This window comes from Variovorax sp. Root318D1, from assembly GCF_001424835.1.
Classification (GTDB): Bacteria; Pseudomonadota; Gammaproteobacteria; order Burkholderiales; family Burkholderiaceae_C; genus Variovorax.
Genome location: NZ_LMCQ01000022.1, coordinates 168,854 through 224,720, shown reverse-complemented (window position 1 = coordinate 224,720; position 55,867 = coordinate 168,854). Strand labels below are relative to the sequence as shown.

The following is a 55,867-nucleotide window of genomic DNA, read 5'->3' as shown; positions in this document are numbered from 1 at the left end:
TCGGCTGTCGTACGCACCGGCGTGTCGGTGTAGAGCCCCTGTGGCGGCCACGGAACGGCATAGAGTGCCTGGAGGCCACGTGCCGCGAAGTGCTGGTCGATCAGCGGCCGCTGCAGCGTCCACATGCGCCTTGCGTCGGCGTAGCTGCCCACCACGAACGGAATGGCGTCGGCCCCGGCGATCGGGATCTCCTTCACCATGCTGGTCATGATGGTCTCGCCGGCCTGCACCTTGCCGTCCTGCACCGCCTGCCGTATGTCCGCCAGCTTCACCAGCGCGTTGTTCGGCTTCACTTCGATGCGCAGGCGGCCTGCGCTGGCGCGTGCCAGGTCGGCCGCCATGCGCTCGATGTTCTGCGTGTGGAACGATTCGGCGCGGTAGCCGGTGGCCAGCTGCCATTGGACGGCAGTTTGCGCCAGGCAAGGCTGTCCCGACGCGGCTGCGAATGCAGCCGCGATCCAGATGTGCTTCATGCGGATCCCCTAAAAGCGCAGCGGGTGGCGTTGCGGGTGCATCACTTCGCCGGCCCCATCACCAGGTCAGGCACGATCGTCACGATCTGCGGGAACACGGTGATCAACCCGATGCAGACCACCAGGCAAAGGAAGAACGGGATCGCGGCCCGCGCGATGCGGTTGCTGTCCTTGCCGGTCATGTTCTGCAGCACGAAGAGATTGAAGCCCACGGGCGGCGTGACTTCGGCAATCTCCACCAGCAGGATCACGAAGATGCCGAACCAGATGAGATCGAAGCCGGCCTTCTGGATCATGGGCAGCACCACGGCGGCGGTCAGCACGATCATGCTGATGCCATCCAGCGCCGTGCCGAGCACCAGGTACACCAGCACCAGGCAGGCAATCAACGCGTAGGGCGACAGGTGCATCGAATTGACCCACTCGGCCAGCTCGCGCGGGATGCCAGTGAAGGCCATGGTCTTGGTCAGGAAGGCCGCACCCGCGAGGATGAACATGATCATGCAGCTCGTGCGCGCCGATCCGAAGAGGCCTTCCTTGAAGTTGCTCCATGTGAGCGAGCGGCTCCAGGCTGCCAGGGCCAGCGCGCCGACCACGCCGTAGGCAGCGCACTCGGTGGCCGTGGCCCAGCCCGCCACCAGCGACCAGCAGATGAAAACGATCAGCAATGCGCAGGGGATCAGGTTCTTGGAAAGGCGCAGCTTTTCGCGCAGGCTGGTCGGCGGCTCTTCCGCGGGCATCAGTGCCTTGTTGCGCAGTGCCCACCAGGCGATGTAGGCGCAGAACAGGAACATCAGCACCAGGCCGGGCAGGAAGCCTGCCAGGAAGATGCGAATGATCGACGCATCGGCGGCCACCGCGTAGACCACCATGGTGATCGACGGCGGGATCAGGATGCCCAGCGTGCCTGCCGTGGCCAGCGAGCCGATGGCGATGTTCTCGTCGTAGCCGCGCTTCTTCAGCTCGGGCAGGGAGACTTTGGCAATCGTCGCGCAAGTCGCGGCGGACGAGCCAGACACCGAGCCGAAGATGCCGCAGCCCAGAATCGTGGTGTGGAACAGCCGCCCCGGGATTCGGCCAAGCCAGGGCGCCAGGCCGGTGAACATTTCCTGGCTGAGCTTGGTGCGAAACAGGATCTCGCCCATCCAGATGAACAGCGGCAGCGCCGCCAGCTCCCAGCTGGCGTTGCTTTCCCAGAAAGCCGAGAACAGGTTCAGGCCGGGCTGGCTGGTCGTGAAGAAGGCCTGGCCGACCCAGCCGCAGATCGCCAGCGTCATGGCAATCCAGACACCGCCGGACAGCATGAGCAGCATCAGCAACAGGAGAATGGCACCGACGGTGAGGATGTCCATGATCGTGGCCTTTCAGAGATCCGAAGAGAAGTCGCCCTGCGCGTGGCGTTCTTCCACCAGCCGCACATAGGTCGGAATGCCGCCGCGGGCAACGATCAGGAACTCGTCGACCAGTGCGATCAGAAACAGGACCGAGCCGATGGCAAAGCTCATCTGCGGAATCCAGATCGGTAGCGCCCAGAGCCCCTGCGCCAGCTCGTTGAACTGCCAGCTCTCGAACGTGAACCGGCAGGCCCACCAGGCGAGGTATCCCATCGCGACGCAAGCCACCGCGAGGCAGACCAGTTCGAAGCGGCGCCGGTTGGGCGCGGAGAGCTTTTCCAGCACCAGCGTGACCCGCACGAAGTCGCCGTGCTTGAAGGCATGGGCCATCGTCATGAAGGCCGCGGCGGCGCAGAGCCACGACACCACATCGGTGATGGCGCCGGTCTGAAAGCCGAACTGCCGCCCCAGGGTCTGGACCACCATCAGGATGCAGATGAGCGCGATGCAGCCCGCGCCCAATGCGCCAGCCACCAAGTAGATGCGGTCGAGCGCGCGCCGCAGCGCATGCGGCGCCGCCGTCGGGGTGGCGGCAATGCCGTCCAAGGGGGTGGCCATATCGGCGGTCAGCGACATGTGGCGCTCACTTCCGGGAGTAGGCGTCGATGACCGCCTGGCCATCGGCACCGGCCAGCTTGATCCAGTCGGCCGTCATGCGGTCACCGATGACCTTGAGCTCCTTCTTCAAGCCTTCGGCGCCGACGTCGACGGTCATGCCCCGGGCGGCAAGCTCTTTGATGTACTCCTCGTTCTTCTGCTCGCTGAGCTTCCAGCCGCGCTGCTCGGAGGCCGCGGCCTGTTGCAGCACCGCGTCCTGCGTCGCCTTGTCCAGGGCATCGAACGCCTTCTGGTTGACCACCACCGCGTTGCGCGGCAGCCAGGCTGCCACGCCGTAGAAGTACTTGATGCTCTCGTACAACTTGCTGTCCACGCCGCTCGCGCTGGACGTGAGGAAGTTGTCCACGCCGCCCGTGGCCAGTGCGGCCGGCAGCTCGGCCAGCTGGATCGTCACCGGCTGTGCACCCACGGCCGTCGCGATGTACGAGGTGGCCGGGTTGTAGGCGCGCATCTTGGTGCGGTTGAGATCCTTGAGGGTCGCCACCGGCTTGGTGGAGTACAGGCTCTGCGGTGGCCACGGCACCGTGTAGAGGAGCTTGACGCCCTGCGCGGCCAGCGTCTTCACCAGCAGCGGCCGGGAGGCTTCGTCCAGCCGTTTCGATTCTGCATAGCTCGTGGCCAGGAACGGAATCGAATCGATGCCGAACACCGGCGCTTCGTTCGAGGCGCCCGACAGGATGAGTTCGCCGGCCGGCACCTGGGCCGACTGCACGGCGCGCTTGATTTCGTTCGCCTTGAAGAGCGAGGCATTGGCATGCACCGCGATCTTGAGCTTGCCGCCAGTGGCCTTCTCGACGCCTTCGGCGAACTGCTGCAGGTTCTGCACCGGGAACGTGTTGACGCCGTAGCCGGACGGAAGATCCCATTTGACCTGGGCGGAGGCGGTGCCTGCAGCCGCGACAGCGGCCAGGATGAGCATGAGTTTTTTCATCGGGGGTTCCTAGTTCAGAAGCTGGCGAGTTGATGGTTGAAAAGATCGGTGATGAGCATCGCGCCCGGAGCGTGAGTGATGCAGAACGCGAGGCGGGCCTGCGCGATGGCTGCCTGGGGCGTGACGCCGCAGGCCCAGAACACGGGCAGCTCGCCGGGCATGACCTCCACTGCGTCGCCGTAGTCGGGATCGGCGAGCGAGCGGATGCCGATCAGCGCCGGATCGCCGATGTGCACCGGCGCCCCGTGCACGGCCGGAAAGCGTGAGGTGATCTGCACTGCGCGAATCGCATCGGCCGCGCGCAGCGGGCGCATCGAGACCACCATCGGCCCATGGAAAGGACCAGCGGGCGTGGTGGCCACCGAGGTGCGGTACATCGCCACGTTGCGGCCTTGCTCGACGTGGCGCAGCGCGATGCCCTCGACCATCAGCGCATGCTCGAAAGTGAAGGAGCAGCCGATGACGAAGCTCACCAGGTCGTCGCTCCAGAGCGCGCGAACGTCGGTCGGCTCGTCCACCAGCATGCCGTCACGCCACACGCGGTAGCGCGGCAGGTCGGTGCGAATGTCGATGTCTTCGCCAAGCGCCGGCAGCGCCGGGTCACCGGCCTCCGACACGCCGAGCAGCGGGCACGGCTTGGGGTTGGCTTGGCAAAAGCGCAAAAAGTCGGCGGCGTGCGCCCGCGGCAGGATCACGAGATTGCCCTGCACGTGGGCACTCGCGAGCCCGCTGGTGTGGGTGCGGAGCGCACCGCTGCGGCAGGCTTGGCGCACGGCCTGCGCACTGCTGCCGGGGCCAGGCTGTTCTTCGAGCGACGGAGAGTTCGACATTTGGCGTTCTTGATGCCCGATGCATCGCTTTGATGTGATGCGCCGGATTGTGGGAATCCGCGCTCACGAACGCCAACGCAAAGTTTCTTGCTTAGTTCATCGATTTTTTCGATGACCCCGGCCGGTGCGAGGCATGCACCACGGCAGAGCCCAGCGCGGCCTCCGGCAACGGGGACGAGGGATCGTCGCGGTAGCTCGCGTAGATGGGCAAGGGCTCCAGCGTGTCGTCGCAGGGCAGCACGCGCAGCGGCAGGCGCCGTGCCAGCGGCTCGACCACGGCGCGCGGCAGCGTGGCCACGCCGAAGCCCGCCTCCACCAGCTGCGCCATCGCCGAAATCGATGAGATCGCGTGCACGCGCGGCGGCGGGCTGCCGGCTTCGCGAAACAGTTCGAGCAGCGCCACGTGCGGCTGCGAGCCGCGCTGAAAGGTCAGCAGGTCGAGCGAGAGCAGGTCCGGCAGGCGGTAGCGCCGCTTCAGGTGCAGTTCGCGGTGGCCGACGAAGCACATGGGCATCGGCGGCACGGCGCGCGTGCGCACGCCGTCGCCGGCGGCCGGCAGCGCGGCAAACACCAGATCCTGCTTGCCTCGCTGCAGCTGGTCGACCAGCACGGGCGTGGTTTCGACGGTGAGCTCCAGCTCGAAGTCCGGATACGTCGCCTGCATGTGCTTGAGCCAGCCGGTGAGCCAGCTGTGCACCACCGATTCGATGGCCCCCACGCGCAGCACGGCCTCCCGCACCGCACCCGAACCCATCTCGGCCTTGATGTGCATCTGCATTTCGAGCAGCTTCTGCGCAAAGGCGTGAAAGCGCTGCCCCGCCACGGTGAGGCGGAATTGCTTGTCGCGCCGGTCGAGCAGCAGCACGCCCAGCTCGCGCTCGAGCGCTGCAATGCGGCTGGAGAGCGCCGACTGCGTGATGTGCAGCTTCTCGGCGGCACGAGTGACGCTCTTGAGCGCCACGGCCCAGTGAAAGGCTTCAACGAATCGCAGGTTCATCGTTTTCCGGTCGCCCGGTTCCTTGAGTGCGCGAGCCGCGAGTGTCGCCTGAGCGGGGCGTCGTGCTGCGCTATCCTCGTTGCAGAAGGAGACAAGACACATGCAGATCGTCATCACTGGCGGCGCCGGCTTTGTGGGGGCTCGCCTTGCCCGAACGCTGCTGAAGCAGGGGCAGCTTTCGCTCGCGGGCGCACCGGCCCGGACCATTTCGCGCATCACGCTGGTCGACCGCGCCTTGCCGCCGGCCGATCTTGCGGCCGACGCGCGCATTGCCAGCGCGCTCGGCGACCTGAACGAACAACTCGCATCGCCCGATGCAGCGCTCTGGCGCGAAGCCTACGCCATCTTCCATCTGGCCGCCGCGGTCAGCGGCGAATGCGAGGCCGACTTCGACCTGGGCATGCGCAGCAACTTTGCCGCCACGCATGCCCTGCTCGAGAAGGCGCGCGCCGTGGGCACACGGCCGATGGTGGTGTTTGCCAGCTCGCTGGCCGTGTTCGGCGATTCGCCCGAGCAGCCCTTGCCGCCGGTGATCGAAGACCACACGCTGCCAACGCCACAGACGAGCTATGGCATTCAGAAATTCATCGGCGAGCAACTGGTGGCCGACTACACACGCAAGGGCTTCATCCGCGGCCGCAGCGTGCGGCTGATGACGGTGAGCGTGCGTCCCGGCCGCCCCAACGGCGCGGCATCGGGCTTTTTCAGCGGCATGATCCGCGAACCGCTCGCGGGCATTCGCGCCGCCTGCCCGGTGCCCGACGAAACGCCCGTGGCCATCGCGTCGCCCGCGCGCACCGTCGAAGGCATCCTCCGCGCGGCGGAAGCCGGAGACGCCGAATGGGGCCCGCGCACTGCGCTCAACCTGCCCTCGCTTTCCACCACGGTGGGAGAGATGGCCGCTGCGCTCGAACGCGTGGCCGGCAAGGCCGCCACCGACCTGCTCGACCGCACGCCCGATCCGGCCATCCAGCGCATCGTGAAAACCTGGCCCGGACGCTTCCAAACCGCGCGCGCCAGGCGCCTCGGGCTTTCGGCGGATGCCAATTTCGAGGCGGTGATTCGCGACTACGTCCGTGAAAATCCCGACGCAGTCGAATTGGTTATTGCGGCATAGTCATCGGCTGCGCGCGAAGCCGACGCCTCGCGACACCCCCGTTCCATCTCAGGAGACAGAAGAATGAAATTGACCCGACTGGCCGCCGGCCTGGTTTTGGGCATGGGCATGGCCTGCACCGCCTTTGCGCAGACCACCATGAAGATCAGCATTTCGACCGCGCAGAACTCGCACCAGGGCGTCGCGATCGACGTCTTTGCCAAGGAAGTCGAGAAGCGCACCGGGGGCCGCTACAAGGTCCAGACCTTCTACAGCGGCGCGCTGGGCGGCGAACGCGAGTCGATCGAGGCCGTACAGCTCGGCACCCAGGAACTGGCGCTCTCCTCGACCGGCCCGGTGCCGAACTTCGTGCCGGAGACCAAGATCCTCGACGTGCCGTTCCTGTTCCGCGACAAGGCCCATGCACGCGCCGTGCTCGACGGCCCGATCGGCCAGGACCTGCTGACCAAGTTCGACGCCAAGGGCTTCAAGGCGCTGGCCTGGGCGGAGAACGGCTTCCGCCACATGACCAACAGCAAGCGCGACGTGAAGGCACCCGAAGACCTCAAGGGCCTGAAGATGCGCACCATGGAAAACCCGGTGCACATCGCGGCCTACAAGACCTTCGGCATCGTCACCACGCCGATGGCCTTCCCCGAAGTCTTCACCGCCTTGCAGCAAGGCACGGTCGACGGCCAGGAGAACCCGCTGTCGGTCATCATCGCGGCCAAGTTCGACCAAGTGCAAAAGCACCTGTCGCTCACCGGCCACGTCTACTCGCCCTGCATCTTCCTGATGAACAAGGCCTCGTTCGACAAGCTCAGCGCCGCCGACAAGCAGGCCTTCCTCGAGGCCGCGAAAGAAGGCACCAAGGCCAACCGTGCGCGCGTGGACGAAGACGATGCCAAGGGCGTGGCCGACCTGCGCGCCAAGGGCATGACGGTGATCGACAACGTCGACAAGACCAAGTTCGTTGCGGCCCTGGCGCCGGTGAATGCGCAGTTCGAAAAGGACTTCGGCAAAGCCAATCTCGACAAGATCCGCAACTACAAGTAAACCGGCGGCCGTCGCCCCGACGGCACGCCCCCGCCCGCCCGGATCGGTCCGGCGGGCTTTTTTTGTTTTGAAGACAGGTGCAGATGAAAGAAAAATTTCTCGGCATCGAGCGCTGGACCACCGGCTTCTCGATGATCGCCGCCTGCGTGATGCTGGTTATCGCCTCCGGGTTGGGCGTGTTCCAGATCGTCACGCGTTTCGTGCTCGAACAACCCGCTGAGTGGAGCGAAATCCTGATCCGCATGAGCCTGATCTGGATGGTGTTCCTCGGCATTCCGATGGCCTTTCGCCAAGGCGCGATGGTGAGCGTGGACGTGCTCTACCGCTGGAGTCCGCCACGCGTCAAGCGCGTGCTCGACGCCGTGGTCAGCATCGCCGCCTTGGCACTGATGCTGGTCATTCTCTGGTGGGGTTGGGACTACGCGATGCGCGGCCGCGTGCAGTCGATGGCCGGGCTCGAAAGCCTGTCGATGATGTGGTCGTACCTGGCGCTGCCGGTCGGTTCCCTTTTCTGCCTTTTTGGCATCGTTGGTAATTTTCTCGATCCCAAGCGGCTCGAACTGGAGACCGCGCAATGACGCCCGTGATGGTTGCAACGATGGTGCTGTGTTTTGCACTGTCGGTTTCGGTGGCGGTGTCCATCGGGCTCGCGTCGATCCTGGGCATTCAGGTGGCCAACGTCAACATGCTGATCTCCGTGAAGGAGATGTTCAACTCGATCAACAAGTTTCCGCTGGCGGCCATTCCGTTCTTCATCCTGGCCGGCAACCTGATGGAAACCGGCGGCATCTCGCGCCGGCTGGTCGAATTTGCCAAGAGCATCGTGGGCGGCGTGCAAGGCGGCCTGCCCATGACCTGCGTGCTCACCTGCATGATCTTCGCGGCGGTGTCGGGCTCGTCGGTCGCCACCACCTTTGCCATTGGCGCCATTTTGATTCCGGCGCTCATCAAGCACGGCTATCCCACCGCCTACGCGGCGGCGCTGCAGGCCACGAGCGCTGAGCTGGGCGTGATCATTCCGCCCTCGATCCCGATGATTCTCTACGGCGTGAGCGCCGAAGTGTCGATCGGCGAGCTCTTCATTGCGGGCTTCGGTCCCGGCATTCTCATCAGCCTGGCGCTGATGCTGTTCGTCTGGATCTACTGCAAGTGGCGCGGCTGGGGCAAGAACGACGGCGACGGCCGCATGCCTTTTGGCAAGGCAACGTGGCAGGCCGGCTGGGCGCTGCTGATGCCCGTGATCATTCTGGGCGGCATCTACGGCGGCATCTTCACGCCCACCGAAGCCTCGGCGGTGGCGGTGTTCTATGCGCTGGTGGTGGGCGTGGTGATCTACCGCGAGATCAAGCCGAAAGACCTGTACCTCATCCTGCGCAAGTCGGTGCTGTCGTCGGCGGTGATCATGTTCATCATCGCCAACGCGGGGCTCTTCGCGTTCCTGATCACGCGCGCGGGCGTGCCCGACGCCATCGGCCACTGGCTGCAAGAAGTGCTGAAATCGCCCGCGATGTTCCTTTTGGGCGTGAACGCGGCGCTGTTCATCATCGGCATGTTCATCGAGACCAGCGCGGCCATCATCGTGCTCGCGCCCATCCTCGCGCCGGTTGCCGTGCACTTCGGGATCGACCCGGTGCACTTCGGGCTCATCATGGTGGTGAACCTCGCGCTCGGCATGATCACCCCGCCCTTTGGCGTGAACCTGTTCGCGGCCTGTACGGTGGCGCGCATCTCGCTCGACCGGATCGTGACGTACCTGGTGCCGTTCGTGCTCGTGATCCTGGCGTGCCTGATGGTGATTACCTACGTGCCGTGGATATCGCTGGCGCTGCGCGACCTGGTTTACGCCAAGTAGCCGGCGCGGCATCGACAAGACGGGCAGCCTTCACCGGGCTGCCCTTTTTTTTGTTTACGGACCTGTAGTGCAAAGGTTTCACAAAGATGTCACGGGCTGCAACGATGCTTCAGGCCTCGATTTCCGAAAAGCTGTTGCGCCATGTTTCCCACCAAGACCGACAAGGCACGCGACGAACTGCAAAGCGGCCAGCGCACGCTCAGCCAGCGCGAACGCGCATTGCTGCTGATGGCCGACGGCCGGCGTTCGCTGACCGACTTCAGCCCGATGTTCGCAAACCGCGGTGAAGCCGAGCAGGCATTGCACGCATTGATGAGCCGCGGCTACCTGCACTATCCACAAGCGGCGGTGCCCTCTGCCACCGCGGCGCCCAACGACCGCGTTGCCGAACCGCCTCAGGCCGCCACCTCCGCCGACCATTTCGACGGCAAGCGCTCGCTGGCCACCACCCGGATGTTCCTGTTCGACATCTGCGAACGCATGTTCGTGCGGCGCGACCCCAGGTTTGCGATGCAGATGCGCGACGCACTGCGCGAAGCCCGCGACCGCGACGCCATGCTGACGATCGCCGCACTGATGCTCACCGAGGTCGAGAAAAGCGCCGGTACGGAACGAGCCGAATCGCTGCGCGAGCGTATCGAGAGGTTACTTCCGCTCGCCTCCGAAACCGTCCACTGAGCCCGCAAAACTCGTCGGCAGGGGACCCGGGCGCCGCGATCCACTACACTCCCCATGGTCAGGAGAGAGCTTCGCCATGCGAGGCCGCCGAAGGCGCAGGGGTTTCCCGAACGCTCAGGCAAAAGGACTGACAAGGCGCTGGCGGATGCCGGCGTTTCCTTGCTGGAGAGAGGCTGTCGCCCGCATCAACGCGATGCGGCAGCCCACCGAAGGAGCAAACCCCGATCGTGGGGCGAATCTCTCAGGTAAAGCGGACAGCAGGGGTGGCCCATGGCTTGCGCCATGGAATTCGACTGCCCCTTTGGAGTGCCCCGTGGCCGCTTCCACTTCATCCGACGCCCAATTGCTCAAGACGCCCCTGCACGACCTGCACGTGGAACTCGGCGCCCGCATGGTGCCATTTGCCGGCTATTCGATGCCGGTGCAGTACCCCGCCGGCCTCATGGCCGAGCACAAGCACACGCGCGATGCCGCCGGGCTGTTCGACATTTCGCACATGGGCCAGCTGCGCCTGGTGGGCCCTGACGCCGCGGCCGCCTTCGAAACCCTGATGCCCGTCGACGTGACCGACCTCGCGCCCGGCAAGCAGCGCTACGGCCTGTTGCTGAACGACGACGGCGGCATCCTGGACGACCTGATGTTCTTCAACGAAGGGCACGGCTCGATCTTCGTGATCGTCAACGGCGCCTGCAAGGTGACCGACCTCGCCCACATCCAGCAGAAGATCGGCGCGCGCTGCGATGTGCAGCCCATGCCCGACCACGCGCTGCTCGCGCTGCAGGGGCCGCAGGCGGCCACGGTGCTGGCTAGGCTGTCGCCCGGCATCGAGCGCTTCGTCTTCATGACCGGCGGCGCGGTGCAGATCGGCGGCATCCCCGCCTTTGCCACCCGCAGCGGCTACACCGGCGAAGACGGCTTCGAGATCTCGGTGGCCGGCAAGGATGCCGACGCGCTCGCCCGCCTGCTGCTGGCCCAGCCCGAGGTCAAGCCCGTCGGCCTGGGTGCGCGCAATTCGCTGCGGCTGGAAGCCGGGCTCTGCCTCTACGGCAACGACATCGACACCACCACCACGCCCGTCGAGGCCTCGCTCAACTGGGCCATCCAGAAGGTGCGCCGCACGGGTGGCGCGCGCGAAGGCGGCTTTCCGGGCGCGGCCAAGGTCCTGGCCCAGCTCGTCGCCGCCACGGCCGGCGCTGCGGGCCGCACCGACCACCACACCCTGAAGCGTCGGCGCGTCGGCCTCGTGGCACTGGAGCGCATTCCGGTGCGCGACGGCACGGTGCTGCAGTCGTTCGAAGGCCACGACATCGGCTTTGTCACGAGCGGCCTGCTCGGCCCCACGGCCGACCGCCCTATCGCCATGGGCTACGTGGCCACCGCATTTTCAGAACCTGGCACCCGCGTGCAGGCCATCGTGCGCGGCAAGCCAGTTCCGATGGAAGTCTCGACCCTGCCCTTCGTGCCCACCCGCTACTACCGCGGCTAGGCTCGGCATCCCCGATCATTTTTTCCACGAGGAGTTTTTTCATGAGCATCAAGTACACCAAGGACCACGAATGGGTCTCGGCCGAAGGCGGCGCAGCCACTGTCGGCATCACCGTGCACGCACAGGACGCACTGGGCGACGTGGTGTTTGTCGACCTGCCCGAAGTCGGCAAGACCTTTGCCCAGGGTGAAGTGGCAGGTGTCGTCGAATCGGTCAAGGCCGCGGCCGATGTGTTCATGCCCGTGTCGGGCGAGATCACCGAAGTGAACGAAGCCCTGCGCGCCGATCCCTCGCTCGCCAACACCGACCCGCTGGCCGCCGGCTGGTTCTTCAAGGTCAAGCTCAGCGAACCCGCGCAGCTCGATGCATTGCTGGACGCCGCAAGCTACGACAAGTTCGCCGCCGAGTCCTGATCCGCCGAGTTCGCAAGCCGCCTTTCTTCATTCCCGATCCTTCACCGCCATGCCGATTTCCGCCTTTCCCTCCTTGCAACAACTGGAGAACGCCGAAGAATTCCTTGCCCGCCACATCGGCATCGATGCGGCGGACGAGGCGCGCATGCTGCCGGTGATCGGTTCGGAAACGCGCGCGGAGCTCATCGACGGCATCGTGCCCGCGGCCATTCGCCGCGCCAAGCCGATGCGGCTGCCGGCAGCCATTACCGAGGCCGATGCGCTGGCCGAGCTGAAGGCCATCGCGGCCAAGAACAAGGTCTTCAAGAGCTTCATCGGCCAGGGCTACTACGGAACGCACACCCCCGGCGTCATCTTGCGCAACGTGCTCGAGAACCCCGCCTGGTACACCGCCTACACGCCCTACCAGGCCGAGATTTCGCAGGGCCGAATGGAAGCTCTACTCAATTTCCAGACCATGGTGTGCGACCTCACGGGCATGGCCATTGCCAACGCCTCGATGCTCGACGAAGCCACGGCCGCGGCCGAGGCCATGACGCTCGCCAAGCGCAGCGTGAAAAGCAAGAGCAACGTATTCCTCGTGTCAGGCGACTGCCATCCGCAGACCATCGAAGTCATCAAGACGCGCGCCGCGCCCCTGGGCATCGAGGTCAAGGTCAGCACCGTCTCCGAGACCCTGCCGCACCTGATGGCAAGCTGCGAATTCTTCGGCGTGCTCGCGCAGTACCCCGCCACCACCGGCCACGTGCACGACCTGCGCCCGCTCGCGGGGCATGCGCACCAGTGCGACGCCGCCTTCTGCGTGGCCGCCGACCTGCTGGCGCTGACGCTGCTCGCGCCGCCCGGCGAATGGGACGCCGACATCGTCTGCGGCACCACGCAGCGCTTCGGCATGCCGCTGTGCAACGGCGGACCGCACGCCGCGTATCTCGCCTGCCGCGATGAGTTCAAGCGTTCGCTGCCGGGCCGGCTGGTCGGCGTGAGCGTCGACACCCACGGCCAGCCCGCCTACCGCCTTGCGCTGCAGACGCGCGAGCAGCACATCCGCCGCGAGAAGGCCACCTCCAACATCTGTACCGCGCAAGTGCTGCCGGCCGTCGTTGCCAGCATGTACGCCGTGTACCACGGCCCCGACGGCCTCACGCGCATTGCGCAACGCGTGGCTGCGCTCACGGCCATCCTGGCGCAGGGCCTGGCACAAATGGGCCGCGAGCCGGTCAACGGCACGGCCTTCGATTCGCTGACCATCCGCACCGGCGAAGACACACCAAAGATCATCGAGCGAGCGCAGGCCGCGGGCGTCAACCTGCGCCAGCGGCTGCAGCAGCACCTGGGAATTTCGCTCGACGAAACCACCACGCGCGCCGACATCGAGACGCTGTGGGCGCTGTTCGTACCCTCCGGCACGCCAATGCCTCGCTTCGACGACCTGGCCAACACCGCGCCGCGCCTGCCCGAAGACCTGCGCCGCACCAGCGCCTTTCTCACGCACCCGGTGTTCAACACGCACAAGAGCGAGACGGCCATGCTGCGCTACATCCGCAGCCTGTCGGACAAGGACCTGGCGCTCGACCGCAGCATGATCCCGCTCGGCAGCTGCACGATGAAACTCAACGCGACCAGCGAGATGATCCCGATCACCTGGCCAGAGTTCGCGAATATCCACCCGTTTGCGCCCGCCGAGCAGCTGGTGGGCTACGCGCAGCTCGATGCGCAGCTGCGCGCCTGGCTCTGCGAAGCCACGGGCTACGCGGGCATCAGCCTGCAGCCCAACGCGGGTTCGCAGGGCGAATACGCGGGCCTGCTGGCCATCAAATCCTTCCACGAAGCCAACGGCCAGGGCCATCGCAACATCTGCCTCATTCCTTCATCGGCGCACGGCACCAACCCGGCCAGTGCGCAGATGGTGGGCCTGCAGGTGGTGGTGACGGCCTGCGATGCACAGGGCAACGTCGACATGGACGACCTGAAGTTCGCCTGCGAGAAGCACAGCGACAAGCTCGCCGCCGTGATGATCACCTACCCGAGCACGCATGGCGTTTTCGAAACCCGCGTGAAGGAACTCTGCGAACTGGTGCATGAGCATGGCGGCCGCGTGTACGTCGATGGCGCCAACATGAATGCGCTGGTCGGCGTGGCCGCGCCGGGCGAGTTCGGTGGGGACGTGAGCCACCTGAACCTGCACAAAACCTTCTGCATTCCGCACGGCGGCGGCGGACCGGGCGTGGGCCCGGTGTGCGTGGTGGAAGACCTCGTGCCCTACCTGCCCGGCCATGCAACGGGCGGGATTGCATCGAACGGCGTGGGCGCCGTCTCGGCCGCGCCGCTGGGCAATGCGGCCGTGCTGCCGATCAGCTGGATGTACTGCCGCATGATGGGCGCCAAGGGCCTGCAGGCCGCGACCGAGATCGCGATTCTGAGCGCCAACTACATCAGCGCGCGCCTGAAGGACCACTACCCCACGCTGTACGCGAGCCCCAACGGCCATGTCGCGCACGAGTGCATTCTCGACCTGCGCCCGCTCAAGGACACGAGCGGCGTCACCGCCGAAGACGTGGCCAAGCGCCTGATCGACTACGGCTTTCACGCGCCGACGCTGAGCTTCCCCGTGCCCGGCACGCTGATGGTCGAGCCGACCGAGAGCGAGCCGCTGGCCGAGCTCGATCGCTTCATCGACGCAATGATCGCCATCCGCGGAGAGATCCGCCGCGTGGAAGAAGGCGTCTGGCCGAAGGACGACAACCCGCTGAAGCATGCGCCGCACACGGCGGCCAGCCTGCTCGGAACGGAATGGGCGCACGCCTATTCACGCGAGCTGGGTGCCTTCCCGCTGGCCGAGCTCAAGCAAACCAAGTACTGGCCACCGATCGGCCGGGTCGACAACGTGTATGGCGACCGCAACCTGTTCTGCAGTTGCGTGCCCGTGGGCGACTACACAGAAACCGAAGAGGCCTGAAGTCCCGCAGCGATCGGCGGCTGCTGCGCGGCCGCCCGGCTACGCACCGTTTGTGGCTCAGGTTTCGCGGCGATACATCGACCACTTCGTGGTCAGGATGTCCGCGGCAATCTTGGCGGCGTTGGCTCCGGCGTAGTTTTCCGACGGGTCGAACTCGAAGCCCTCGCGGTATTTGACGACCTGCGCGTAGTCCTGATCGAAGGTCATCGGCCCCATGAGTTCGGTGGGATCGGTGCCCGTTGGAAGCGCCAGGAATTTCGTTGGATCAGTGGCACTCTGGTAGAGATCGACGCTCATCAGGTTCATACGGGTGTCCTCGATGTCTTTGGGGGATCGCTCTATCGGGTCGGCAGATCATCCACGCCATCGGCGCCGCACGCAATCGGCCCGCGCCTACAAGGCGCTAGGGGGCGATGGGTCAGCGCTGCTGCTGCTTCTTCTTCAGCATCTCGCCGGTGGCGATCTGCTCGCGGAAGCCGCGCAAGCTGGCCTTCATCCTGCGCTCGTTCTCCAGCCCCATGCGCACCATGACCTTCTGGCCGGACGAGAGCGCTTCAAGCTGCGGATCGGCGTATTCGTAACGCACCCAAGGCCGCTGCGGCGACACCTTGCCCTTCACCTCGACGAGGCGAACCTGCACCGGACCGGTGGGTTCGGGCGCCTCCAGCAGATGGTCGATCACGGCGATGAGCCGGTCGTTGAAATAGCGCCCCGGAAAGCCGAGCTCCTCATACGATTTTTGAAACAGCGGATACAGCTGTGCGTAGGTCTTGGCCGCCTTGGCCGGATTGATCGATTCGGCAAGCTGCACGATGGGGGTGTAGCGCGCGGCATTGGCGGGCGCGATGGTCTGCGCCTCGCCCTTGCCTGCGGTAGTGAAGCGCTGCCGGGTGGGCTGCACGGGCCATGTGCTCGCGGGTGACTGCTCCCGCGGCATGTTGTCGACGGTGGCAACCGTGCGGCGCACGATGCCTTCGAACTGCAGGAAGTCGGCCACGTTCTTGCTGCCCATCAGGTCGACCAGCGCCTTCATCACGCGCGTATCGGAATCCGCGACCGTGGGCAGCCCCGAAGCGGGCAGCGCGATCGCATCGATCGGGTTCTGCGGCTCCAGCGATTCGGGCAATGGTGGGGGCGCCGGTGCGGGCGCAGGCCCGTCGTTGGGCGCGGTGGTGGCAACGGGTGGTATCGGTTCCACGTGCAGTCGTTGCTGCTGCTGGTACCAGCGCCAGCCGAGGAATGCGGCGGCAAGCGCCAGCAGCACGATGACGACGAGGGTTCCCGTCGACGATTCGCGGCGCGGCCTGTTGTACGTGGGTGCGTCGCGCAGCTCGGGCACTTCGCGGATTTCGGGCGTGTCTCTGTCGGACATGGGGGCAGTTTCCTTTTGGGAGGATTGCAGTGGGAGGCGAGCAGATATGGTGCATCAACAGTGCCCGCACCACGGCTGCGTCCTCGTAACGCCCTGTGACGCGCCAACCACGAGAAAAGTTCAGCCCCTAGGGTGCGCCGGCTGTAAGCGATTGCAGCCAGGCCAGCGAGCCCTGCAGCTCGGCCGGCCGGATCTCGTGTCCACCCGGAAAATCTCCGCCCGAGAGCGCCAGCGGCAGGCCGCGTGCCAGCTCGCGGGTGGCCTCTGCGGCGCTCGGTGGAATCACGTTGTCCGCGCTGCCGTGGCTCACCCACAGCGCCTTGCCCTCGAAGGCCTCTGGCGGTGCGATGTGCGGCACCACCTGCGGCAGCAGCCGGCTGTGCCACACCATTGCGGCGCGCACCTTGGCGGGCTGGGTGAGCAACAGCGACAGCGCCATGATGCCGCCCTGGCTGAAACCGCCAACCACCACGCGTTCAGGCGGCACGCCCAGCTGCTGCGCGGCCGAGGCGATCATTTCGCCGACCAGGAAGCGGCTTTCGCGCTCCTGCTCCTCGTTGATGCGCCGCTCGCCATCGGCCAGCACCTGGAATTCGAACCACGCATAGGCATCGGGCGAAAGCACATACGGCGCACGCAGGCTCAGCACATGAAACTGCGGCGGCATGAGCCGAGCGAGACCGAACAGGTCCTGCTCGTTGCTCCCCACGCCATGCATGAGCACCAGCAGCCACGGCTCGCGGACGTCGGCCTTTGCGCCGTGCGCCAGGAACTTGAAGGGCAAATGAAGTGGGGTCATGGGTGATTCACAGGGATGCGTGAAAGCCTTGGGCCAGCGCCAGGGTCACCTCCGCCGAAGACACCTCGCGGCAGCCCGTCGCGTTCTGGCCCGACCACAGCGGAGAAAAGTCCCCGCTGCCCTGTGCCTCGGCCTTGGCGCGCAGCGGCGCGATGGCCGAAGTGGCGAGCGGAAATTCAGGCGCCGCAGAACCGATCGGCCCCAGCTCGCGCATCACGCGGTTCACGATGCCGCGCGCCGGCCGGCCTGTGAACAGGTTGGTGAGCGCTGTGTGGCGCGCAGCTTCGCTCTTGAGCGCCGCACGGTGGATCGCGGTCGTGGTGGCTTCCGGCGTCAGCATGTAGGCGGTGCCAACCTGCACGCCCGCGGCCCCCAGCGCCATCGCCCCGGCGACGCCGCTCGCATCCGCGATGCCGCCCGCTGCGATTACCGGTACCTTCACGGCGCGCACCACTTGCGGCAACAGCGCGAAAGTGCCGAGCTGCGTCGTCAGGTCGTGCGAAAGAAAATGGCCTCGATGGCCGCCCGCTTCCAGGCCTTGGGCAATGACCGCATCGGCACCGTGCGCTTCGAGCCACAGCGCTTCATCCACCGTGGTGGCCGACGCGAGCACCTTCGAACCCCAGCTGTGTACCAGCGCCAGCAGCGGTTCGGACGGCAGTCCGAAATGAAAGCTCACCACTGGCGGCTTGAACTCGGCCAGCAAATTGGCCACCTCGGCGCTGAAGGGATTGCGGCCCGGGCCGGTGGGAATGCCGGCCGCATCGATGCCGAATTCGGCGTAGTACGGTGCCAGCGCGGCACGCCACGTCGCCTCTCGTTCGGCACTCGGCTCCGGCGGGGTGTGGCAAAAGAAATTGACGTTGTAGGGTTTGTCGGTTCCGGCGCGAATCGCCGCCAATTCGCTGCGCATGGCATCGGGGCTCAGCATGGCGCAGGGCAGCGAACCAAGCCCGCCCGCATTGCTGACCGCGATGGCCATCGCGCTGCCCTGAATGCCGGCCATCGGCGCCTGGATGAGGGGGAGTTCGGTGCCGAGAATTTGCTTAAGCGTCGTCATGCGAAAGGTCTCTGGATGTGTCGATGCCGGCCATTGTCTCGCCAAGCCGGCGGTCACTCCGGTGACGGGGTCATGGCCGAGGCGCACCGCGGTGCGGACACTTCGCGCAGCCGCTGATGCGCAGCATCACCCCACGCCACGGGCTGCTGGTTCTTCGCGCGCAGATAGTGGTGCGTGAACACCACCAGATAGGCATACAGCGTCTGTTCCGCGACATGCTCGCCTGCCAGGTTCATGCACATCGCAGCCACCTCGCTGGTGCAGAAGTGGTCGTCGCGGCCGGAGTTGCGCAGCTCGTACTGCGTGATCCTCTCCGGCTGCAGACTCAACACCGGCAGCCGGTCGAGGTAAGGGCTTCTGCGAAACATCTTGCGTGCCTCGGCCCATGTCGCGTCGAACAAGATGAAGAGTGGGCGTTTCGCGGTGCCACTGCCGGCCGGTTCAGGCGCGGCAACGGTCAGGACCACGCGCTCGGGCGCCGCATATTGCCCCGGGAACACCACGTATGGCTGCCACTGCGGATCGTTCAACAGCGCCAGCAGCGCGGGATCGGTTTCGGTGCGGGCCCAGCCGAAGGCGAAGGTATCGGCCACCACGTCGGCGACCAGCCATCCCGTGTTGGTGGGCTTGAGCGGCTCGATGTCGGCCATGAGCAGACACACCCCCGCGCGCGTTGTCACCGAAGGGCGCACAGTGCACATGCAGTGGCTGGGCACCAGGCGGCAGCCCGCGCAGCGCTCGCGCTTGAAGCCACCGCGGGCCAGAAAGGGTTTGGCGCTTCGCGCCAGGCGCGCGGCGCGAAGAAGGGAGACGGCGTGAGGCATGCGCCGATTCTCGACGGTCCCGGAGGCCGGTGCGCCGGAATGCTCCGGGCAGCTAAACCAGCTGCAGATCCTTCGGCGCTACCCCGTCGAACACCCGCGCGAGCTGTGCCGGCGAGAGGCCGTACATCCGCTTGAACAGCCCGCCGAACACCGCGCGGTATTCGTTGAGCACCGGGTAGTCGCGGTTCTGGAACAGCGTGGCCTGCGTCACCTCCTGCTGCTCGCCCACGACGCGCCCGCCGGCCTCTGCCGAGAGTCCGCCGCCGAGCACCCAGTACACGGTGCCGTGCCCGTGGTCGGTGCCACGGTTGCCGTTCTCGCGGAAGGTGCGGCCGAACTCGCTGATGACGACCACCACGGTCTGGCGCCACGCGTCGTCGCCCATCTCCTGTGCGAAGCCGGCCACGCCGCGGCCCAATTCCTCGAACCGATTGGCGAGGTAGCCGGTGGCGCCGCCCTGCCCCACGTGCGTGTCCCAGCCGCCGACGTCGACGAAGCCGAGGTCGAAGCGGTCTCGCATCAGCAGGGCCATGCGGCGCGCCACCAGCTCGAAGCCTTTGGCGGTCATGGCGTTTCGGCTGGCGGCGTCCATCTCGGCCTGCACCGCGCGCGTCACCTCGTCGCGCAGCTCGAAGCCTTCGGCCACCGGCTTGGCCAGCGGGGTATTGCGGTACATGGCCGCGATGACCTGGCTCTGCCGCGCATCGATGCCCGCACGCGCATTGCCCGCGAGCGCCATGTTGGCGGCCTTGGCGCTGCCGCGCAGCGAAAGGGGCAGCTGCTCGGTGAAGGCGATGGGGGACACGTCGGTGACGGGCCCCGCGCCGAGCACGCCGGCCAGGCGATTGAGAAAACCCGAGCGGTAGTCGCGGCGCTTGTCGAGCGCCTGGCCGAGTTCGATGGAGTCCTGTGTTTGGAAGTGGCTGCGGGTGAGGTCATCGGTGCCGGCAAAGGCGATGAAGGAGGCCTGCTTCTGCTGGAACATCGGCATCACGCTTTGTGCCAGCGCGGGATGCAAGCCCCAGTTGCCGTCGAGCGGCAGCGCGCCGTCGGGCGTGCCGGGGCGGGCGATGGCGATGTTGGGGCGCGAGGCGTAGTAGAAGTCGCTGCTCGTGGGGACGAGCAGGTTGCTGCAGTCGTACGCGCCGCGCAGGAACACGACCAGCAGCTTGACGCCTTCGGCTGCGGGCGCGGCCATCAACCGGCCAGCGGCGCCCGCGAACGGAACGGCGGCCACGAGCTTGAGCAGTTCTCGACGTTGCATGACAGTGTGTCCTTCCTCGATCAACGGCGCATCAGTTCCGGCGACGCCAGCAGGAAGGTGTTCCACTCCTGCGGGTTCTTCGCCTGCGCCAGCGCCTCGCGCGTGTCCGCGCCCAGGCCCGCCTGCATCGCGCGCACCGCGCGCGAATCGGCCAGTGGCGGGAATGCGGGTTTCTCGAGCGGAGCCTTGTCGTCCGCGCGGAACAGCACGGCGCCGTTCGCACCGATGGCGCGCGCGATCTCGAAGCGCGTGTTCATCTGTCCCGCGCTGGCCCAGGCCGCTTCGTTGAGCGGATAGCCGTTGGGCGTCTCGTGGCCGTACAGCTGTTCGCCCATGCGGTTGATCCAGCCGAGCATCGGATTCACGTTGGACACCACGCGGTCGTCGTACGCGAGCCGCACGCCAGCGATCACGTAGTGCACCGGGTCGCGGAACTTGCGGCCGAGCGAGGCGGCGAACTCGGGCGACTCGAACATCGCCTTGAGCGTGACGGCGATGTCGCCGTCGCTGCGCGTGAAGGCCACAGCCATGCGTTCGACCAACGCCTGCGGCGGATCGTCGGAGACGAAGTACACGGCGAGCTTGCGCGCGATGAAGCGCGCGGTGGCCGGCGCGCGCGCCAGGCGGTCGAGCGCCTCGTCGGCCTCGGCCAGTCCACGGCTCTGGATGGGCTGGCCCAGCAGCGTCTTCGACCCGTAGTCGTGCCGGTTGGGGTTGAACTCGAACAGGCCTTTGCGCACGTAGTCGGCGCGCAGGGCCGGCCGCACGTTCGGCGGCGGCGCGTCGAGCGGCTGGTAGCTCACGCCCACGCCGGTGAGCACGCGCGCCAGCTCCTGCACGTCGGCTTGCGAATAGCCGCCGTCCACGCCGAGCGTGTGAAGCTCCATCAGCTCGCGCGCATAGTTCTCGTTGATGCGGTTGGCGGCGTTCTGCGCGTTGTCGAGGTAGCGCAGCATCGCGGGGTGGTGCAGCGTGGCACCGAGCAGGTCGCGAAACCTGCCGAGCGCGTGCGGTCGGATCGCGTTCTCTTCGTAGTCGCCCACCATCGCGCGGATGTTGTCCTTGCGCAGGTTGACGTTGAAGTGGTTCATCCAGAACCATGTCATCTGCTCCTGCAACTGGTTGGGCGAATAGAGCGCGCGCAGCACGAAGCGCTGTTGCGCCTCGCGTACCAGCCCGCTGAGCCGCTGCTGGTAGGCCTGGCGCGCGGCCTTCTTCTCGTCGTCGCCGGGCAACGCATCGGCCGCCTTGCGCTGCGCGTCGAGTTCGGTGACGAGCTGGTCGAGCGGTGTGCGCGAAATGGCCATGGCATCGACCTGCGCCTGCGCGGCCGGCGGCAGCGGCGCGGGCCGCGGATTGAGCTGGTCGCGCATCCACAGCGACAGGCCTCGCTGCGCCAGTTGCGCTTCGCTGCTCGCATTGGCACCCCAGCCCACGCGGTCGAGCCAGCGCAGTCGCGCGGCTTCGTTCACCGATGCGGAGGAAGGCAACGACACCGAAACCAGCGGCCGACGGTCCCCCGGCGCGCTCGCGCAGGCCGTGAGCAGCGCCACTGCGCATGCAACCAGCGCCATCGGCACGCGACGCATGAAGCACAACAGCGAAGCGGCGGCCGGCACCGCGCTCACTCCCTGCGCATATCGTGGCGGCGCACGTCACCGATGGCGTGCTGCGCGGTGTCGAGTGCAGCGTCGACGTGCGCCAGGCCGCGCTGCTGGAACGGCCGCGAGCGCGGGTCGTCTTCTTCGCGCGCCACGTCGGAGCGCACCTTGCGCAGCAGGTCGACAGCCGCATGCAGACGGCCTTGGCGCGGCAGCCACGCATCGGTGGGCTCGCGCCATTCGACGGGCTTGCCGTCCAGCCATGCCGCATGCTGCAGGTCAGCGATGGCGGCATGGATCTCGTCGACCACCACCTGCTCGTCGCGCGAGACCTGCCCGTCTTCGGGGAGGCGGTGCTCCACCTTCCAGGCGGCCGTGCGCAGGTCGGACAAGGCGTGGAGGTAGAACGGATGTCTGCCGGATTCGTCGGCCAATGCGGGCAGCGACGCCGCTGCCATGAGAACCAATGCGGCGATGAGGCTTTTCTTATTCATCTTCGGAGCTCCTGTGAGTGACGACGGTTCGAGGATGCCTCCTCAACCGCCGTGCCCCGCTCCGCGTTGACGCACTTTACCTTCGCAGCGCCGCGCAATTCAGCGCCTAAGCGCCGGCTAAGTCAGGCTACCGACAGGCTGGAAGGCGCAGCGCCGGCGATCTGCCGCAGCGCTCGCTCGAACACCTCGACCGGCTGGCCGCCCGAGATCAGGTGGTGGTCGTTGATGATGATTGCGGGCACCGAGTGGATGCCCGCGTCCGTGTACATGCGTTCGCGCTCGCGGGTTTCATCGGCAAATTCATCGCTGGCCAGGATCTCGCGAGCCCGCGCCGCGTCCAGCCCGGCCTCGGTGGCCGCGCGCACCAGCACCTCAGGATCCGAGGGGTTTTGCCTGTCGGTGAAATAGGTCTTCAGCAGCAGCTTCTTGAGCGCCGCCTGCTTGGCCGGGCTTTCGAGTTCGGCCCAGTGCAGCAAGCGGTGCGCGTTGAAGGTGTTGTAGACGCGTGGGCGTCCCTCAGGGCTGAACTCGAAGCCCACCTCGGCCCCGCGCTGGCGGATCATCTCGCGCGATTGCGCCTGCTGTTCACGCGTGGAGCCGTATTTCTGGCTCAGGTGCTCGAAGGTGTCCTGGCCTTCGGGAGGCATCTGCGGATTCAGCTCAAAGGGCTGGAAATGCAGCTCCGCCGTGACGCCGGGGGCCACACGCTGGAGCGCCGCTTCGAGCGAAGCAAGGCCAACGGCGCACCAGGGGCAAGAGACATCGGAAACGAAATCGATCTTGAGATGGGAAGTCATGGGCGCCATTCTTCATGGCGCCAACGCCCTTGGTGCGCGCAAGGTCTTCAGGCCGCAGCCTTGGCCATGCGGGCTGTTTCAAGCGTCTGCTCGCGCATCAGGTCGTACTCGACCTTGTCGACCGGAACCGCATCGGGCTTGCCCAGGTCGTTCATGTGCACGCGGTAGGTCTCGCGTGCGGTCATGGCCGAGACCGCGGCAATGGCGCAGATCGCCAGCGTGATGGCACCGACGATCAACGGGATGTTGGCAGCGCCGGGGGGCGCAACCGCCACGAACAGCGCCGGCAGCAGCGCAGTGATCGCGGTGCCGATGTTCTGCGAGATCGCCATGCCCGAGACGCGAGTGCGCGTGGGGAACATCTCCGGATAGAAGCTCGGGAACACGGCGTTGTAGCCCTGATAGACCACGCCCCACATCAGGAGCGACATCACGATGGCCAACGGCACGTTGTGGATGCTGATGGCGTACAGGTAGCCGAACGACAGCAGGCCCGAACCGATGGCGCCGACCATGATCGGCAGGCGGCGGCCGACCTTGTCCGACAGGTTGCCGACGAACGGGATCACGATCACGGCCAGGATGTTACCCATCACCGGAATCCAGAGGTAGATGTCTTTCTCGAAGTTGATGCCGTAGCCCGGCTGCACTGCGTAGGCGGCGCCGAAGATGGTCGCGACCACCGGGATCACGTTCATCAGGGAGCACAGCAAAACGCGCACCATGTCCCGCCAGCTCTCGGTCACGGCCTGGATCACCGGTGCCTTCGGCACCTTGCCGCTGTTGTCGACTTCCGTGAAGGCGGGGGTCTCGTCCACTTCCTTGCGGATGATGTAGCCGGCCACGATGACGATGAAGCTCAGCAGGAACGGAATGCGCCAGCCCCAGGAATTGAAGGCATCCTTGTCCATGTAGTGCGCGAGCGGCAGGAACACGGCGGCCGCCATGATCTGGCCGGCCTGCACGCCCTGCAGCGTGAAGCTCGCGAAGAAGCCGCGGCGCCCGAACGGCGCGTGCTCCAGGATCATCGAACTCGCCCCGGAAATCTCGCCGGCCACCGCGAAGCCCTGGATCAGGCGCAGCACCACCAGCATCGCGGGTGCCCACAGGCCGACTTGGTCGTACGTCGGCAGCAGGCCGACGGCGATGGTGGAAAAGCCCATCAGGAACATGCAGAGAATCAGCACGGTCTTGCGGCCGTGCGTGTCGCCCCAGTGGCCCAGCAGCAGTGCGCCGATCGGCCGTGCGACGTAGCCCACGCCGTACGTCGCGAGCGACGCGATGATCGCGATCTGCGGGTCGCCCTTCGGAAAGAAGATCTGCGGAAAGATCAGCGCCGCGGCGGTGGCGTAGATGAAAAAGTCGTAGTACTCCAGCGCCGAGCCGATCCAGCCGCTTGCGGTGGCCTTCTTGGACTGGTGCTTGCCTTTCGGCTCGTGGGCCGTGATGGATGCCATGGTTTGTCTCCAGGGTTGACGAAAAAGATCTATGCCTGCGCCTGCGACGCCATGCGGGCCGGTGCGTTGAGGGCGCCATACGCGTCGTAGCCCGCGGTGCGCTGTGCCAGTTCGAAGAAGAGCCCGCCTTCGATGTTCTCGGTGTAGATGTGCAGGTAGTCGCCCGCTGCGGGTGAACGATCGAACAGCACACCCGCCTCGCGCAGCCGCGCGAGCAGCGCCGGGTCGATGTCGATGCGCGTGGCCAGGTCGTCGTAGTAGTTGTCCGAAATGGGCACGAATCGCGTGCCGGCGGCGCGCAGCCGCGCCACGCTTTCGAAGATGTCGTCGCATCGCATTGCGATGTGATGCACCGCGCCACCGCCGGTCACGCTCAGCGTGCGCGCGGTGCGGGTGCGCTGGCTCAGCGACACGTTGAGCACCAGCCGCACGCTGCGATCGACATTGGCCACGCCCCGGCTGCGAATCAGCCCGAAAGGATCGGCCAGCTCCAGGCTCTCGCCCGGCTCCAGCCCCAGCACCGCGCGCGTGAACAGCACCCAGGTGTCGAGCTGGTCCACTGCCAAGCCCAGCGCCACGTGGTCGATCTGCGTCAGGCCGGCGTCTGCGGCGAGGGCCGATGCATCTTCCTCGAGGATGAAGTCGGCCTCATACAGCCCGTTGGCGCCCAAGGACTCGGCAACGAAATGGATGAGGTTGCCGCCCGGCGCCACGATGGCGGGCACGCTCAACTCGTCAGGGCCGACGGGGCTGTCATGGCGCTGCGAACGCATGGCCGTGGCGCGGTCGACGGCCGCCTGCGGATCGGCGCAGCGCACGCCCAGCGCGCACACCGAGGTGCCGTGCGCTTCGAAACGGCTGCGCGCGAACGAATCGGGTTGCGCATTGACGATCAGGTTGATCTCCCCCTGGCGGTACAGCACCACGGCCTTGGAGCGGTGGCGGCCGATGCGCCGGAAGCCGAGCTGCCCGAACAGCGTGCCGAGCACAAGGGCCGAAGCCTCGTCCGCCGCGAATTCGATGAACGAGAGGCCCGAAAGCGCCGGCACGGCGGGCGGGCCGAACAGCTCGACGCGCTGCGCGTGCGCAGGCTCATCGACAGCCGGCGCCAGCCGCCGCTTCGCTTCGCTTTCGAGGTACAGCAGCGAGCGCATCGCGTCCACGGCGGTGCGGCGGTTGGGCGTTTCGCGGAACACGTCGTTGAAGATCTCCAGCGACAGCGGCCCGGTGTAGCCCGCGCGCAGCACCTGCTCGAAGAACCCGATCACGTCGAGGTCGCCCTGCCCTGGAAACGATCGGTGGTGGCGGGCCCACTGCAGCACGTCCATCGAAAGCAGCGGCGCGTCGGCCATCTGCAGGAAGAAGATCTTGTCGCCCGGAATGGCCGCGATGCCGGTGGGATCGTCCTTCAGCGACAGCGTGTGAAAGCTGTCGAGAATCAGGCCCAGGTTCGGATGATCGGCCTCGCGCACGATGTTCCAGGCTTGGCCATAGAGCGAGGTGAAGCGGCCCCAGGCCAGGGCCTCGAAGCCCACGCGAAGATTGCGGCGGGCGGCGCGCTCCGCGAGTTCATGCAGCTGGGCCGCGGCAAGTTTCGGTTCGTCGATGGCCAGCGGCGAGGTGTTGGAGCAGCACAGCATCAACGGCGCGCCCATCGCCTCCATCAGGTCGAACTTGCGCTCGGCGCGCTCCAGGCTGCGGCGGAACTGCGCTTCGGGCATGGCCTCGAAATCGCGGAACGGCTGGTACAGGTCGATCGAGAGACCAAGGTCCGCGGCGATGCGGCCCAGCTCGTCGGCGCTGCCCTTGAAGTTGACGAAGTCGGCCTCGAACAGCTCGATGCCGTCGAACCCCGCGGCCGAAACGGCTTCGAGCTTCTGGCGAAGCGTGCCGCTGAGAGAGACGGTGGCAATGGAGCGATGCATGGGATGACTGTAGAAACACCCGCCACCCGCCACAACGCTTTGCACTCAGGTCGCGTTCGATAATCGAACGACTGCGTTCATTGTTCGCACGAAACAGGGGTTACACCTAGGCCAGCCGCCCCCGCGGCAAACGGCTTTTTTCAAAGGCTGCGCCAGTAATCGATCAGCAGTTGCGCAAACTCGACCGGCCGCTCCACCGCGCTGAGATGCGCTGCATCAATGGTGACCAGGCGCGCACGGGGGATGGCGGCCACCATGGCTTCGGACATTGCGGGCGGCGTCGCCTCGTCCTGCAAGCCGGCAATCACCAGCGTCGGCACGGCGATGCGGTGGTTGCTCTCGCGAAAATCGATGGCGGCCACGGCATTGCAGCTCTCGATGTAGCCCTGTGGGTCGGTGCGCACCAGCACGTCGTTGAGCGCCTGGGCCGCGGCCTTGCCCTCCCCGGTGGTGACGAAGCCGTGCGTGAGCCAGCGCGCCACCGCGCCCGGCGCAATGGCTGCCACGCCCTTGGCAGCCACCGTTTCGGCGCGGGCGCGCCACGGCGACTGGTCGGGATAGTGGGCGGATGAATTCGCGATCACCACGCTGCGCAGCAGTTCGGGATGCCGCACCGCCAGCGCCTGCGCGGTCATGCCGCCCATCGACAGGCCGACGAAGTGCACCGGCTCTCCGCCCGCCTCGCGTTGGATGAGTTCGGCCACGTCCTGCGCCAGCGTTTCGACGCGCAGCGCGCCCGGCACCACCTCCGAGCCGCCATGGTTGCGGTGGTCGTAGCGGATCACGGTGTGGGCGCGCGCAAGCTGCTCGGCCACGCCGTCCCACATGTGCAGGTCGCAGCCGAGCGCGTGGCTCAGCACGACGAAGGGGCCGCTGCCTTCGCGGACGACATTCAAACGGGTCATGGTGATTCCTTTTTGATCGGATGTTGAAGACGCGGCAGCCACAGGAATGCGATGGCCAGCAGCACGCAACCCGCGAGCAGCATCGGCACGACCATCGGCCAGGCGCCGTTCGAAAAACCGGTGTCGACGAACTGTGCCGCAAGTTGGCCCACACAGAATGCCACCATCATCATGCCGAAGCCTGACCAGGACACGGCCCGGCCCGCCAGGTGCGGCAGGTCGCCCACCGCCCCGGCCTGCCCGCAGGGCTGGTGGATGCCATGGCCCAGGCAGTAGACCGCATGGCCGGCGAGCAGCGGCAAGGCGCTGTGCGGCGCGAGCCAGCAGCCCAGCGCCTGAATCGCGGCGCCCGCAATGCTCAAGGTGGCACCGAGCTGAACGGTGTGCACGGGCCCGTGTTTGCGCAGCAGGCGCCGGCACGGCGTGGTGCTGAAGATGTAGACCAGCGAGCCGCCTGCCGGAATCCAGCCGTACATGGCGGGCGACCAGCCCAGATAGCCGATGTAGACCATCGGAGACAGCAGCAGAAAGCAGAACAGGCCGCCGTAGGTGGTGGCAGCCAGCGAAGCCCAGGCGCGAAAACTTCGGCTGGCGAACACGGCGCGCGCACTGCCGCGCGGCGCGGAAATGTCGCCCGCCAGCGGCCGCCGCGTCTCGCCGAACGAATGCCAGCAGAGCGCAAGGAGCACCAGTGCATAGAGCGCCATCGACGCCATCACCCAGCGCCAGCCGGCGCCTTGCACCAGCCATGCACCCAGCAATGGCGCCAGCAAGCCCACCACGCCCAGCCCGGTGAGCCCGCGCGCCATGACGTGCGGGCCTTCGTGCGCGGGATAGAGGTCGCGCACCGCGGCACGCGCGCAAACCAGGATGGCCGCCATTGAAAAGCCCTGCAGCGTGCGCCAGCCCGCAAGCACCGGCACGCTGCCGGCGAACGCACCGCCAAGCGCGGCAGCCACATAGCAGCCAAGCCCCGCCAGCAACACCGGCCGTCGGCCGAAGCGATCGGCCAGCGGACCGCAAAGCAGTTGCGCAAAGCCGAAGGCCAGCACAAACAGCGTGAGGCTGGTGCTGGCCGAGCCCAGCTCTTTGGCGATGGCGGGCAGCGCGGGCAGGTAGCTGTCGGTGGCCACGGGCTGTGCCGCCAGCAGCAGCGGCAACAGCAGGCCGAAGCCGACCTCGAACCGGCGGCGCTCGCCAAGCGCGGGCCGCGTCACTGCGCAGGCGCGGCCAGCAAGCCCTTTTCGCGCAGGATGCCGGTTGCAATGCCGAAGGCATGGTTGGCCACCGGCACGCCGCAATAGATGGCCGCCATCATGATGACTTCCTTGATGTCCTCGGGCGTCAGGCGCGACTCGGGCGGCCCGTCGAGCGCGGCGCGCACATGCATCGCGAATTCTTCATAGGCGTGGATGCCCAGCATCATCGACAGCACCATGTAGCGGCGCGTCTTGTCGCCCAGCGCCGGGCGGCCCCAGATGTCGTTCCACGCATGGCGCGTGATGAGCTCCTGGAACTCGGCGTTGAACTCGTTGCGGTTGGCCAGCGACTTGTCGACCCAGGCATCGCCCAGCACGCGGCGGCGGTTGACGAGCCCGGCTTCGTAGTCGTTCGCGGGAGGAGTGCTTGCCTGGTCGGTCATCGGGATGTGTCTTTCACAGTCAGTTGGGCGCGCAAGGCCGCCACTTGCCGCAGCGCCGTTTCGCCAGCGGGCCCGGCCAGCGCAGGATCGAACCATTCATCCGCGGCTTCGCGCGGCAGCTCCGCGCGCAGGGTGTCGATGTTGGCACGCATGCGCGCCGCGTCGATCTGCAGGCCCGGCAGCGCACCGGCCAGCGCACGCGCGCTGCCATGCGCAGACATGAGCAGTTGCGGCCACTCGGCCAGTTCGGCCTGCCAGCCGCCGAGCGCGCGCTCATGCTCCTGCGGCATGGCGGCCAGCAGCGCGGCCACGCGCTGCGGCGCACGCTGGGCCGCGGCCAGCGCCACCATCGCGGCCACGGGGTTGCGCTTGTGCGGCATCGCCGAGGAGCCCCCGCGGCCCGGCTCGGTGGGTTCGGCCGCTTCGCCGACCTCGTACTGGCCCATGAGCGAGATGTCGCGCGCGATCTTGCCGAGGCTGCCCGTGAGCAGCCCGAGTTCGCAGCCGAGCGCGATCCATTCGTCGCGCTGCGTGTGCCACGTGGCACCGGCGTTGCCGAGGCCGAGTTCGTCGGCCACGCGCTGCACGACGGCTGGGCCCTGCCCCTTCATCTGCGCGAGCGTGCCGACGGCGCCGCCAAGCTGCACGTTGAGCGCATGGCGCGCGGCCGCTTGCAGCCGCGTACGGCTGCGCACCAGGGGCGCGGCCCAGCCGGCGCACTTGAGGCCGAAGCTCGTGACCGACGCGGGCTGCATCAGCGTGCGCGCAAGAATCGGCGTGGCCGCGTGTTGTGTGGCGTGCTGCAGCAGCGCTTCGATCGCGCGGTCCAGATCGGCTTCGATCAGCGCGATGCCTTCGCGCGTGACCAGCGCCATGGCGGTGTCGATCACGTCCTGGCTGGTGCTGCCGAAATGCACGAAGGGCACGGCGGCGGGATTGAAAAGGCCCACGGCCTCCTTCAATGCCTTGACCAGCGGAATCGCGACGCTGCCGGCGCGGCCGCTGTCGCGCACGATCTTGGCCACGTCGAACAGCTCGACCTTGCAGCTGCCGACGATCGAATGCGCGGCCGCTTCCGGCACCAGCCCGAGCGCTGCCTGCGCGCGGGTCAATGCCGCCTCGAAGCGCAGCATGGCATCGACGAAGTTGTGGTCGCTGAAGGCGGAGAGCGTCTCGGACGTGGAGAGAAAGCCTTCGAAAATACTCATGGTGAACGCCTCAGTAGCTGATCTTCGCCGTGGCGCGCAACGCGTCGGCCGTGGCGGTGCCGAAGCCGAAGAACTCCAGGTACGCGGGAATCATCTCGAACAGCATGTCGGTGCCCACCTGCACGGCGCAGCCCTTGTCCAATGCGGCGCGCAGGAGCGGCGTGTATTCGGACTTCATCACCACCTCGCCGACGAAGGTCGACGGTGCGATGCGGTCCACGTCGAAAGGCAGCGGATCGCCTTCCTTCATGCCCATTGGCGTGGCATTGACGACCACGTCGAAGCCGGCCGGATCGTTCGAGCCCGTGGACACAACCAGCGCCGGATAGTGCGTGCGCAGGCGCCCGGCCAGCGCATCGGCCGAGGCCGTGTTGGCGTCGTAAAGCGCAATCTCGGCCACGCCTGCCGCCGCGAGCGACGCCGCAATCGCCGAGCCGACGCCGCCGCTTCCGGCCACCAGCACGCGCGCGCCCTCGAGCGCGCGGCCCTTGCGCAGCACGCCGCGCACAAAGCCCGCGCCGTCGAACTGGTCGCCCACCAGCGTGCCGTCGGCGCGCTTGAGCACCGCGTTGCAGGCACCGGCGATCTTTGCCGTGGGCGTCACCTCGTCGACCAGGCCCATGGTCGTGATCTTGTGCGGCATGGTCACCAGCGCACCCCGGATGTTCGTGAGCCGGAACAGCGCAGCAAAAGTCGCGGGATAGTCCTCGGGTTTCACGCCCATCGGCACCACGACCGCGTCGATGCCCTGCTTCTCGAACCAGGGGTTGTAGATCATCGGCGCCTTGAAGCTTTCGGTGGGAAAGCCCAGGTGCGCAACGAGGGTGGTCTTACCGCTGATCATGCTGTCCTTTGCTTGCCTGTTGAAATTATTTGCGAACCTTGGCGATCTCGGCGTACAGCTCTTTCACAGTCGCTTCGCCCACCGTGGCCGTGTACTTGTCGATGACCGGCTTGACCTTGTCGCGCAGCTTGGCCATCTCGGCGGGCGGGAGTTCGGTCACGGTCATGCCGGCCTTCTTGAGCGTGTCGAGCGCGGTGTCGGCCGCGGCACGGGACGCCTCGCGCTGGAACTTGGTGGCTTCGGCAGCAGCATCGCTGATGATCTTCTTCTCCTCGGCGCTCATGCCGTCCCAGGCCTTCTTGCTGATGATCAGCGCCTGCGGGTTGTAGATGTGGCGCGTCTGAGTGATGTGCTTTTGCACCTCGGCAAACTTCGACGATGCGATCACGGTGTTGGGGTTCTCCTGGCCATCGACCGCCTTCTGGTCCAGCGCCGAGTACAGCTCCGGGAAGGGCATCGGCGTGGCATTGGCGCCCAGCGTGTTGAACAGGTCGATGTAGATCGGCGACTGGATCACGCGGATCTTGAGGCCGGCAATGTCGTCCGCCTTGGCGATCGCGCGCCTGCTGTTGGTCAGGTTTCGGAAGCCCAGGTCCCAATAGCCGAGGCCATGCAGGCTCTTCTCGTCCAGCCTGGCGAGCAGCTTCTGGCCGAAGGGTCCGTCGGTCACGGCGTCGGCTTCTTGCGCGTTGTTGAACAGGAAGGGGAAGTCGTAGGCGGCAAACTCCTTGACCTGCGCGGTCAGGATGCCGGCATTGAGGACCGTGATCTCGACGGTGCCGCCCTGCAGCGCCGAGACTGTCTGCAGGTCGCCGCCGAGCGTGCCGCCCGGGAACAGCTTGACGGTGATCTTCTTGCCCGACTTCTCGGCTACGAGGTCTGCGAACTTCTGCGCGCCCTGCGCCTGCGGATGGCCCGTCTGGTTCTGGAACGCGAACTTGAGCGTGCGTTCCTTTACCTGGGCGGCAGCGCCGCCCATGGCAGCGACCGCGACCACGGCCACCAGCGTCTTGCGGAAAAAGTTGTTCATGGTGAAAGTCTCCTTGGGTTGAAATTGGGAAGCGCGAAAGGGTGAGTTGTCAGCCGCTGAGCAGCCGGGCCGGCCAGATGACGAGTTGGGGGAACATGACCATCAGGAACATCATTGCGAACTCCGCGAGGGCAAAGGGCCACACGCCGCGCGTGAGCTCATCCATCTTCATGCGCCCGACGCCGGCCACCACGTTGAGGACGGTGCCCACCGGCGGCGTGATGAGGCCGATCGAGTTGTTGATGATGAACAGCACGCCGAAGTAGACCGGATCGATTCCCGCCGCCTTGATGACCGGCATCAGCACCGGCGTGAGGATCAGGATGGTGGGCGTCATGTCCATCGCGGTGCCGACCGCCATCACCAGCACCATGATCACGATCATCAGCAGCATCGGGTTCGCGATCAGCGGTTCGAGCAGCGCGACCAGCTTGGCCGGCAGGTCGGCCACCGTGATGAGCCAGGCCGAGACCATGGCCGCCGCAACCAGGAACATCACGATCGCGCTGGTCTTGGCGGCCGAAACGAACATGGCGTAGAACTGCGAGGGCTTGAGCTCGCGGTAGACGACGGTGGCCACGAAGATCGCGTAGACCGCGGCGACCACGGCCGCTTCTGTGGGCGTGAAGATGCCGAAGCGCAAGCCCACCAGGATGATGAGCGGCAGCAGCAGCGCCCAGGTCGCTTCGCGCAGTGCGGTGAGCATCTCGCCCTTGGACTTGCGCGGCGGCGGCAGTACTTTTTCCTTGCGCACCAGCCACCACCACGTGAACCAGAGCGAGGCACCGATCAGAATGCCCGGGAAGATGCCCGCGAGAAACAGCTTGGAGATCGACACGTTGGCAGCGACGCCGAAGATCACGAATCCGATCGAGGGCGGGATGATCGGGCCGATCACGCCGGACGCCGCAATCAGGCCGCCCGAGCGTGCCTTGTCGTGCCCAGCGGCCACCATCATCGGGATCAGCAGCGCAGACAGCGCGGCTGCATCGGCTACCGCGGAGCCCGAGAGCGCCGACAGGATGCAGGCCGCCACGATCGCCACGTAGCCGAGCCCGCCGCGCACGTGCCCCACCACCGCCAGCGCGAGGTTCACGATGCGCCGCGACAGGCCGCCCTGGTTCATGGCCTCGCCGGCCAGCATGAAGAAGGGCACGGCCAGGAGCGGAAAGCTGTCGGCGCCGTTGATCACGTTCTGCGCCAGGATCTGCGCATCGAACAGGTCCAGGTGCCACATCAGGGCGACGCCGCACAGCAGCAGCGAATAGGCGATCGGCACGCCGATGGCCATGGCACCCAGCAGGGCACCGAGGAAGATGGCGATCGTCATGTCAGTTGCCTCGTGCGTTGTTGCTGCCGCGCTGTCGTGCGATGGCCTCTTCGGCATCGCGGCGCGCGAGTTCGGCGTTGATGCGGTCGATGTCGCCCTGCTCTTCCGACTCGTGCACCATCACCAGGTCGGCGTCGCTGAGCTTTCCGCTCAGTGCAAGCCAGACGTCGTACAGCAGGAACACGATGGCCGAGACGCCAAACACCACGCCGACAAAATAGAAGATGCCGACGGAGGCGCCGGTTGTGGGTGCGCTCACGTCCCAATTGATCAGCGTCTGCTGCCAACTGCCCGTGAGCAGCAGGTACGAGGCGAACAGCATCAAACCGTGCGACAGGTAAAGGCACAGCTTCTTGCCCCAGGTAGGCAGCTTGGAGATCAGCATGTCGGTGCCCAGGTGGCCGTGCTCGCGCACCGCGACGATGGCACCGAGAAAGGTCATCCAGACGAAGAGCCAGCGCGACACTTCCTCCGAGACGGTGATGCCCGAATTGAAGCCATAGCGCAGCACGACGTTGCCGAACACCATGACCACCATGATGGCCAGCATCAGCGCCATGAGCCCTTCGAGCCCCCGGCAGTACCACGAGAAGATTCTTGTCATTGTTTGCCTCCTGTTGAAATTTTTTCTGCTCGGTCGTGTTGCGCAGGCATTTCAGGCGACGTTGTCCGAGTGATAGCGCAAGGGGGTGGCAATCTCCGCGTGCATGGCCGGCGGATAGACGATCTCGCGCAGAAAATCGGCGTCGTCGCGCACGCCCTGCGCCGCGTCGGCGTGGCCGAAGTACCCGAGGTAGTGAGGCATCTGCTGGATCAGCATCTCGAAGCCGGCCTGCGCGTTGAGGCCGCGCGCACGCGCCGCGCGAACCAGCGGCGTCGGCTGGTTGCGCAGCAAGATGTCGAACAGCGCGGCATGGCGGTCCATGCGGGTGACGTCGACGGGCAGCGGGTCGTTCTCGTCCAGTCCTTGCGGCGTGGCGTTGATCACCAGGTCGTAGCCTTCGGGCGCGTTGCTGTTGACCACCACCACGTCGGCATCGAAGAATGCGTCGAGCTTGGCCGCGACGCCGGCGGCCTTGCCGGCCGAGGTGTCGTAGAAGGCAATGTGCTCGGCGCCATCGACCGTGCCACCTTCGGCCAGCGCCACACCAATGGCTGCCGCGCTTACGCCGGCGCCGAGAATCAGCACCCGCTTGCCGCGGAACGGAATATTGAAGTGGTCCAGCGCCCCCACGAGGCCTTCGCCGTCGAACAGGTCGCCCTCCAGTTCGTTGTTCTCGGTGCGGCGCACCACGTTGACCGAGCCTGCAACGCGGCCGAACAGGCCGCAGCCGTCGAGCAGGTCGACCACCAGCGGCTTGTGCGGCGGTGCGATCACCATGCCGCGCACGTTGCGCGCCAGGAAGGCCGACTTGAAGAACACCGCGAAGTCGCGCAGCGGCACCTGCATGGGCAGCAGCACCGCGTCGATGCCGAAGCGCTCGAAGACGGCGTTGAACAACCTCGGCAGGCGCACGTTGCGCACGGGGTCGCCGGGGATCAGGTACGCCAGGGTGCTGCCAGTGATGGAGGTGGTCATGTCTACTTGCCTCTTTTGTGCGGCAATCGCTCCAAGGGCATTGCCAAGCCGAACTCTATCCATCTCGCAACGCCAGTCACCCCCGGGCGAGGCCTAATCTGGCCGACAATCGTGCCGATGCGTTCGTTTATCGTACAAAAGCCGGGTTTATCCCGATCGAGGCCGTCAGCGGCAGTGCCCGCCGCGCCTGCACACTCCCCGTCATGAGCTCCGATACCGCTGATCTTTCTTCCGCGCCGGCCGGCCTCGACAAGCGCGACTGGATCGCCGGCCTGGAACGCGGCGTGAGCATCATCGAAGCTTTCGACGACGCCCATCCGCGCCTCACCGCCAGCCAGGCCGGCGAGCGCACCGGCATGACGCGCACGGCCGCGCGTCGCTACCTGCTGACCCTGCAGCACATGGGTTACGTGGCAAGCGACGGCAAGCTCTTCTGGCTCACCCCGCGCGTGCTGCGGCTGGGTCAGTCGTATCTCGACTCGGCGCGGCTGCCGCGCATCGTCCAGCCGTTCTTGCAGCGCGTGGCGGCCGGCACGCACGAGATTGCCTACCTGAGCGTGATGGACGGCGACGAGGTGGTCTACATCGCCCGCAACGGCCCCAACCGAAGCATGAGCACCGGCTACGTGCTGGGCGCGCGCGTGCCGGCGCAGGTCACGGCGGCCGGCATGCTGATGCTTGCGCTGCGCGGCGAGGCGGAGCTGGCTGAATGGCTGGCCACGCGGCAGCTGCAGGTGTTCACCTCCTACACCATTGGGAGCATGGAGCGCATGAAGCTCGAACTGGCGCGCATCCGCGCGCAGGGCTGGGCACTGTCGGAGCAGCAGCTCGACCTGAATTCGCGCGGCATCGCGGTGCCGCTGCGCGACCGGCATGGCACGCTGGTCGGCGCGCTCAACATCACCATGCCGATGGGTCACGAAAGCTCCGAAGACGCGGTTGCGCGCGTGCTGCCGGTGCTGCGCGAAACAGCGCAGGCGATGCGCAACCTGATCTGACTGACAGCTTTCCGACAGCCTCCGTCGGGCAGGATGCGGCTTTCTTTCAAACAAGCGATGGAGACAAGCACCATGTCCGACAACTTTCTGAACGACCCGCAGCCCACGCGCCGCCAGTGGCTGCAGGGCAGCAGCGCGCTGGCTCTGGGTGGCCTGCTGCCATCGATGGCCTCGGCGCAGGCCGGCTGGCCCAGCAAATCGGTGCGCTTCGTCGTGCCCTTCGCGCCGGGCGGCAGTTCCGAAATCGTGGCGCGCTCCACGGCCGCCGAACTCTCGCGCACGCTGGGCCAGAGCGTCTTCGTCGACAACAAGCCGGGCGCAGCGGGCAACATTGCCATGAGCGAAGTGGCGCGCAGCACCGACCAGCACACGCTGATCCTGGGCCACATCGGCACGCTGGCGGTCAATCCGTACATCTTTGCCAAGCTGCCCTACGACGCCAACAAGGACTTCAAGCCCGTGAGCCTGCTGGCCAAGGTGCCGAGCCTTTACGTGGTGCACCCCGACGTGCCGGCAAAGAACCTGAAGGAGTTCATTGCCTACGCCAAATCCAAGCCGGGCCAGCTGAGCTATGGCTCCGCGGGCAACGGCAGCGCGGGCCACCTGGCCTTCGAATACCTGAAGATGACCGCCAACGTCTTCATGCTGCACGTGCCCTACCGCGGCACGGGCCCCATGGTGACCGACCTGCTCTCGGGCCGGCTCGATGCTTCGGCCATCGGCGCCGCGGCGATCCTTCCCTTCATCAAGACCGGCAAGGTGCGCTGCATTGCCACCGGCTCGGCCAAACGCCTCGCACAGTTGCCCGACGTGCCGACCGTCGCGGAGCAAGGCTTCCCCGGCTTCGAGATGACGCAGTGGTACGGCATGCTCGCGCCGGCCAACATCGAGCCCGCGCAACTGGCAAAGCTTTCGGCCGAAACGATGAAGGCGGTGAAGTCGCCCGACTCGATGCAGCGGCTGACCGCCGACGCGGCGGAGGCCATCGGCAGCACGCCCGAGCAATTCGCGCAGTTCATCGCGGCCGAGCAGACACGCTGGCAGAAGGTGATCGCAAGGGCAAACATCAAGCCGGACTGAGCCTCGCAGGCCCTAGCATCGCGCCATGCGCATCCTGCTGGCCGAAGACGAACACACCCTGGGCACCTGGCTCTGCAAGGCGCTGGAACATGCGGGCATCCAGGTCGAATGGGTGGACGACGGCCGGCTTGCCGACCGCGCGCTGCAGCAGCGCGACCACGATGCGCTGGTGCTCGACCTGGGCCTGCCCGGCATGGACGGCCACACTGTGCTGCAGCGCCTGCGCGAACGGGACCAGCGGCTGCCAGCGCTGATCCTCACGGCGCGCGATTCGCTGAGCGAGCGCGTGGCCTCTCTCAATGAGGGCGCCGACGACTTCCTCGCCAAGCCCTTCGCGCTGGCCGAGCTCGAAGCGCGCTTGCATGCGCTGGTACGCCGCGCACGCGGCGTCGAGCATCCGCGCCTGGCCTGCGGCCCGCTGGTGTACGACGGCGCACGCCGGCAGTTCGTGCTGAACGGCGAAGCGCTGGCGCTCTCGCCACGCGAGCATGCGGTGTTGCGCGTGCTGGTACAGCGCAGCGGCGAACCGTTGTCCAAGCAGCAGATTCTCGAACGGGTGTTTTCCGACGACGAAGAGGTGCACCCCGAGGCGGTCGAGGTGCTCGTCTACCGGCTGCGCAAACGGCTCGACGGCACCGGCGTTCGCATCGTCACGCTGCGCGGGCTCGGCTATGTGCTGGAAGCGGACTGAGTGCGCGTGACATGCGCATGACGCTGGGCATCGCCAACCGCTTGCGGCGCGCGAGCCTGTGGCAGCGGCTTGCGCTGCTGCTGTTCCCTGCCCTGCTGGTGGTCACGGGCCTTGAGTTGTGGATGACGCGGCACGACGCGCTCGCCGCCGCCAACGCGGCCTACGACCGCTCGCTGCTGGGCGCCTTGAAGTCCATCGACGCCAATATCTCCACCGCTTCGGGCGGCCTCTCGGTCGAACTGCCCTACACGATGTTCGAGTTCTTCGAGCTGACGGCCAGCGGCCAGGTGTTCTTTCGCGTGGCGACTTCCGACGGGCTGGTCGAGCTCGGCAGCGCCGACCTGCCCGCGCCGCCCACCGAACTGACGATGGGCGTGCCGGCCTTCTACGACGCGACCTACTTCGGCGAGGCCGTGCGGCTCGCCGCCTACCGGCGCAACCTCGACCGCGCGCCCGCCGGCAGCACCGGCCGCAGCGTGCTGATCCAGGTGGGCGAGAGCACGCGTTCGCGGCAGGAGTTCAGCACGCGCTTCGTGCGCAGCGCCGCGTTGCGCGATGGGCTGGTGCTGGTAATGCTGCTGTGCGGCACCGCCCTTGCACTCGCGGCGGCACTGCGGCCGCTCTCGCGGCTCGCGCGCGAGGTGCAGGCCCGCACGCCCGACGACCTGACGCGCATCGCCGAAACCGACCTGCCCGCCGAAGTGCGCCCGCTGGTGCAGGCGGTCAACCAGCAGATGTCGCGCACGCAGGAGCTCGTGACGCAGCAGCGCCAGTTTCTCGACGATGCCTCGCACCAGTTGCGCACGCACCTGACCACGCTGCAGATGCAAGCCGACTACGCCAGGCGCGAAGAAGACCCGGCGCAGGTGCGGGCCGCGCTCGATGCGCTCGGCACCGAGATCGGCCGCGCGACGCGCAGTGCGCAGCAACTGCTTGCGCTCGGCCGCAGCGACACAGTGGCGGTGGAACCCGCCGAGTTCGACCTTGCGGCGCTGTTGCGCGAAGTGGCCGTCGACCTGCTGCCACTGGCACGCGCCAAGCGCATCGACCTGGGCATTCATGCGCCGTCGCCGGAGTTCTTTGCGGTCGCGGACCGGGGCCTGTTGCGCGAGGCCTTGAGCAACCTCGTGGCGAACGCCATCACCTACACGCCAACCGAAGGAACCATCACCCTCTTCGCAGCGGGCGATGCCGCAGGCTGGAGTCTCAACGTCGAAGACGACGGCCCCGGCCTGGGCGACGAGGAGCGTGCCGCGCTGGGCCAGCGCTTTCGCCGCGGCGCGCGTGCGGGCAAGGGCGGCTTCGGCCTCGGGCTGGCCATTGCACGTTCGATCGCGCAGCGCCACCGCGGCGAGCTGCGGCTCGAGGCACGCGAGGCCGGCACGGGGCTGCATGCGATCATCTGGTGGCCGCGGCCGGCGGCCAGCTAGCGGCCCACACTCCCATGCAGATGCCCTTCTCCAACCGCCGCCATGCGCTGCGCGCGTTGTCCGCGCTGCTGATCCCCGGCATCGCCCGTCGGGCCGCTGCGCAATCCGGCGATCCGTCATTGGCCGCGGCCGACTGCGTGATCCCCGCCAAGGCCGGCGGCGGCTTCGAACTTACCTGCACCCTCGCGCGCGATGCGCTGCAGGCGGTGCGCCCCTCGCATCCGCCACTGGCCCAGCGCTACCTGCCGGGCGGCATCGGAGCGGTCGCCTTCGACCGCATTGCCACCGGCCAGCTCGGCGGGCCGGGCACGCTGGTCGCGTTCTCCAGCGGCTCGCTGCTCAACCTTGCACAGGGCCGCTTCGGCCCGCATCCCCCTTCGGCCGTGCGCTGGATCGCCACGCTGGGCACCGACTACGGCGTGATCGCCGTGCACCGCGATTCACCCTACAAGCGCCTGGAAGACCTGGTCACCGCTCTGCGGCAAGACCCCTCGCGCATGGCCTTCGGCGCGGGCGGCACGGTCGGCAGCCAGGACTGGGTCAAGGCGGCGCTGCTGGTGCGCGCCGCGGGCCGCGACCACAAGGCCATGCGCTTCGTCTCCTTCGAAGGCGGCGGCGATGCGCTGGGCGCGCTGCAGGGCAAGCACGTCGACGTGTTCCCGGGCGATGCGGCCGAGGCGCTGCAGGCCATCGCGGGCGGCGCGGCAGTGCGCCTGCTGGCCGTGCTGTCGGAGACGCGGCTCGGCGGTGCGCTCACCGGCGTGCCGACCGCCCGCGAGCAAGGCGTGGACATCGTCTGGCCGACCGTGCGCGGCCTGTACCTCAGCGCGAACGTGCCCGACGCTGCCGTGCGCGCATGGACCGCCGCGTTCGCGGAGGCCACTGCCACACCGGGCTACGCCGCGCTGCGCGAACGGCACGGGCTTTATCCTTTCGCGCTCACCGGCGCCGCCCTCGACGCCTACGTGCAGGCCCGCATCAAGACCTACCAAGCACTCGCGGACGAGCTCGGCCTGCGCCGCTGGAAGCCCTGACCGCGCTCACGCCGATGGGCGTGACAGCGTTGCCAATTTCTTCTTCGCGCTTTGCAAGAGGCTGACCTTCTCAATGGGAGGTTGGGCCTTCGTATCCCCGAGCGCAATGATCTCGAGCGCACAGGTCGCCGCCAGCTTCGACGCGAGTGGGTCGCGCGGCGTCAAGCTGTTGAACCTGGCGTGCGAGATGACGTGCATCTTCAGATGACGGTGGATGTTCTTCGACAGCTTCTGGCAAGCGGCCGTCATGGCAGCTTCATCGGGCGTGAGCTGCCCGTGCACGACGAGGAGTTCCACGGTGCCCTCCTTGTCCTCTCCCAGAACGAAGGCGCGCAAGACCGAATCCTTGAACTTGGTGCGAAGCATCGAGCGAACCGGCTCGGCGGCGGCGAAGGACTTCAGCGCGATGTTGCGCAGCTCGTCATGGAAGAGGAACGAGCGATCGATCGAGACGGTATCGGCATCGGCTTGGTCTGCCTTCGGCTTTTGCTTCTTCAGGATGCCGCTGCTGACAAGGTGCTCCAGGGTGCGCGCGGCATCGGCGGGGTCCAGCTTCGAACGCCGGGCCAGCTCGCTGCAAGAAAACTGTTGGTCCGGCGCCGCGTAGGCGACCATCAGGAGTTTTTGTACCTCAGGTGCGAAAAGAAAATCTGCAGAGCTCATTGTTTCCGGTTCTCGACAAGTGGATCGCATTATCGAGAGACCGGGGTCTGCGCCTGCCGATGTCGTTTTATCCGCGGCGCTTTCGAGCCGATTTCCGTAGGAGCGCATGGTGCAGGCCTACAGCTGTGTTCATTGCCAGCCATCAAGAATGGCCGAACACGAACAAGGAGCATCAGCCATGCGCCCGGAAGCCAACAAGCTCAAGCAAGCGGACGCCGCGAGCGGCAGGTACTGGGCCCCCTGTTTGGCCATCGCACTGCTCGCGGTGTTTCTCTTCTATGTGGCATTGAAAGGCCTGGTGAACGAGAGCGCGGCGCGCGCGCCAACCTTGCCCCCCGCGGTCATGCCAGCCAACGTCGAGCCCCCCGTGCCGGTCACTGCGACGCGCTCGTCCGAGGAACCGCCCTCGCCCCCACCCCATCGCGCGCCGCTGGCGAACGCGACGCCCGAAGCCCCGGTAATCGCCCCGGTGATCGCCCCCGCGGTTGCCGCCGTGGAGCCGACCGCCAAGGCCACGCCCGCCTTCGTCGAGGTACACAAGTGCGTGATGCCAGAGGGCGATGCCGGCTACACCGATCGGCCATGCCCCGAGGGCACCCACGCGAGCACGCTGCGATTCCCGCGCACCCTGCACGCAGCGGCGACGCCGTAAGCGACTCAGGCCGCCTTCAGGAACACGTCGTGGTCGGGCGCAAAGTTGGCGTGCAGCGGCAGCATCGCACCGCCCAGCGCGCAGGCCTGCGCACCTGCCCTTCCCCCATGCAGGCGCGGCTGCCAGATGCCTTCCCAGTTGCACCGGCCCAGAGCCGCGCGCGTCTGCTCCAGCAGCGCCTCCAGCAGCGAACGAGACATGGACCCGTCCATCACCACGTCGCCCAGGTCGAGCACCGCAGTGCCGCTTGCAATGGCGTAGGCCAGCGCAACCGAAGCCGATGCAAGCCACGCCTGCGTGGCGGCGGCATAAGGCGCCTGCAACGCGCGGTCGTCGTAGGCGGCGGTCGCATCGAGGCCTTCGCTGCGCAGGCGCTGCTCCAGCTCCCAGAGCGAGGCTTCGGCAATCAGCTGTTGTGCTGGCGCTCCGACTCCTGCTGCGGACTGCATGGGCAGCGAGGCCAATGCGCCCGCGTTGCCGTGCGCGCCGGTATGCAGGTGCGAGTCGATCACGAGCCCGCCGCCCACAAAGGTGTCGACGAACACATAGAGAAAACTCTTGAGATCGTGGCCGCGGCCCGTGACCAGTTCGGCCACGCAGGCTGCCACGGTGTCGCGCGCATAACCCACCGGCACGTCGGTGCGCGCCCGCACCTCGGCAGGCAGATCCATCTGGTTCCACACGTCGGACTGCGCCTTCGACAGCCCCAGCGTGCGGTGCCAACCGCCCAGCTGGAACGGCGCTGCCAACCCCGCGCCCACGGTGCGCACCGCGAGCGGACCCAGCCCGTCGCGCAGCCGGTGGATGTGCTGTGCAATGGCCGGCAGCAGCTGCTCCGCATCAGGAAACTCGTAGCTGATGGCATGGCGCTCGCGTACGCGTGCGGCAAAGTCGATGAGCAGCCATTCGGCACCCCGACGCCCGACCTTGATGCCGATGGCAAAGGCCCCGTCGGGGTTGAGCGCCAGCGGTACCGAAGGCTGCCCGATGCGGCCGCGCACGCGGCCCTGCTTCACGATGAGCTGGTCTTCCTCCAGCCGCGCGGTGATGAGCCCGATGGTCTGCGCGCTCAGCCCGGTGAGCCGCGCGAGCTCGGCCTTGGGCAGGCTGGTGTGAACGCGCAGGGCCTGCAGCACCACGCGTTCGTTGAACTGGCGCATGCCAACCTGGTTGGAGCCGCGCGGGCGCAACAGGTCGGGTGGGCGCGCAGCAACAGCTTCTGCATCAGGCATGGGCCTCCGCGGGCAGCTTGTCGGCAGTCATGGCGCCGGTCATCACGGCCACCGTGTCGCTCATGCTGATCTTCTTCGGGTTGAGCACGGCCGCGCGCTTGCCGAGCCGCGCCACGTGAATGCGGTCGGCCACCTCGAACACATGCGGCATGTTGTGGCTGATGAGCACCACCGGCAGGCCACGATCGCGCACGCGGCGGATCAGCTCGAGCACCATGTTGCCTTCCTTCACGCCGAGTGCGGCGGTCGGCTCGTCCATGATGACAACGTGCCGCGCGAAGGCCGCGCTGCGCGCCACGGCCACGCACTGGCGCTGGCCGCCGGAGAGCGTTTCCACCGCCTGCGTCATCGACTGGATGCCGACCTTCAAGTCCGCCATGCGCGCGCTGCTCTCCTGCAGCATCTTCTTCTTGTCGAGCATGCGCAGCACGTTGCCCATGAAGCCCGGGCGGCGCAGCTCGCGGCCGAGAAAGAGGTTCTCGTAGATGGTCATGGCCGGCGCCACGGCCAGGTCTTGATAAACCGTCTCGATGCCGGCGCGGCGCGCGTCGAGTGGATTGCGAAAGTGCACGGGTGCCCCGTCGAGCAGGATCTCGCCCTCGTCGGGCACGACCGCGCCCGACAGCGCCTTGATGAGCGACGACTTGCCCGCGCCGTTGTCGCCGATCACCGCGAGGATTTCTCCTTCGCGCAGTTCGAAGTCGACCCCGTCTAGCGCCGTGACGTGGCCATAGCGCTTCACCAGGCCCTTGGCCTGCATGATGATTTTCGGATTTGCCACGGTGTTCATCAGCGGGCTCCCCGACGCGAGAGTTGATCGGCCGCCACAGCAAGAATCACCAGCACGCCCGTCACCAAAACTTGATAGATCGACGACACGCCCATCAGCGTGAGCCCGTTGCGGAACACGCCGACGATCAGCACGCCGATGAGCGAACCCAGCACCACGCCACGTCCGCCGAACAGACTGGTGCCGCCAAGCACCACGGCCGTGATGGCATCGAGGTTCTCGGTCTGCCCCGCGTTCGGATCGCCCACGCCGGTGCGCGCCACTGACAGCAGCGAGGCAATGCCGTAGAGCACGCCCGCGGCCACATACGCGCCCAGAAGCACGCGCTGGGTGGGAATGCCGACCAGGCGCGTGGCCTCGGCGTTGTTGCCCACGGCGTAGATATGCCGGCCCGCGGCCGTCTCGCGCAGCACGAACCAGGCGAGCAGATAGAGCACCAGCATCAGCACCGCGCCCCAGGTCACTTCGGCGCTGCCGATGGAGAAGGTGGTGCCCAGCCCCGTGAGGCCGGCGGGCAGGTCGGTGATGGTCTGCGAGGACGAATACAGCTGCGTGATCGCGAACGCGATGTTCAGCGTGCCCAGCGTCACGATGAACGGCGGCAGCTTGATGCGCGTGACCAGCAAACCGTTGAGCAGGCCGAACAGCGTCGTCACACCGATGCCGCACAAAATGGCCACCGGTACCGGCAGCCCGAGCTCGGTGGCGAACTTGGTCATGATGATGCTGCCCAGCGCCATCACCATCCCGCACGACAGGTCGATGCCCGCCGTGAGAATGATCAGCGTCTGGCCGATGGCGATGACGCCAACCACCATCACCTGCTGCATGATCAGCGAGAGGTTGCCGCCCGTCAGGAAGCGGTCGGACTGCGTCGCAAAGAAGATGCACGCGCCAAGCAAAGCCAGCCACGGCCCCAGGGCGCCCCACGGGATGTGGTGCGTTGGAGATTTCGCCATCAGGGTGCTCCGGGCCTTGATTACTTCTTGCCCCAGCACAGCTCGGCTCCCGTCTTGGTGTCCTTGCTGTCAACGCCCGCCACGCTCTTGCCGGCGATGAGCGTCACGCCCGTGTCGACGTAACCCGAGGCCTTCTTGCCCGTCTTGGCATATTCCACGCCCGCCGCCACGCCCATGGCCGCCATCTTGAGCGGGTACTGCTGCGAGGTGGCCGCAATCACGCCTGCGTTGGTGTCCTTGATGCCCTGGCAGCCGCCGTCCACGGAGACGATCATCACGCCCTTCTCCTTGCCCGCGCGCTTGAGCGCGTTGTAGGCACCGGCCGCTGCGGGCTCGTTGATGGTGTAGACCAGGTTCACGTCGGGCGCCTTCTGCAGGCAGTTTTCCATCGCCGTCTGCGCCTTGGCCTGATCGCCGAAGCTGTCGGCCATGCAGACGATTTCAGGCGACTTCGACAGCTCGTTCGACTTGGCGTCATTGGCTGCCAAGCCAAAGCCCTTCATGAAGCCGTTGTGCCGCTGCGCGCCCACCGGGTGGCCCGGCAGCAGGTCGAGCGCGACGATCTTGGCCGGCTTGCCCGCCATCGCGGCCTTGGCGTATTCGCCGATCAGCACGCCGGCCGTGTAGTTGTTGGTGGCAAAGAGCGCGTCGGTCGCGTCCGGCGGATCGGCCGGGCTGTCGAGCGCGATCACCATCACGCCCTTGTCGCGCGCCTTCTTGATCGCCGGCACGATGGCCTTGGCGTCGCTTGGCGTAATCAGGATGGTCTTGGCACCCGCGGCAATCATGTTTTCCATGGCCGTGATCTGGCCCGCGTTGTCGCCGTCGGCCTTGCCCGAGCCCGAAAGCAGCTTGGCGCCGAGCTTCTTGGCTTCTTCCTGCGCGCCCTCCTTCATCTTCACGAAGAAGGGGTTGGTTTCAGTTTTGGTGACGAGGCCGATGACGGGCTGGTCCGCGGCAAAGGCGGCGGACGATGCGACGAGGGACATGGCCGCCAGGGCCAGGATGGAACGGGAGCTGAGCATGTGTGTGTCTCCGTGGGCAGACGGCGTGCGCCTGCGGTCTTGGGATCCGGTAGCGGGTCCGACGAGGGACGCGGCATCCGGGCGCAGGGTGACTATCGGACAGGAGAGGGACTAAATCAAGTGGATTTAGTTATCGGAAACCCGGAGTTCGGGCGGAAGAGTCATCCGGTCCGGCTCGCCTTGGCCTGCTGGCTCTTCAGAGACCCGGCTCTAATTCTGCGCGAACTCCTTTATGGTCCTTCAAATTCTGTCCAAGGTGGATTTTCGCCATCTATAAACATCCACTGATAGAGTGATTTCGACCCTTGACCCGAAACAGCTGAGTTTTATTGTCCAATTTCACCGCATTTTCAACCAACAACCCCGGAGGGAGTATCTATGGCATCGAACAGAGCGGAGGCATCAAGATTTGCAATCTCCCATCAAAGAATTTGCGGCCACAAACAACTTAATGTCGTACTCCAGTTCTTGCACTTCAAACAGCGCGTCGGGATGAATTTTCAAGATTACCAAGTCTTTGGTTCCTTGACCGCCATAAAAACTTTCCAGAAATTTCTTCGATTCACGAATTTTTACTTGCAGAACAAAAGGCCATTCGAACTGAACAAGAAACTCGTTTCCAAATCTTTTCGTAAATTCTTCAAAGCAGACAAAAATTACTTCAAAAGAATCAGCGATCGGAAAGAACCGCGTGGGTTTTGATTCATTTTTGCTATTCTCTTTTATCACATCTCGATGCCAAGTCAGCTCGTAGTCATTATACCTAGCAAGAACTCCCGATTCGAGTCCCTCGATTTTCTTCAAAAGATTATCGCCCCTGCGTTGAACAATCTTTTCCCTGATCTTAGTCACACCCGTAGTCGACATGATGGTCTCCGGTTCAGGATCATCGATTTTCTGATACCGAAATCGCATGCGGAAAATTTTTCATGACACATGTCACGAGCTCTTTAATTGCAGGTTCGCTCTTGAATTTTTCTAGGGCACGATAAAAAGAAACTTCCTCCTTCATGATCCGGGCGCCGTGGGTACTGATTTCTCTTTCAATTTTCCCCGAGGGATGTTCGTAGTCCGTTGAAATTCCTGTTAAATGAAATTTTTTCTTGCCGGTTGGGCCTTTTTATTTTCCAAATCTCAAATCGAGAAATTTATTAACAATCAACGAGCCAAAATCAAGAGAATCATCCAGCAGAAGCTCTATTGAATGAATCAGCATTGACCTTTCGTGCTTCTTACAAAACTTGGAGAGCTCTGTGCATATTCTGCCGCCGGTAACATCGACGCCATTCGAAATAAATTTACCATTGCAGAAGTAATTTTTGATATCACATACGAATTTGAATGCGTTAGCTTGTAGCTTTTCTCGTATAGACAATAAAAACTATCCCCCGTCATCTCGTATGAGTTTCTTGCCAGCTCGGCGGCGGAAAAATTGCGTAGACCAAGAAATCCAGGGCTTGATATGTATTCTTCTGTTAAAAAAATATGCAGCAATTCACCTATGGAGGCATGCAACATTGGCTGAATAACGACAGGCCTTTTCATCCGACAGAAGCTCCCCGATTTGCAGGATGGCGAATTTTTAATTCCTTTGCTTTTCTGGCTGGCGATTGCAATAAGGTCAATCGGATAACTTATTAAATTCTTTATTGAAAATAATGCGCACCATCGCCTCCTCTACACTTGCCCCTATTTTGCAGAAATAATCATCAAACCCCCCGTAGAATCCGCCACGATTTCCGATTAAGTATGTCAAATGTCCGGAGTATCCTTGCCCAACCGGAACCAATATCTCCTTTGCAAGCCTCTCATAATCTTCAACGACCCAAGCTCGATCCAAGCGACGTGTAGCCGCAGAAGGGTCAAAACAGCTTTCATCAGAAGCCCCACCGCTGTAGGCGGGATGCAGCAATGTGATTCCCCCAAAGGATTCCGCAAATTCCAAGGCTTGACGAAAGATCTGGTAGCCGTCTTTTTTCCAATCTGAAGCATAGTGGCTAGTTTTTACTTTTCGCTTTGGATGCCATCCGCAGCGCTCCAAAGCAGAAGTCAATTTCTCATCAAATTGATAACTCATACCTACCTTTTCCCTGTGAAAACCTTGAAATTCTTGAAGGTCACAGAACAATTACGACAGCATGGCATTGACTCTCCAGACTTCGTATAGACGGTCGCCACATCGAGATCGACAATCGACGAGCCGTCTTTCAGAGCTTTATTTCCTGCGTCAATTTCTGCACAATTGTTGGTATCCCAGCCTTCCAATGAAGAGGTGGGCATGCTCGCCCCTAATTTCCCGCTGATGTTCGTGGGTTTAGTTCCGCTGGTGCCGGTGTAGACTTTTCCGGTTCTGCGATTCACCATCGCGCACGTAGCTGTGGGTAGTTTCCCGCCTGCAGCCCTGAGTCTTTCTGCCTCTTGCTTCGCCTCTTCGAGTGCGTCGGGACATCCCTTTGATCTTTGGAGCCCCAACGAATCGAGCCATTGAACGGGATTGGGCGCGTATTCATAAAGATTAAAACCTCCGGCCAGCTTGATCGGATCGCTGGACGCGAATCGTCCAGCGTGCGGATCGAAGTACCGATGCCGGTTGTAGTGCAGCCCTGTTTCCTCGTCAAAGTACTGCCCCTGGAACCGAATCGGATTCCTGAACCCCGCCCTTCTCCCCGCCTCGCTGATGGCCTCTCGCGCCTCTCCCCACGCCTTGTACTGCGCCGACCACGCAATGCTCCCCTCATGGTCCGTCAACTCCTGCGGCGTGCCCAGGTGGTCGCACTGGTAGAACGCCATCTCCTTCCTGTCGAACGCACGCGGCACGCTGCGCTGTTCGCCATTCCACAGCGGATCCTGCTCGATGTCATAGACGCCCCCATTGAACTCCATCAGCGCCTTCACATCCGTCGTCTCGCTCAGCGCCATCGCGCGCGGCTGCCTGATCTGCACCAGCGGCACGAACGAATCGCGCTCGTGGATGTAGTGCACGCTCCATCCCTGCCCTTGCTGCTCGTTCAACGCGGCAGTGCTTTGCGTGCTCTCGAACGCGAGCACGTCGCCGTCCCATCCGAACAAGGTGGTCGCGTCGCCTGAACGCTTGGCGATGCGGCGGCCCAATGGGTCGTAGCTGAACGTGGTCGTGATGCCATCGTGGTCGGTCGCCGCAGTCATGCGGTTGAAGCCATCCCACGTGAAGACGGTCTTGCGCCCGTTCCTTACACGTTTGGCCGCCCGCAAAGCTGATGTCGTCCGATTAGCACTGCGTGAAGGTGCTGGTGCCAACGGAAGAACTACTCGCGCACGTCAACGCCTTGCGGTCCCGCGCTCTTGACCAACTCCACATGCGGGCCGAAGTCTCTGTGCTGCGGCTCGTGGTCAGAAAGCTTTTTGTACAGGGCGCACAAGTAGGCAGGCTTGTCCTCAACTTCATCGAGGTCCACTGCTTGCGGCACTACCCAACCCCAGAGCTTCTCGATCTGACCAGACGACCAGATGTACTCCAGGGCTTCCAGAACTCTTTGCTTGCTCACTGGCCCGAAGCTATCGAAGTCCGCCTTCATTGCATCGAACAGCTTGGCGCGACAAGGCTCTTCATTAATGTGGAACTCATCGAGCTCGTCATCGCTCATGGCGAGCAGGTAGTAGTACATCTTGTGGATGTAGCGAGGAAATATTTGTGTCGTCATGGATCGAGATCCGGGTATGCAGTGATGATCCCTTTGGGACCTCTAACTACAGTTGCATGAGTGGTGGTTTCTGGACAGCCTCCGCCGCCTTTCCTGTAACCCTCACCAATGTCGCGCCCCATATTGATCGTAGCTTCGTTGGTTCCCGTGCGATCCATTGCCGTCTTCCCGCGTTGAATCGCATCGAGCTGATCAATGTTGCTCAGGAAGCGCGTTGAATTGGGGCCGCTTGACTTGGGCTTTTTGCAGGGTTGATCTGGTGGCACCCCCGTCTTGGCACGATGCTGCTGCTGTGGCAGCGTGGTGTGTGCCCCGTGCCGCGAGTACGCATGGCCGCCTGAAGCAGCGTCTTGCTGCTGAAGAATTTGACCGGCCCTGCGGTTGGCCCGATTGCCTGCCAATCCGAGCGGGTCAGTCCAGTCGAGAGGATTCGGCGCGTACTGGTGCAGATTGTTGCCCCCAGCCAGCTTGATTGGATCACTGGATATAAACCTCCCCGCCAGCGGGTCATAGTACCGATACCGGTTGTAATGCAGCCCCGTTTCCTCATCAAAGTACTGACCCTGGAACCGAATCGGATTCCTGAACCCCGCCCTTCTCCCCGCCTCGCTGATGGCCTCCCGCGCCTCGCCCCACGCCTTGTACTGCGCCGACCACGCAATGCTCCCCTCATGGTCCGTCAGCTCCTGCGGCGTGCCCAAGTGGTCGCACTGGTAGAACGCCATCTCCTCCCTGCCGAACGCACGGGGCACGCTCCGCTGCTCTCCGTTCCACAGCGGATCCTGCTCGATGTCATAGACGCCACCGTTCGCCTCCATCAGTGCCTTCACATCCGTCGTCTCGCTCAGTGCCATCGCGCGCGGCTGCCGGATCTGCACCAGCGGCACGAACGAATCGCGCTCGTGGATGTAGTGCACGCTCCATCCCTGCCCTTGCTGCTCGTTCAACGCGGCAGTGCTTTGAGTGCTCTCGAACGCGAGCACGTCGCCGTCCCATCCGAACAAGGTGGTCGCGTCGCCTGAACGCTTGGCGATGCGGCGGCCCAATGGGTCGTAGCTGAAGGCGGTGGTGATGCCGTCGTGGTCGGTCGCCGCCGTCATGCGATTGAAGCCGTCCCACGCGAAGACGGTCCTGCGCCCGTTCTTCACGCGCTCGACGAGATTGCCGCGCTCGTCGTAGCGGTAGCTGGTGCCTGCGTATTCCTTCAGCAGGTTGTCGAGCAGCTTGTTCGCGGTGCGCTGCACGGGGCCTTCAGCCTGGGTGGGGTCGACGATGTTGCCCGCGGGGTCGAAGGCGAAGACTTCGCGGCCCAGGCGGCAGTGGGCTTCGAGCAGGCGGCCGACCGGGTCGTAGCGGTAGTCCAGCCGGCCGCGGCGGCTGTCGCCGATGGCGGTGAGTTGGCCGGCCTTGTCGTAGGTGTAGCGGCGGCTGAGCTCCAGCGCATCGACAGGGCCGCGCCCGGTTTGCGAGATGCGCTGCTCCAGCAGGCGACCGGCGGGGTCGTACGTCTGGCGCTGGCTCAGGCCGTTGCCCTGCTCCCTGGCCACTTCGCGGTGCAGGTCGTCGCGCTCGAAGCCGAGAATGTCCTGCCCGTCGATGAGCAGGCCGTGCACATGGCCCGAGCCATAGGTCAGCCACTGGGTCACGTGGCCGTCGGGGCGGATGGTGGCGACGCGTTCGTTGAGCTCGTCGTAACGATGCTGCCAGACCGCCGTGCGCGCGTTCGCAAGGTAGTTCTGATGCTCGCGCGTGAGATTGCCCGCGGGGTCGTAGAACCACTGCAGCCGCGCGTCGCGATTGGCGGCCTCCAGCAACCTGCCGTTGCGGTCGTAGGCAAAGCGCTCGGACTGGCCTTCGCCGGCGTTGCGCTCGACAAGGCGGCCCAGCGCATCGAACTGCAGTTGCGTCGTGCGGCCGGCCTCGATCACTTCGGCGAGCTTGCCGGTGGTTGCCTCGTGTCGGTATTCGGTGGTCTTGCGGTCGAAGCCGGTTTCTTCGATCAGGCGACCCACTGGGTCGTAGCGAAAGTTGTAGTGGCTGCCGTTTTCGTTCTGCAGCTCGGTGAGGCGGCCCAGCAGGTCCCAGTGGTACTTGAGCGAGCGGCCGGCGGCATCGGTGCGCCCCGCGATGAGACCCGCACGCGTGTAGCTGTAGCGCGTGCGGCGGCCGAGCGCGTCGGCGTGCGCGAGCAAACGCCCTTCGGCGTCGTGCGTGAAATGCTCGCTCGTTTCGTCGGGCAGCACGATTTCCTCGAGTTGCCCGGCGGCGTAGCGGTAGCTGGTGGTGTTGCCGGCGGCATCGATGGCTTTGGCGACGCGGCCACGTTCGTCGTACTCCCACCGGCTGGTCTTGGCGGAACAATCGGTGTAGCTGGCAAGCTGGCCCGACGGTGTGTAGGCGAGTACCTTGACGCCGCCCTTCGCATCGGTGATGCGCACGGGCCGCCCGGCCTTGTCGTAGGCGTACTCGGTCTTGTGGCCCAGCGGATCGATCTCTTCGGTGAGGTGGCCTTGCGCGTCGTAGTCGCGCTTCCACACGCCACCCTCGGCATCGCGCAGGCCCGTGAGGCGGTGCAGCTTGTCGTACTCGAAATGCACGCGGCTGCCGTCGGCGCGCGTATGCGTCTGCAGGTTGCCGTCTTCGTCGTAGGCGTAGTCGTCGGTGCTGCCGTCGGTGTGCACATGGCGCGTGACGTTCTTCGCGTCGTCGCGAAAGAACCACTCCTCCAGCTTGTCCGGATGGATGATGCGGTAGGTGTAGCCCTGGATGTCGTAGTAGTACCAGGTCTCGCCGCCCAGCGCATCGGTCACGTAGGTCAGGCGGATGTTTGAGTCCCACTCGAGCGTGGTCGCAAAGCTGCCGTCGTCGGACCATTCGCGCACGGCCTTGGCATCGGCGCCGGTGCCGGTGCCGGTGCCGCTGTATTCCAGGTTCATGCCGCGGCCGGTGCGGTCGGTGTAGCGCGTGATCAGGTGGTGGCTGTAGGCGTAGCTCCAGCTCGCGCCGTTCTCGTCCTGTGCCGCGACCAGGTCGCGCTCCCCGTCGTGCGTGTAGGCGGCCAGCTGGCGCACGACCTGGCCGTCCTTCAGCTCCCAGAGCGATTGGATGAGGCCTGTCCGTGCATCGGGCTGCGTGCCGACATGCGCCATGACGACATCGCCCTGCTTGCTGACGATGTCGCTCAGCACCTGCTCGCCGGTGGAGGCGATCACATGGTCGTAACGCAGGCCGATGGCGGCACCATCCTTGGCTTGCAAGCTCACGAGCCGGAAATGCCGCTGCCCGCGCAGCTCGACCAGTTCATAGATTTCGCGCCATTCGGCCTGCTCGCCGAGGGGCAACGGTTTCCCGAAGTCCAGCGTCAACAAGGTTTCGCTGAGCCGCGTGAGCGTTATTTCTTCGATCGCATCGCGGTGTGCCTGGCCCGGGGCCAGCAGCGGGTAGGCGTGGCTGCGGCCATCGTCGCCGCGGTAGACGAGGCTGGGCTTCCCCTGGCGCCGGCCCTTGGCCGGCGTGGCAAGGTCCACGCGCGTGCTGTAGCGCGTGAGCCATCGCGCCCCCAGGCTTCCCTGGTCGTAAGCGTCGAGGTCGCTGCGATAGGTGCGCGCCCATTCGATGGGCAGCGGCGCCGCAAGCACGAAATCGGTGTGCGTGAAGCTCTCGCTGCCCGTGACGAAGCTGATGGAATTTGGAGTGCTTGAAACTCCGGGGCAGTTCTTGCAAGCCTTGGGATCGTTCTGTCCTGCGGCCTGCTTGTTGATATGCCCCAGTTGGTTCCCCGGCCTGTCCTGCTCCGAAACCGCGCCTGACCGCGGCGGCACAATGGCCGCGCGCTGCCCCTTCTTTCGCTTGATGGCCTCCAGCAACTTGTGCAGCAGCCACATGATGCTGGCTTCAGCTTGCTGGTCTGCCAGCCTTTCGAGCTGTGCCCGGAAGCTGGTCTTGAAATCCTGCAGGCTCCGGATCACATCATTGACCTGTTGCGCCACGCTCTCAGGCAGGTAGTCGGTAGCCTTCTTTGCCACGTAGTTGGCTGACTGCTTTGAGTAACGCACCGCGCTGCCCCACATGCGGCTCCAGGTGCTCTCGGTGTTTGGGTCGTACACCTTGGATTCGGCCACCGGCGGCGTGCCGACGCTGAACAGGTCCTTCTTTCCGAGCACGCGGTTCAGAATGTCGACCAGGTTGTCCACGATGTCGTCGGCCAGGTTCGCGCAGCCTTTCAGCATCTCGCCAAGCAGGCCGATGGCCTTGTCGATGAAGGTCTCCAGTTCGCCGACGATGGTGGCGTTCAGGTGTCCCACCAGCGTGGTGACGATCGCTTCGCCAAGATTGGAAGTGGCGGTTTTCAGCTGCTGGCGCACCAGGTGCAGCGTGGGCCGCAGGCTCATGCGGGCCGCCGCCATGGTCGGCGGCGCCGGAATCAGCCCGATCAGGTTGATGCCCAGGCTGACCCAGTTCAGGAACGCGCCAACGCTGTCCTTGGCCTTCTTCTCGACGATGTTGATGAGGTCCAGGAACACGTCCACCAACGCCATGATGTTGCCGACGATGGGCAGGCTGCCCAGCACCATGGTCAGGCGCTCGAGCGTCACATAGCCGCCCGTGAACGAACGCAGCCAATCGTCTACCGCTTTGCTCGCCGCCGCGACGTCTTCGTCGACGATGGTGTTCAGCGGCGCCACTGCCGTCTGCGGTTCGCGCTGCGCCGGCGCCTTGCTTTCGTCCGTCCCTGCCATCTTTTTTTACTTCCTTCTCAATTGATGTTCGCGCCCTGGAACTCCAGCTGCTCGAAGGTGCTGTTCGTGAAGTCCACGCTGCGCCCTTGCAGCCCTTGTGCGTGCACCACGGTGCCGCTGCAGTTCAGCACGCCGACGTCGTTCCACTGCCCACGCGCAAAGCTGATGTCGTCCCACCGGCACTGCGTGAAGGTGCTGGCGCTGATGCTGCCTCCATCGAAGTTCGCGCCCGTGAAGCTGCAATTGACGAAGGTGCATCCGGTGATCGAGATGCGGCCGAAATCGCATTGCGTGAAACTGCAGCCGGTGAACTGGCAGGCGCTCCAGCCCGCCTGCTTGAAGCTGGTGGCGGTGAAGCTGGTGCCCGCGAAAGTAGAGCCGGCGAACTGCGCCAGGCCCAGGTCGAGTCCCGCGTAGACGAAGCTGTCGGCCTGCCCCACGAGTCCCGCCGGTGCGCCGCCCGCGCCCTTGCGCCACATGTCGTGGGCCAGGATGATCAGTTGGGAGCTCACGTCAGCGGGCTCCACCCGGATACGACCTTCTCCGTCTCTATCTGCTTCAGCAGCCAGCCGGCTTCATCGTTGCCGTTTTTCTGGGCCTCCGCCGCCCAGTACGCAGCCTTTTCGAGGTCCGTGCCATCCATGTACAGGTCGTAGGCGAGACTGTGCTGCGCCATGCCATGGCCGCCCTTGGCCGCCATCGACAGCCAGTGCATGGACTGTTCGGCGTCGGAGAAGGTGAAGGTGTAGTACAGCGAGAGGCGGAAGGCAGACTCGGGGTTGCCGGCCTCGGCCTTCGCGATCAGCGCAAGGCGCTGCTCGTCAGTGAGCGCAAAGCTCTGAGCGCCTGAGATGGGAGAGAGAGACGAGATCGAAGCGGGGGCATCGTTGTCCATGAAACTGTTCTCCGTTGTGTAAGGCGCTCAGCGGCTTGCTGCTTCGCGCAGGATCTCGCCAGTGGTCTTCGACGCGATGTAGAGAACCGAGCGGCCGAGACGGTTTGCATTGCCCAAGCCCTTTTTCCCCGGCTCCAGCTTTGCCACGAAAGCGATTCCGATGGTGTTCTCGCCGTTCTCGTCCTCGCCGTTCTCGCGCGTCCGCTCGCTGATCTGGATCTCGAAGTTCTTCAGGTCCTGCCCCGTTTGCGCAAAGCGCTCGCAGGCGCGGCTCAGCGCGATGGCGAGGGGTGGGTTGAGTTCCGGGTCCAAGATCGGCACGTCCCGGCTCACTCGATGTCCTGATAGATGCTCCACCCCGTACGCGACCCGATCAAATTCAAACTCATGGCCGAGGCTTGTGCCCCGCCGCAGATCGGGCCGCCTCGATTTCCTTGAGCAGATCGCCCGCATTCGAGTTGCCGTTCTTCAGCGATTCCGAGGCCCAGTGCGCGGCGCCTTCAAGATCCTGGTCCTTCATGTACAGCTGGTAGGCCAGGTTGTGTTGTGCCACGGCATGGCCGCCCTTGGCTGCGATGGACAGCCAGTGCCGCTGCTGTGCGTAGTCCTGATGCAGGAAGCCGTAGTACTGCGAAAGTCGGAAGGCTGATTCGGTGTCGCCGGCCTCCGCCTTTGCAGCGAACGCGGTGCGCTGCTCATCGGTGAGCGCAAAGCTCTGCGCGCCCGAGATGGGCGACGGCGAAGATGGGGATGCAGGGGTGTCGTTGTCCATGAATTTGTTCTCCGCGGCGTGTGAGATCGAAAGCGCGAGTGCCAGCAGGGCCGGCACTGCGCGTGTGAGGTGAGGCTTCGTCATGGCTTGGGATTGAAGGTGTGCCATCGTCCGATGTCGCCCGTATCCATCGTCTTGTCCGCCTTCATGCCCGCTGGTTGAACCTTGCCGTTGGGCCAGATCCAGAGGAACTTGTCGGGCCCGCTGACCGGTGCGCCGAGTTCGTTGGCCACCTTCTGCGCGTAAGGGTCGGAACCGTTGCCGGTGTTGCAGGACATGAGCACGACGTGCTGGCCCTGGGTATACGAAGGGTGAG

General features: G+C 65.4%; 55 protein-coding genes and 2 riboswitches (2 of these 57 cut by a window edge). Of the genes, 14 read left to right on the top strand and 41 right to left on the bottom strand.

The annotated features are described in order from the left end of the window. From ASC78_RS20845 to ASC78_RS20820, 6 genes are all read right to left on the bottom strand, one after another. On the bottom strand, positions 1–473 hold the start of the coding sequence (locus tag ASC78_RS20845) for a TRAP transporter substrate-binding protein (protein ID WP_055805604.1). Its footprint begins 511 nt before the window's first position; the window shows 473 of its 984 coding nt (coding positions 1–473); it begins with the start codon at positions 471–473; its stop codon lies off the left edge, out of view. A gap of 41 nt (positions 474–514) precedes the next feature. Next, positions 515–1,825 (bottom strand): TRAP transporter large permease, encoded by a 1,311-nt coding sequence (locus ASC78_RS20840; protein WP_055805603.1) that lies wholly within the window; start codon positions 1,823–1,825, stop codon positions 515–517. 12 nt (positions 1,826–1,837) lie between these two features. Continuing rightward, entirely contained in the window at positions 1,838–2,371 is a 534-nt protein-coding gene (locus ASC78_RS20835; protein ID WP_443082741.1) for a TRAP transporter small permease, read from the bottom strand. A gap of 79 nt (positions 2,372–2,450) precedes the next feature. Then, positions 2,451–3,416, bottom strand: coding sequence for a TRAP transporter substrate-binding protein (locus ASC78_RS20830; protein ID WP_055805599.1), 966 nt, complete (start codon positions 3,414–3,416; stop codon positions 2,451–2,453). 14 nt (positions 3,417–3,430) lie between these two features. Continuing rightward, positions 3,431–4,246 carry a putative hydro-lyase gene (locus tag ASC78_RS20825; protein ID WP_055805596.1) on the bottom strand — a complete coding sequence of 272 codons (816 nt, stop codon included), beginning with the start codon at positions 4,244–4,246 and terminating at the stop codon, positions 3,431–3,433. 91 nt (positions 4,247–4,337) lie between these two features. Continuing rightward, positions 4,338–5,243, bottom strand: a complete 906-nt coding sequence (locus tag ASC78_RS20820; RefSeq protein ID WP_055805593.1) for a LysR family transcriptional regulator — start codon at positions 5,241–5,243, stop codon at positions 4,338–4,340. Between the two features lie 100 nt (positions 5,244–5,343). Between ASC78_RS20820 and denD the strand changes: the two genes are divergently transcribed. The 8 genes from denD to gcvP all read left to right on the top strand — a co-directional run bounded on the left by denD (position 5,344) and on the right by gcvP (position 14,780). Further along, positions 5,344–6,360 carry a D-erythronate dehydrogenase gene (gene denD, locus ASC78_RS20815; RefSeq protein WP_055805591.1) on the top strand — a complete coding sequence of 339 codons (1,017 nt, stop codon included), beginning with the start codon at positions 5,344–5,346 and terminating at the stop codon, positions 6,358–6,360. A gap of 63 nt (positions 6,361–6,423) precedes the next feature. Beyond that, the gene (locus tag ASC78_RS20810; protein WP_055805588.1) at positions 6,424–7,395 is read left to right on the top strand and encodes a TRAP transporter substrate-binding protein; all 972 of its coding nucleotides are present in this window, start codon (positions 6,424–6,426) and stop codon (positions 7,393–7,395) included. Positions 7,396–7,478: 83 nt separating this feature from the next. Then, positions 7,479–7,973 carry a TRAP transporter small permease gene (locus ASC78_RS20805; RefSeq protein ID WP_055805585.1) on the top strand — a complete coding sequence of 165 codons (495 nt, stop codon included), beginning with the start codon at positions 7,479–7,481 and terminating at the stop codon, positions 7,971–7,973. Continuing rightward, positions 7,970–9,247, top strand: coding sequence for a TRAP transporter large permease (locus ASC78_RS20800; protein ID WP_055805581.1), 1,278 nt, complete (start codon positions 7,970–7,972; stop codon positions 9,245–9,247). Before ASC78_RS20805 ends, ASC78_RS20800 begins: the two co-directional genes overlap by 4 nt. A gap of 141 nt (positions 9,248–9,388) precedes the next feature. Continuing rightward, entirely contained in the window at positions 9,389–9,925 is a 537-nt protein-coding gene (locus ASC78_RS20795) for a hypothetical protein (RefSeq protein ID WP_055805579.1), read from the top strand. A gap of 49 nt (positions 9,926–9,974) precedes the next feature. Beyond that, positions 9,975–10,065: riboswitch (glycine riboswitch) on the top strand. Between the two features lie 12 nt (positions 10,066–10,077). Continuing rightward, positions 10,078–10,193, top strand: a riboswitch (glycine riboswitch). A 45-nt stretch (positions 10,194–10,238) separates the two neighbouring features. After that, positions 10,239–11,411 (top strand): glycine cleavage system aminomethyltransferase GcvT, encoded by a 1,173-nt coding sequence (gene gcvT / locus ASC78_RS20790; RefSeq protein WP_055805577.1) that lies wholly within the window; start codon positions 10,239–10,241, stop codon positions 11,409–11,411. A 41-nt stretch (positions 11,412–11,452) separates the two neighbouring features. After that, positions 11,453–11,824 carry a glycine cleavage system protein GcvH gene (gene gcvH / locus ASC78_RS20785; protein WP_055805573.1) on the top strand — a complete coding sequence of 124 codons (372 nt, stop codon included), beginning with the start codon at positions 11,453–11,455 and terminating at the stop codon, positions 11,822–11,824. A 49-nt stretch (positions 11,825–11,873) separates the two neighbouring features. Then, positions 11,874–14,780, top strand: coding sequence for an aminomethyl-transferring glycine dehydrogenase (gene gcvP / locus ASC78_RS20780; RefSeq protein WP_055805570.1), 2,907 nt, complete (start codon positions 11,874–11,876; stop codon positions 14,778–14,780). A 57-nt stretch (positions 14,781–14,837) separates the two neighbouring features. Here the strand turns inward: gcvP and ASC78_RS20775 are convergent, their stop codons facing one another. The 20 genes from ASC78_RS20775 to ASC78_RS20680 all read right to left on the bottom strand — a co-directional run bounded on the left by ASC78_RS20775 (position 14,838) and on the right by ASC78_RS20680 (position 34,911). After that, positions 14,838–15,086 (bottom strand): hypothetical protein, encoded by a 249-nt coding sequence (locus tag ASC78_RS20775; protein WP_055805567.1) that lies wholly within the window; start codon positions 15,084–15,086, stop codon positions 14,838–14,840. Positions 15,087–15,198: 112 nt separating this feature from the next. Then, positions 15,199–16,152 (bottom strand): DUF3014 domain-containing protein, encoded by a 954-nt coding sequence (locus ASC78_RS20770; protein WP_082517611.1) that lies wholly within the window; start codon positions 16,150–16,152, stop codon positions 15,199–15,201. Positions 16,153–16,279: 127 nt separating this feature from the next. Next, entirely contained in the window at positions 16,280–16,951 is a 672-nt protein-coding gene (locus ASC78_RS20765; protein ID WP_055805564.1) for an alpha/beta hydrolase, read from the bottom strand. Positions 16,952–16,958: 7 nt separating this feature from the next. Next, complete coding sequence (locus ASC78_RS20760; RefSeq protein WP_055805561.1) at positions 16,959–18,011, bottom strand: NAD(P)H-dependent flavin oxidoreductase; 1,053 nt, start codon at positions 18,009–18,011, stop codon at positions 16,959–16,961. A gap of 53 nt (positions 18,012–18,064) precedes the next feature. Further along, complete coding sequence (locus tag ASC78_RS20755; RefSeq protein ID WP_055805558.1) at positions 18,065–18,835, bottom strand: tRNA-uridine aminocarboxypropyltransferase; 771 nt, start codon at positions 18,833–18,835, stop codon at positions 18,065–18,067. A 52-nt stretch (positions 18,836–18,887) separates the two neighbouring features. Next, positions 18,888–20,099 carry a DUF1501 domain-containing protein gene (locus ASC78_RS20750; RefSeq protein ID WP_055805743.1) on the bottom strand — a complete coding sequence of 404 codons (1,212 nt, stop codon included), beginning with the start codon at positions 20,097–20,099 and terminating at the stop codon, positions 18,888–18,890. A 20-nt stretch (positions 20,100–20,119) separates the two neighbouring features. Further along, entirely contained in the window at positions 20,120–21,688 is a 1,569-nt protein-coding gene (locus ASC78_RS20745) for a DUF1800 domain-containing protein (protein ID WP_055805740.1), read from the bottom strand. A 35-nt stretch (positions 21,689–21,723) separates the two neighbouring features. Then, positions 21,724–22,194: a hypothetical protein gene (locus ASC78_RS20740; protein ID WP_055805555.1), complete on the bottom strand. Its 471-nt coding sequence runs from the start codon at positions 22,192–22,194 to the stop codon at positions 21,724–21,726. Between the two features lie 122 nt (positions 22,195–22,316). After that, complete coding sequence (locus ASC78_RS20735) at positions 22,317–23,000, bottom strand: DsbA family oxidoreductase (protein WP_055805551.1); 684 nt, start codon at positions 22,998–23,000, stop codon at positions 22,317–22,319. A 38-nt stretch (positions 23,001–23,038) separates the two neighbouring features. Next, positions 23,039–24,448 carry an MFS transporter gene (locus ASC78_RS20730; protein ID WP_055805547.1) on the bottom strand — a complete coding sequence of 470 codons (1,410 nt, stop codon included), beginning with the start codon at positions 24,446–24,448 and terminating at the stop codon, positions 23,039–23,041. Between the two features lie 29 nt (positions 24,449–24,477). Next, positions 24,478–26,373: a bifunctional sugar phosphate isomerase/epimerase/4-hydroxyphenylpyruvate dioxygenase family protein gene (locus ASC78_RS20725; RefSeq protein ID WP_055805545.1), complete on the bottom strand. Its 1,896-nt coding sequence runs from the start codon at positions 26,371–26,373 to the stop codon at positions 24,478–24,480. Positions 26,374–26,513: 140 nt separating this feature from the next. Continuing rightward, positions 26,514–27,278, bottom strand: a complete 765-nt coding sequence (locus tag ASC78_RS20720; RefSeq protein WP_055805542.1) for an alpha/beta fold hydrolase — start codon at positions 27,276–27,278, stop codon at positions 26,514–26,516. Further along, positions 27,275–28,495 (bottom strand): Bcr/CflA family efflux MFS transporter, encoded by a 1,221-nt coding sequence (locus ASC78_RS20715; protein ID WP_055805540.1) that lies wholly within the window; start codon positions 28,493–28,495, stop codon positions 27,275–27,277. Before ASC78_RS20715 ends, ASC78_RS20720 begins: the two co-directional genes overlap by 4 nt. Beyond that, positions 28,492–28,920: a carboxymuconolactone decarboxylase family protein gene (locus ASC78_RS20710; RefSeq protein WP_055805537.1), complete on the bottom strand. Its 429-nt coding sequence runs from the start codon at positions 28,918–28,920 to the stop codon at positions 28,492–28,494. The genes ASC78_RS20715 and ASC78_RS20710 overlap by 4 nt, the downstream gene beginning before the upstream one ends. Then, complete coding sequence (gene pcaB / locus ASC78_RS20705; protein WP_055805534.1) at positions 28,917–30,128, bottom strand: 3-carboxy-cis,cis-muconate cycloisomerase; 1,212 nt, start codon at positions 30,126–30,128, stop codon at positions 28,917–28,919. The genes ASC78_RS20710 and pcaB overlap by 4 nt, the downstream gene beginning before the upstream one ends. Before the next feature lie 10 nt (positions 30,129–30,138). Further along, on the bottom strand, positions 30,139–30,972 hold the full coding sequence (locus ASC78_RS20700) for a shikimate dehydrogenase family protein (RefSeq protein ID WP_055805532.1): 834 nt from the start codon (positions 30,970–30,972) through the stop codon (positions 30,139–30,141). Positions 30,973–30,997: 25 nt separating this feature from the next. Continuing rightward, positions 30,998–32,002 (bottom strand): TRAP transporter substrate-binding protein, encoded by a 1,005-nt coding sequence (locus ASC78_RS20695; protein ID WP_055805530.1) that lies wholly within the window; start codon positions 32,000–32,002, stop codon positions 30,998–31,000. Positions 32,003–32,051: 49 nt separating this feature from the next. After that, entirely contained in the window at positions 32,052–33,332 is a 1,281-nt protein-coding gene (locus ASC78_RS20690; protein ID WP_055805526.1) for a TRAP transporter large permease subunit, read from the bottom strand. Position 33,333: 1 nt separating this feature from the next. Further along, entirely contained in the window at positions 33,334–33,936 is a 603-nt protein-coding gene (locus ASC78_RS20685) for a TRAP transporter small permease (RefSeq protein ID WP_055805522.1), read from the bottom strand. 51 nt (positions 33,937–33,987) lie between these two features. Continuing rightward, complete coding sequence (locus ASC78_RS20680; protein WP_055805519.1) at positions 33,988–34,911, bottom strand: shikimate dehydrogenase family protein; 924 nt, start codon at positions 34,909–34,911, stop codon at positions 33,988–33,990. A 203-nt stretch (positions 34,912–35,114) separates the two neighbouring features. On the opposite strand from ASC78_RS20680, the gene ASC78_RS20675 reads away from it, so the two are divergent. The 5 genes from ASC78_RS20675 (at position 35,115) to ASC78_RS20655 (ending at position 40,144) form a co-directional block, all read left to right on the top strand. Beyond that, complete coding sequence (locus ASC78_RS20675) at positions 35,115–35,909, top strand: IclR family transcriptional regulator domain-containing protein (RefSeq protein WP_055805516.1); 795 nt, start codon at positions 35,115–35,117, stop codon at positions 35,907–35,909. A 72-nt stretch (positions 35,910–35,981) separates the two neighbouring features. After that, positions 35,982–36,989 (top strand): Bug family tripartite tricarboxylate transporter substrate binding protein, encoded by a 1,008-nt coding sequence (locus ASC78_RS20670; protein ID WP_055805737.1) that lies wholly within the window; start codon positions 35,982–35,984, stop codon positions 36,987–36,989. A gap of 25 nt (positions 36,990–37,014) precedes the next feature. After that, positions 37,015–37,680 (top strand): response regulator, encoded by a 666-nt coding sequence (locus ASC78_RS20665; RefSeq protein WP_055805513.1) that lies wholly within the window; start codon positions 37,015–37,017, stop codon positions 37,678–37,680. Between the two features lie 11 nt (positions 37,681–37,691). Then, entirely contained in the window at positions 37,692–39,110 is a 1,419-nt protein-coding gene (locus tag ASC78_RS20660) for a sensor histidine kinase (RefSeq protein WP_235505156.1), read from the top strand. 14 nt (positions 39,111–39,124) lie between these two features. Continuing rightward, a complete protein-coding gene (locus ASC78_RS20655; protein WP_055805732.1) occupies positions 39,125–40,144 on the top strand; it encodes a Bug family tripartite tricarboxylate transporter substrate binding protein in 1,020 nt (339 codons plus the stop codon). 6 nt (positions 40,145–40,150) lie between these two features. On the opposite strand, the gene ASC78_RS20650 is transcribed toward ASC78_RS20655, so the two are convergent. Further along, a complete protein-coding gene (locus tag ASC78_RS20650) occupies positions 40,151–40,807 on the bottom strand; it encodes a hypothetical protein (RefSeq protein ID WP_055805510.1) in 657 nt (218 codons plus the stop codon). Between the two features lie 178 nt (positions 40,808–40,985). Between ASC78_RS20650 and ASC78_RS20645 the strand changes: the two genes are divergently transcribed. Then, positions 40,986–41,459 (top strand): hypothetical protein, encoded by a 474-nt coding sequence (locus ASC78_RS20645; protein WP_055805729.1) that lies wholly within the window; start codon positions 40,986–40,988, stop codon positions 41,457–41,459. Positions 41,460–41,464: 5 nt separating this feature from the next. Here ASC78_RS20645 and ASC78_RS20640 read toward each other — a convergent pair whose 3' ends face one another. From ASC78_RS20640 to ASC78_RS20580, 14 genes are all read right to left on the bottom strand, one after another. After that, positions 41,465–42,691: an ROK family transcriptional regulator gene (locus ASC78_RS20640; RefSeq protein WP_055805508.1), complete on the bottom strand. Its 1,227-nt coding sequence runs from the start codon at positions 42,689–42,691 to the stop codon at positions 41,465–41,467. Next, entirely contained in the window at positions 42,684–43,481 is a 798-nt protein-coding gene (locus ASC78_RS20635; RefSeq protein WP_055805505.1) for an ATP-binding cassette domain-containing protein, read from the bottom strand. The genes ASC78_RS20640 and ASC78_RS20635 overlap by 8 nt, the downstream gene beginning before the upstream one ends. Further along, entirely contained in the window at positions 43,481–44,440 is a 960-nt protein-coding gene (locus ASC78_RS20630) for an ABC transporter permease (RefSeq protein WP_055805502.1), read from the bottom strand. The genes ASC78_RS20635 and ASC78_RS20630 overlap by 1 nt, the downstream gene beginning before the upstream one ends. A gap of 20 nt (positions 44,441–44,460) precedes the next feature. Next, positions 44,461–45,465 (bottom strand): sugar ABC transporter substrate-binding protein, encoded by a 1,005-nt coding sequence (locus tag ASC78_RS20625; RefSeq protein ID WP_055805499.1) that lies wholly within the window; start codon positions 45,463–45,465, stop codon positions 44,461–44,463. A 402-nt stretch (positions 45,466–45,867) separates the two neighbouring features. Next, the gene (locus tag ASC78_RS20620) at positions 45,868–46,332 is read right to left on the bottom strand and encodes a hypothetical protein (protein ID WP_157634499.1); all 465 of its coding nucleotides are present in this window, start codon (positions 46,330–46,332) and stop codon (positions 45,868–45,870) included. A gap of 754 nt (positions 46,333–47,086) precedes the next feature. After that, complete coding sequence (locus tag ASC78_RS27205) at positions 47,087–47,542, bottom strand: SUKH-3 domain-containing protein (RefSeq protein WP_082517610.1); 456 nt, start codon at positions 47,540–47,542, stop codon at positions 47,087–47,089. A 2-nt stretch (positions 47,543–47,544) separates the two neighbouring features. Continuing rightward, entirely contained in the window at positions 47,545–48,630 is a 1,086-nt protein-coding gene (locus ASC78_RS20615; RefSeq protein WP_055805494.1) for an RHS repeat-associated core domain-containing protein, read from the bottom strand. 119 nt (positions 48,631–48,749) lie between these two features. Further along, on the bottom strand, positions 48,750–49,145 hold the full coding sequence (locus tag ASC78_RS20610) for a hypothetical protein (protein ID WP_055805491.1): 396 nt from the start codon (positions 49,143–49,145) through the stop codon (positions 48,750–48,752). Continuing rightward, positions 49,142–53,884 carry an RHS repeat-associated core domain-containing protein gene (locus ASC78_RS20605; protein WP_082517609.1) on the bottom strand — a complete coding sequence of 1,581 codons (4,743 nt, stop codon included), beginning with the start codon at positions 53,882–53,884 and terminating at the stop codon, positions 49,142–49,144. Before ASC78_RS20605 ends, ASC78_RS20610 begins: the two co-directional genes overlap by 4 nt. Before the next feature lie 17 nt (positions 53,885–53,901). Then, on the bottom strand, positions 53,902–54,396 hold the full coding sequence (locus ASC78_RS20600) for a pentapeptide repeat-containing protein (RefSeq protein WP_055805488.1): 495 nt from the start codon (positions 54,394–54,396) through the stop codon (positions 53,902–53,904). Further along, positions 54,393–54,779 carry a hypothetical protein gene (locus ASC78_RS20595; RefSeq protein WP_055805485.1) on the bottom strand — a complete coding sequence of 129 codons (387 nt, stop codon included), beginning with the start codon at positions 54,777–54,779 and terminating at the stop codon, positions 54,393–54,395. The genes ASC78_RS20600 and ASC78_RS20595 overlap by 4 nt, the downstream gene beginning before the upstream one ends. Positions 54,780–54,806: 27 nt before the next feature. After that, entirely contained in the window at positions 54,807–55,100 is a 294-nt protein-coding gene (locus ASC78_RS28100) for a hypothetical protein (RefSeq protein WP_235505155.1), read from the bottom strand. A 64-nt stretch (positions 55,101–55,164) separates the two neighbouring features. Continuing rightward, complete coding sequence (locus ASC78_RS20585) at positions 55,165–55,635, bottom strand: sel1 repeat family protein (protein ID WP_055805480.1); 471 nt, start codon at positions 55,633–55,635, stop codon at positions 55,165–55,167. Next, a protein-coding gene (locus tag ASC78_RS20580; RefSeq protein ID WP_082517608.1) for an RHS repeat-associated core domain-containing protein crosses the window boundary here: on the bottom strand, positions 55,632–55,867 show its final stretch. 4,489 nt of this gene lie beyond the right edge of the window; the window shows 236 of its 4,725 coding nt (coding positions 4,490–4,725); the start codon falls outside the window, past its right edge; it ends in the stop codon at positions 55,632–55,634. Before ASC78_RS20580 ends, ASC78_RS20585 begins: the two co-directional genes overlap by 4 nt.

What these genes read in the sequence shown, in the direction of transcription:
- ASC78_RS20840 (WP_055805603.1), bottom strand. Translation starts at nt 1,825, where the DNA reads ATGGACATCCTCACCGTCGGTGCCATTCTCCTGTTGCTGATGCTGCTC.
- ASC78_RS20830 (WP_055805599.1), bottom strand. Translation starts at nt 3,416, where the DNA reads ATGAAAAAACTCATGCTCATCCTGGCCGCTGTCGCGGCTGCAGGCACC.
- ASC78_RS20825 (WP_055805596.1), bottom strand. Translation starts at nt 4,246, where the DNA reads ATGTCGAACTCTCCGTCGCTCGAAGAACAGCCTGGCCCCGGCAGCAGT.
- ASC78_RS20820 (WP_055805593.1), bottom strand. Translation starts at nt 5,243, where the DNA reads ATGAACCTGCGATTCGTTGAAGCCTTTCACTGGGCCGTGGCGCTCAAG.
- denD (WP_055805591.1), top strand. Translation starts at nt 5,344, where the DNA reads ATGCAGATCGTCATCACTGGCGGCGCCGGCTTTGTGGGGGCTCGCCTT.
- ASC78_RS20810 (WP_055805588.1), top strand. Translation starts at nt 6,424, where the DNA reads ATGAAATTGACCCGACTGGCCGCCGGCCTGGTTTTGGGCATGGGCATG.
- ASC78_RS20805 (WP_055805585.1), top strand. Translation starts at nt 7,479, where the DNA reads ATGAAAGAAAAATTTCTCGGCATCGAGCGCTGGACCACCGGCTTCTCG.
- ASC78_RS20800 (WP_055805581.1), top strand. Translation starts at nt 7,970, where the DNA reads ATGACGCCCGTGATGGTTGCAACGATGGTGCTGTGTTTTGCACTGTCG.
- ASC78_RS20795 (WP_055805579.1), top strand. Translation starts at nt 9,389, where the DNA reads ATGTTTCCCACCAAGACCGACAAGGCACGCGACGAACTGCAAAGCGGC.
- gcvH (WP_055805573.1), top strand. Translation starts at nt 11,453, where the DNA reads ATGAGCATCAAGTACACCAAGGACCACGAATGGGTCTCGGCCGAAGGC.
- gcvP (WP_055805570.1), top strand. Translation starts at nt 11,874, where the DNA reads ATGCCGATTTCCGCCTTTCCCTCCTTGCAACAACTGGAGAACGCCGAA.
- ASC78_RS20775 (WP_055805567.1), bottom strand. Translation starts at nt 15,086, where the DNA reads ATGAACCTGATGAGCGTCGATCTCTACCAGAGTGCCACTGATCCAACG.
- ASC78_RS20770 (WP_082517611.1), bottom strand. Translation starts at nt 16,152, where the DNA reads ATGTCCGACAGAGACACGCCCGAAATCCGCGAAGTGCCCGAGCTGCGC.
- ASC78_RS20765 (WP_055805564.1), bottom strand. Translation starts at nt 16,951, where the DNA reads ATGACCCCACTTCATTTGCCCTTCAAGTTCCTGGCGCACGGCGCAAAG.
- ASC78_RS20760 (WP_055805561.1), bottom strand. Translation starts at nt 18,011, where the DNA reads ATGACGACGCTTAAGCAAATTCTCGGCACCGAACTCCCCCTCATCCAG.
- ASC78_RS20755 (WP_055805558.1), bottom strand. Translation starts at nt 18,835, where the DNA reads ATGCCTCACGCCGTCTCCCTTCTTCGCGCCGCGCGCCTGGCGCGAAGC.
- ASC78_RS20750 (WP_055805743.1), bottom strand. Translation starts at nt 20,099, where the DNA reads ATGCAACGTCGAGAACTGCTCAAGCTCGTGGCCGCCGTTCCGTTCGCG.
- ASC78_RS20745 (WP_055805740.1), bottom strand. Translation starts at nt 21,688, where the DNA reads ATGCGTCGCGTGCCGATGGCGCTGGTTGCATGCGCAGTGGCGCTGCTC.
- ASC78_RS20740 (WP_055805555.1), bottom strand. Translation starts at nt 22,194, where the DNA reads ATGAATAAGAAAAGCCTCATCGCCGCATTGGTTCTCATGGCAGCGGCG.
- ASC78_RS20735 (WP_055805551.1), bottom strand. Translation starts at nt 23,000, where the DNA reads ATGGCGCCCATGACTTCCCATCTCAAGATCGATTTCGTTTCCGATGTC.
- ASC78_RS20730 (WP_055805547.1), bottom strand. Translation starts at nt 24,448, where the DNA reads ATGGCATCCATCACGGCCCACGAGCCGAAAGGCAAGCACCAGTCCAAG.
- ASC78_RS20725 (WP_055805545.1), bottom strand. Translation starts at nt 26,373, where the DNA reads ATGCATCGCTCCATTGCCACCGTCTCTCTCAGCGGCACGCTTCGCCAG.
- ASC78_RS20720 (WP_055805542.1), bottom strand. Translation starts at nt 27,278, where the DNA reads ATGACCCGTTTGAATGTCGTCCGCGAAGGCAGCGGCCCCTTCGTCGTG.
- ASC78_RS20710 (WP_055805537.1), bottom strand. Translation starts at nt 28,920, where the DNA reads ATGACCGACCAGGCAAGCACTCCTCCCGCGAACGACTACGAAGCCGGG.
- pcaB (WP_055805534.1), bottom strand. Translation starts at nt 30,128, where the DNA reads ATGAGTATTTTCGAAGGCTTTCTCTCCACGTCCGAGACGCTCTCCGCC.
- ASC78_RS20700 (WP_055805532.1), bottom strand. Translation starts at nt 30,972, where the DNA reads ATGATCAGCGGTAAGACCACCCTCGTTGCGCACCTGGGCTTTCCCACC.
- ASC78_RS20695 (WP_055805530.1), bottom strand. Translation starts at nt 32,002, where the DNA reads ATGAACAACTTTTTCCGCAAGACGCTGGTGGCCGTGGTCGCGGTCGCT.
- ASC78_RS20690 (WP_055805526.1), bottom strand. Translation starts at nt 33,332, where the DNA reads ATGACGATCGCCATCTTCCTCGGTGCCCTGCTGGGTGCCATGGCCATC.
- ASC78_RS20685 (WP_055805522.1), bottom strand. Translation starts at nt 33,936, where the DNA reads ATGACAAGAATCTTCTCGTGGTACTGCCGGGGGCTCGAAGGGCTCATG.
- ASC78_RS20680 (WP_055805519.1), bottom strand. Translation starts at nt 34,911, where the DNA reads ATGACCACCTCCATCACTGGCAGCACCCTGGCGTACCTGATCCCCGGC.
- ASC78_RS20675 (WP_055805516.1), top strand. Translation starts at nt 35,115, where the DNA reads ATGAGCTCCGATACCGCTGATCTTTCTTCCGCGCCGGCCGGCCTCGAC.
- ASC78_RS20670 (WP_055805737.1), top strand. Translation starts at nt 35,982, where the DNA reads ATGTCCGACAACTTTCTGAACGACCCGCAGCCCACGCGCCGCCAGTGG.
- ASC78_RS20665 (WP_055805513.1), top strand. Translation starts at nt 37,015, where the DNA reads ATGCGCATCCTGCTGGCCGAAGACGAACACACCCTGGGCACCTGGCTC.
- ASC78_RS20660 (WP_235505156.1), top strand. Translation starts at nt 37,692, where the DNA reads ATGCGCATGACGCTGGGCATCGCCAACCGCTTGCGGCGCGCGAGCCTG.
- ASC78_RS20655 (WP_055805732.1), top strand. Translation starts at nt 39,125, where the DNA reads ATGCAGATGCCCTTCTCCAACCGCCGCCATGCGCTGCGCGCGTTGTCC.
- ASC78_RS20650 (WP_055805510.1), bottom strand. Translation starts at nt 40,807, where the DNA reads ATGAGCTCTGCAGATTTTCTTTTCGCACCTGAGGTACAAAAACTCCTG.
- ASC78_RS20645 (WP_055805729.1), top strand. Translation starts at nt 40,986, where the DNA reads ATGCGCCCGGAAGCCAACAAGCTCAAGCAAGCGGACGCCGCGAGCGGC.
- ASC78_RS20640 (WP_055805508.1), bottom strand. Translation starts at nt 42,691, where the DNA reads ATGCCTGATGCAGAAGCTGTTGCTGCGCGCCCACCCGACCTGTTGCGC.
- ASC78_RS20635 (WP_055805505.1), bottom strand. Translation starts at nt 43,481, where the DNA reads ATGAACACCGTGGCAAATCCGAAAATCATCATGCAGGCCAAGGGCCTG.
- ASC78_RS20630 (WP_055805502.1), bottom strand. Translation starts at nt 44,440, where the DNA reads ATGGCGAAATCTCCAACGCACCACATCCCGTGGGGCGCCCTGGGGCCG.
- ASC78_RS20625 (WP_055805499.1), bottom strand. Translation starts at nt 45,465, where the DNA reads ATGCTCAGCTCCCGTTCCATCCTGGCCCTGGCGGCCATGTCCCTCGTC.
- ASC78_RS20620 (WP_157634499.1), bottom strand. Translation starts at nt 46,332, where the DNA reads ATGTCGACTACGGGTGTGACTAAGATCAGGGAAAAGATTGTTCAACGC.
- ASC78_RS27205 (WP_082517610.1), bottom strand. Translation starts at nt 47,542, where the DNA reads ATGAGTTATCAATTTGATGAGAAATTGACTTCTGCTTTGGAGCGCTGC.
- ASC78_RS20615 (WP_055805494.1), bottom strand. Translation starts at nt 48,630, where the DNA reads ATGACTGCGGCGACCGACCACGATGGCATCACGACCACGTTCAGCTAC.
- ASC78_RS20610 (WP_055805491.1), bottom strand. Translation starts at nt 49,145, where the DNA reads ATGACGACACAAATATTTCCTCGCTACATCCACAAGATGTACTACTAC.
- ASC78_RS20605 (WP_082517609.1), bottom strand. Translation starts at nt 53,884, where the DNA reads ATGGCAGGGACGGACGAAAGCAAGGCGCCGGCGCAGCGCGAACCGCAG.
- ASC78_RS20595 (WP_055805485.1), bottom strand. Translation starts at nt 54,779, where the DNA reads ATGGACAACGATGCCCCCGCTTCGATCTCGTCTCTCTCTCCCATCTCA.
- ASC78_RS20585 (WP_055805480.1), bottom strand. Translation starts at nt 55,635, where the DNA reads ATGACGAAGCCTCACCTCACACGCGCAGTGCCGGCCCTGCTGGCACTC.